Below are 57,671 nucleotides of genomic sequence, written 5' to 3'. Positions count from 1 at the left end.
GTACGCCGAGCTGCCGCAGGCCCAGACCGAAGCCGAGCATGCTGCCCAGCGCGTCGCCGTCCGGATTGATGTGGCAGATCAGCAGCACCCGGGCGGTCGGCGGGACAGCCCGCACCAACGCCTCGGCCTCGGCCCACGCCGCCTCGGCCGGGCCGAGCCCGGTCGAGGCGACGAACGCTGCGCTGGCGGTGCTGGTCACCGCGCTTCCCCACCCCGCGGGGTCTCCGTGACGTCGGCCTCGTCGGCCTCGCCCGTCTCGTCGTCCTCGTCATCCACCCGGTACGGCTGGGCCTCGCCCGCGTACTTCGCCTGGGCGGCGAGCCGCTGCACCTCGGCGTCGGCGTTGCGGGCGGCGGCGAGCAGGTCGTCGATGTGCTTGACCTGGTCCTGTACGTCGTCGAGGACGAACGCGAGGGTCGGTGAGTGGCGCAGCCCGAGCGCCTTGCCGACAGTGCTGCGCAGCATCCCCTTGGCGCTCTCCAGCGCGGCCGCGGTGTCCGCCTGGGCCACCGAGTCCCCGAGCACCGTGTAAAAGACGGTCGCGTCCCGCAGGTCAGCGGTAATCCGGGCGTCGGTGATGGTGATCATCCCGAGCCGCGGGTCCTTGATCTGGCTCCGCACCACCGACGCGACCAGCTCACGCACCCGTTCCGCGTGCCGGCGTACCTTGGCCGGATCAGACATCTCGCCACCTCCACGGCGTCCTGCTTCCGGTCGACCCGGCGACCCGGAGGCCGCCGGCCGACCGGCCAACATCTCGAACATTACCTTCGGGGCCGCTCCGGTCGCCCGGCACAGCCGGCACCATGGTCAGTCGTCGTCCGCGCCGTAGAGCCGGCGTCGAACCGACAGCAACTCGACCTCGGGGCGATTGGCCACCAGGCGCTCACAGGAGTCGAGCACCTCGCGGACGTGCGCCGTCTCGGCGGCCACCACGGCCACCGCCAGTTGCGCTCGACCATGCAGGTCGAGCGCACCCACCTCGGCGGCCGACACCTCGAAGCGGCGCAGTGCCGCCACGATCGGCCGTACATATGATCTCTTGGCTTTGAGCGACCTGGAGTCGCCCGGCAGCAGCAGGTCGAAGACCGCGGTTCCGGTGAACATCGCCCCGGACGATACCGCCAACCGGCCCCGCATGATCAAGGGGTTTACGCCGAGTGGCGTAAACCCCTTGATCAGCGTGTCACTGCCGGATCAGGCGCGAACCTTCTCCCGCATCTCGAAGGTCTCGATGACGTCGCCGACCTGGACGTTGTTGTAACCACCCAGGGTCAGACCGCACTCGAAGCCCTCGCGGACCTCGGTGGCGTCGTCCTTGAACCGCTTGAGCGAGGTGATCGTGAGGTTGTCCGCCACGACCGTCCCGTCCCGAAGCAGTCGAGCCTTCGCGTTGCGTCGGATGATGCCCGACCGGACGATGCAACCGGAGATGTTGCCGATCTTGGACGAGCGGAAGACGTCGCGGATCTCCGCGCTGCCCAGCTCGGCCTCCTCGTACTCCGGCTTGAGCAGGCCCTTGAGCGCTGCCTCGATCTCCTCGATGGCCTGGTAGATGACGGTGTAGTACCGGATCTCCACGCCCTCGCGGTCGGCCATCTCACGGACCTTGTTCGAGGCCCGCACGTTGAAGCCGATGATCGTGACCGGCTCGGACGAGGCGCTCGCGAGCATGACGTTGCTCTCGGTGATCGCGCCGACGCCCCGGTCGAGGACCTTGAGCTGGACCTCCTCGGGGATGTCGAGGTTGAACAGCGCGTCCTCCAGGGCCTCCACCGAACCGGAGACATCGCCCTTGAGGATGAGGTTGAGCGAGGTCTTCTCGCCCTCCTTGAGCTGCTCCATGAGCGTCTCAAGAGTGGCCCGGCCACGGGAGTTGGCGAAGGACGCCGCCCGCCGCCGTGCCTGGCGCTGCTCGGCGATCTGCCGCACCGTGCGGTCGTCCGCCGCGGCGAGGAACGTGTCACCCGCACCGGGCGGCGCGGTCAGACCCAGAACCATCACCGGACGCGCCGGACCAGCCTCGGAGAGCTGGTTGCCGTTCTCGTCGAGCATGGCCCGGACCCGGCCGTGCGCCCCACCGGCGACGATCGAGTCGCCCGCCCGCAGGGTGCCCTTCTGCACCAGCACCGTCGCCACCGCACCGCGGCCCTTGTCCAGGTGCGCCTCGATGGCCACACCCTGCGCCGGCCCGTCGATCGGAGCGGTCAGCTCCAGCGACGCGTCGGCGGTCAGCAGGACGGCCTCGAGCAGCTCCTCGATGCCGATGCCCGGCTTGGCCGCCACGTTGACGAACATGGTCTCGCCGCCGTACTCCTCGGCGACCAGGCCGTACTCGGTCAGCTGCTGGCGGACCTTGTCCGGGTTGGCGTCCGGCTTGTCGACCTTGTTGACCGCGACCACGATCGGCACGTCGGCCGCCTTGGCGTGGTTCAACGCCTCGATGGTCTGCGGCATCACGCCGTCGTCGGCCGCGACGACCAGGATCACGATGTCCGTGACCTGGGCGCCACGGGCACGCATGGCGGTGAACGCCTCGTGACCCGGGGTGTCGATGAAGGTGACCGCCCGGTCCTCGCCCTCGTGCGGGACGTGGACCTGGTACGCACCGATGTGCTGGGTGATGCCACCCGCCTCACCGGCCACGACGTTCGCCTTACGGATGGCGTCGAGCAGCTTGGTCTTACCGTGGTCGACGTGACCCATGACGGTCACCACCGGCGCACGGCTGACCAGACGCTCCTCGGCCACCTCCGCGTCGAGGTCGATGTTGAACTGCGCGAGCAGCTCGCGGTCCTCGTCCTCCGGGCTGACGATCTGGATGTCGAAGCCCAGGTGCTCACCCAGCAGGTGCAGGGTGTCGTCAGAACAGGACTGGGTCGCGGTCACCATCTCGCCCAGGTTGAACATCTCCTGGACCAGCGAACCCGGGTTGGCGTTGATCTTGTCGGCGAAGTCCGACAGCGAGGCGCCGCGAGAGAGCCGGACGACCTGACCCTGACCCCGGGGAGCACCCGAGCTCATGGTCGGAGCCGACAGGTTGTCGAACTCCTGTCTGCGCTGCTTCTTGGACTTGCGACCGCGCGTCGGCCGGCCACCCGGACGCCCGAAGGCACCCGCGGCGCCGCCGCCACGGCCACGACCGCCCGCACCCGGACGACCGCCGCCACCGGCCGGACCACCCGGCCGGAAACCGCCACCGGGAGCACCGCCACCGCCGCCGGGACCGCCACGGTAGCCACCGCCACCGCCGGCACCCGCGCCGCCACCGGGGCCGCCGCGGTAACCGCCACCGCCGCCGGCGCCACCGCCGGGACCGCCACGGAAACCACCGCCACCGCCACCGGGACGACCGGCGCCACCGCCACCGGGGCGACCAGCGCCACCGGGGCCGGGACGACCAGCAGCCGGGCGCTGGCTCGGCATGGACGCCGGGCTGGGCCGCGGCGGCATGGAGTTCGGGCTCGGCCGCGGCGGCATCCCCGCCGGGGTGTTGGGCCGAGGGCCACCCGCACCGGCGGCCGGGGGCCGCTGCTGCTGCTGGCCACCCTGGATGCCGAACGGGTTGTTACCGGCGCCACGCGCCGGCGGACGACCGCCGGGACGGGCACCCGGACCCGGAGCCGGCGTGCTCGGACGAGCTGCCGGCGAACCGGGACGGGGCGGCATCGCCGCGGGACCCGGCCGAGGGCCGGGACGGTTGGCACCGTCGGCCGGAGGCTCCCGGCGGACCGGGTTGTCCCGCTGCTGCTGGCGGGCGGCCTGCGCGGCCTTGACCGCGGCCTCCTGCTCAGCCTTCAGCGCGGCGGCACGCGCCTCCGCGGCCGCCACCTCGATGTCGTGGGCACTCGCCGGCTTGGCGACCGGGGTCGCCGACTGCGGGGCACCGGGAACCGGACCCTTGGGCTTGGGACCGGGTGCCGGCGCGGCCGGCCGCCGAGGCGGCATCGGCTTGGCCGAGACCCGGGGCGCGCCCGGGGTCGGGGTTGGCGTCGGGGTCGGGTTTGAAGCCGGCGTCGACGCGGGCGCCGACGGGGCGGCCGGAGCCGGGGCTCCGGCGGACGCGACGAATGCGTTACGCAGCCGCCGGGCGACGGGCGCCTCGACGGTGCTGGACGCGGACTTCACGAACTCGCCCATTTCCTTCAACTTGGCGAGAACGGTCTTACTCTCGACCCCGAGCTCTTTTGCAAGCTCGTGTACGCGGGCCTTGCCTGCCACTGCACTCCTCACTCCGAGGTCGTGCGGGCAGCACCCGCAGCGACCTCACTCGTGCACTTGAAGCCTGGTCATTTCAGGGACTTCATCGTGTGCTCATGTCGGTCGTCCTACCCTGCTAGCGACCCTCGCCCGGTCGGGCTGACCGGACGTAGTGGTTGGCGCATCGACGTGCTCCGCCAGCGCACCGTGGTCGAGGACCTCGGTGCTGCGCAGCGCACGCCCGAAGGCGCGGCGCCGCACCGCCAGCGCGAAGCAGGCCGGATCCGGGTGCATGTTCGCCCCCCGACCCGGCAGCCTGCGGCGCGGATCAGGCCGGAGGCTGTGACCAGCCTCGTCCCTGACCGCGACGATCCGCAGCAATTCGCTGGCCGGCGCACGTTGCCGGCAACCCACACAGGTGCGCTCCGGCTGCGCGCGTCGTACCACTGGAGGAAGTCTACCCCTAGCTGCCCGAGATCGCGCCGCCCGGCTCCCGCACGTGATCAGTTACCCCACGCGCCGCCGGTGCGGTCTGCTCCGCATCGGAACGAATGTCGATCCGCCAACCGGTCAATCGAGCCGCAAGTCGGGCATTCTGCCCCTCCCGACCGATGGCAAGCGAGAGCTGGAAGTCGGGAACTGTCACCCGAGCGGCCCGGTTGGCCAGGTCGACCACCTCGACCCGCAGCGCCTTGGCCGGTGACAACGCGTTGCCGACGAAGGTGCCCGGGTCGTCCGACCAGTCGATAATGTCGATCTTTTCGCCGTGCAGTTCGCTCATCACGGCACGCACCCGCTGACCCATCGGGCCGATGCAGGCGCCCTTGGCGTTCACCCCGGGGGTGGTGGAGCGGACGGCGATCTTCGTGCGATGGCCCGCCTCACGGGCGATCGCACCGATCTCGACGGTGCCGTCGGCGATCTCCGGCACCTCCAGCGCGAAGAGCTTCTTGACCAGAGCCGGGTGCGACCGGGACAGGGTGATCTGCGGCCCGCGCATGCCCTTGGCCACGTGCACCACGACGCAGCGGACCCGCTCGCCGTGCGCGTACCGCTCGCCGGGCACCTGCTCGGACTGCGGCAGCACGCCCTCCAGCTTGCCCAGGTCGACGCTGACGATGCCCTTCTCGGTACGCGTCTCGTGCGCCTGCACCACACCGGTGACCAGGTCACCCTCTCGGCCGACGTACTCACCGAAGTGCACCTCGTCGGTGGCCTCCCGCAACCGCTGGAGGATCACCTGCTTGGCGGTCATGGCGGCGATCCGGCCGAAGTCGTGCGGGGTGTCGTCCCACTCCCGCACCAGGCTGCCGTCGGGCTCCATCTCCTGGGCGTACACCAGGGCGGCGCCCGACCTGCGGTCGATCTCCACCCGGGCGTGCGGCTCGGCCCCGTCGGTGTGCCGGTAGGCGGTCAGCAGCGCGGTCTCGATCGCCGCGAGAATCGTGTCGAACGGGATCTCCCGCTCGCGCTCGAGTGCGCGCAGCGCCGCGAGGTCGATGTTCACCTCTCCTCGTCCTCCACATCATCATCGTCGTCGATGTCGTCTGAATCGTCGAACTCGTCGGAATCGTCCGCGTCGTCGAACTCGTCCTCGGGCTCACCGAGCTCGGCGAGCCGGGTGAACTCGACCTGCACACGGCCGGGGCCCAGCTGGGCGTACGCCCAGGCGGCGCGGCCGTCGTCGGTCTCCAGGTGCACGCCCTCGTCGTCGGCCGCGACCACCCGGCCGGTCAGCTGACGGTCAGCGGCGGGCTGGTCGCCGCGTTGGCCGGGCAGCGTGGCCGCGCCCCGGGCGGTGACCTTCACCAGTCGGCCCACGTTGCGCCGCCAGTGCCGGGGCAGGGTGAGCGGCCGGTCGACGCCGGGCGAGCTGACTTCCAGTTGGTACTCGCCGGCGACGATGTCGCCACCGGTCTCCTCGGCGGCGTCCAGCGCGGCCGAGACCTTCCGGGAGACGTCCGCGACGGCGTCCAGATCGATCCCGCCGTCGGTGTCCACCATCACGCGCACCACGTGCCGGCGGCCGGCCCGGGAGACCGACAGGTCCTCCAGGTCGTAGCCGGCGTCGTTGACCACCGGCTCGATCACGGCCCGCAGTCGGTCCCGCCGCGCGGCGAGGTCACCGCCGCGGGGGCCCGCAGCACCGCGGGGCCGACCCGTCGGCCTGGTGGCACGGCCACGCTGCGTCATCTCCGCACCCTCTCCCTGGTCGACGGGGACCCGTGGTCCCGCCATGCCGGCACGCCACCGGAGTGGACACGCCGGTGGTTGCGCAGAGCGTAACGCGCCTGCCCGGCGGCGGACCGGGCGGCGCACCGACGCCGGTGACCCCCGGAGCGGCACGGATGGTGTTGACTTGCCCGGTGGGGATCGGCAGAACGACACAGCGCGACCAAGCATCCGGACATTCCCGGCGAAAGCTCCTGAGTGCCGGGGTGCTGCTGGTGCTCGGCGGTGCCGTGACGCCGCTGACCGGCTGTGATCTTTTCGACCGCGACGACCAACCGACCCCACCGCCCGACCCGCTACGGCCGATGGTGGACGAGTCACTCGCGCTGGCCGCCGCGTACCGGGCGAACGCGACCGCCCACCCCGAGCTCGCCGACCGGCTCAACCCGATCGCCGAGACGCACACCGCGCACGCCACCGAGCTGGCCCGGGTGATCGGCGTGACGGTGCCGTCGGCGGCCCCCGCCACCCCTACCACCGCCCCGGCCGCCGACCCGAACGGCGCGCGCGCCGCCCTGCGGGCGCTGGAGAAGACCGCCCAGCAGTCCGCCGCCGCCGCCTGCGCCGCTGCGCCCGCGGAGCGGGCGGCACTGCTCGGGTCGATAGTCGCCGCCCGGGCAACCCACCAGGAGGCACTGAAGTGAGGCAGCCGTCCGCAGGGGAGGCACTCGCCTCCGCACTGTCCGCCGAGTACGCGGCCATCTACGCCTACGGACGGATCGGTGTCCGGCTCAGCGGAGCCGCGCGGGACGCGGCACGCCAGGCGGAGGCCGCGCATCGACGCCGACGCGACGCGCTGGTGGTGCAGCTCACCGCGGCCGGCGGAGTCGTCCCGCCGGATCGCGCCGGGTACGCCCTGCCGTTCCCGGTCACCGACCGGGCCAGCGCCCTACGGCTCGCCGCCGAGGTGGAGGAGCGCACGGCCGCGCACTGGCGGGCCGCCCTGGCATCCACCACCGGCGCGGAGCGGGAGCAGGCGTTGGCCGCCCTGGTCGAGTACGCCGTGCGGGCCACCCGGTGGCGGAAGACGGCCGGTCTGACCCCGCTGACTGTCCCGTTTCCCGGCCGACCGACCTGAACCCGTCCACTCCGGTTGCGGTACGCATACCAGGTATGCATACTCCGTTGCCATGTCCATCCGTCACGGGTTGCTCGCCCTGCTCGAACGCGGCCAGATGTACGGGTACCAGCTGCGCGCCGCGTTCGAGGAGTCGACCGGCTCGACCTGGCCGCTGAACATCGGGCAGGTCTACACCACGTTGTCCCGGCTGGAACGGGACGGTCTGGTGCGCCCGCTGCCGGAGAGCGAGGGCGGACAGCGCCCGTACGAGATCACCGACGCCGGCCGGGCGGACCTGGCGCTGTGGTTCGCCACCCCGATCAGTCGTACCGACCGCCCCCGTGACGAACTGGCGATCAAACTGGCGCTGGCGCTGACCACCCCCGGAGTCGACGTCCGGTCGGTGGTGCAGGCCCAACGCAGCGCGACGATGCGGGCCCTTCAGGAGTTGACCCGGTTGAAGTACGGCAGCAACCGGCCGGAGGACCTTCCCTGGCGCCTCGTACTGGACTCGATGGTGTTCCAGGCCGAGGCCGAGGTGCGCTGGCTGGACCACTGCGAGACCAGTCTGGTCCGGCACCAACCCAGCGGCCCGGCGCCTCCGGCCACCCGACCCGATGACGCCAACGAGCGGGACGCGGCTCGATGGGCCGGCGAGGAGGCAAGACGGTGAGCGGATCGGACGACGCGGTGCTGGAGCTACGCGCCGTCCACCGCACCCACGGCACCGGGCCGGCCGCGGTGCACGCGCTACGCGGGGTCAGCCTGGTCGTCCGGCCCGGCGAGTTGGTCGCCGTGATGGGACCGTCCGGCTCCGGCAAATCGACACTGCTGGCTCTCGCCGGTGGGTTGGACCGTCCGACCGGCGGCGAGGTCCGGGTCGAGGGGCAGCCGCTCGGGGCCTTGGACCGCCGCGGGCTGGCCCAGCTGCGCCGCCGTCGGATCGGCTACATCTTCCAGCAGCTCAACCTGCTGGGCAGTCTGAGCGCGCTGGAGAACGTGGCGCTCCCGTTGGAACTCGACGGGACCAGCGGCCGGCGGGCCCGCGCACTGGCCATGACCGCGCTCACCGAGGTGGGGCTGCCCGCGTTGGGCGACCGTTTCCCGGACCAGCTCTCCGGCGGGCAGCAGCAGCGGGTGGCCATCGCCCGTGCGCTGGTGGGCGACCGTCGGCTGGTCCTCGCCGACGAGCCCACGGGGGCGCTGGACTCCCAGACCGGCGAGACGGTGCTGCACCTGCTGCGCCGACGGATCGACGCGGGCGCCGCCGGGGTGCTGGTCACCCACGAGGCGCGCCACGCCGGCTGGGCCGACCGGGTGGTGTTCCTCCGCGACGGCGTGCTGGTCGACACGACGGCACCGCTGGGCAGTGTCGAGCAGTTGCTGTCCGGCAGCGACCGGTGACCGTTCGCCGTCCGACACGGGCTCCCGGTCGGGCGGGCGCCGCGACGCCGGGGCCGGTCACGTCGCCCGCCCCGGTCGGTCGGCGGCGGTTCGCCGAGCTGACCGGCTCCTGGCGGGCCGCGCTGCGGATCGCCCGGCGCGAGTCACGCCGGTCCCGGCGGCGGACCGCCCTGGTGCTCGCGATGATCGCTCTGCCGGTGGCGGCGCTCGCCTTCCTGGCGGCGAGCTACGACATGGCCGAGCTGACCCCACAGGAACGCGTCGACCGCCGGCTCGGCGTGGCCGACGCGGAGTTGCAGTGGATCGCCAGCAGCCCGGTGCGGCAGGACGACTGGGGTGAGGCCTGGTCCACGCAGGACGGCGAGCCGCCCGCGAGGGTCACCGCCGCCCAGATGACCACCCTGCTGGGGCCGGGCACCCGGGTCACCGAGCTTCGTCCCCGCGTCCCGCTGACACTGCGCGGCGCGAACCGCGACGAGATGGTGGACGGGCGGGCGCTCGACCTCACCGACCCGTTGGCCCGAGGACTGGTGCGGTTCCGGGCCGGCCGGGCACCACAACAGGCCGGCGAGGTGGCCGTCAGTCCGATGGCGCTGCGCCGCCTGGGCCTGCGCCTCGGCCACGCCGTGGCCACCGCCGACGGCAGCAGGGCGTACACGGTCGTGGGGGTGGTCGAATTCCCCGACGACCTCGGGCCGGTCGTGGCGCTGCACCCGGGGGCCGTGCAGGCGACCGGCCCGGAGCCGGACAGCGTCTGGTTGGCGGACCTGCCCGCACCGGTGGACGCGGCGCTGGTGTCCCGGCTCAACGAGCGGGGGGTGGTGGTCACCGCCCGAAGCCCGGTCGGCTCAGGGACCACTGCGGACCGGACGTGGTTCGGTGCGATCAGGCAGAGCGGCGCCAACGACCTGAGCACCGGCGTCCTCATCGCCGGCCTCGGACTGCTGGAGGTCGTCCTGCTGGTCGGGCCGGCCTTCGCCGTCGGCGTCCGCCGCCGACGGCGGGATCTGGCGCTGGTCGCGGTGGCCGGCGGGGACGCCGCCCAGCTTCGTCGGGTCGTGCTGGCCGACGGTGTGGTGTTGGGTGTGCTGGGGGCCGCCGCCGGCCTGCTGGTCGGCGTCAGCGCGGCGTTCGCCGGTCGCCCGCTGATGGAGCAGTACGTCTTCAGCGCCCGTTTCGGCGGCTACCGCTGCTGGCCGAGCGCGCTGTTCCTACTCGGTGGCGTCGCGGTGCTGGCCGGGGTGCTCGCCGCGCTGGCACCGGCCTGGACCGCCGCTCGGCAGGACGTCAGCGCCGGGCTCGCCGGACGACGCACCCCGGCGAAATCTCCGGGCCGCTGGTTGGCTCTCGGACTGGCGCTGGTGGTCGGCGGGGCGGCGCTGGCGGCGTTCGGAGCCACCCAGACCTCCCCGGCGGTGGTTCTCACCGGGCTGATCCTCGGCGAGTTGGGCCTGGTCTGCTGCACGCCCACGCTGCTCGGGGCGCTGGCCCGCCTCGGCCGGGTGCTGCCGCTGGCGCCGCGGATCGCACTGCGCGATGCCAGCCGCAACCGGGCCGCCGCGGCACCGGCCATCTGCGCCGTGATGGCCGCCGTCGCCAGTAGCGTCGCCCTCGGCGGATACCTGGCCAGCGACGGCGCGCGCGACGCGCGCACCTACCGGCCGGCGCTGCCGACCGGTCACATGCTGGTGTACGCCAACCGGCCGGACGGCCAGCCCACGCTGGCGCAGGTCGCCGACGCGGCCCGGGACCAGTTGGGGGTCGACGCGGTAGCCACCGTGTACGCGCCCAACTGCGACCCGACCGGTGCCCGTTACTGCGACGTGGCGCCCGTCCTCCCGCCGAACCGAGCCTGCCCGTTCCAGCCCGGCGACAGTCTTCCCGCCGCGCACCGCCGGCAGGCGCGGGCCGACCCACGCTGCCAGATCCGCACGGCCGACTCCTACGGCGGCTACGTCGAGCCCTGGGTGGACGACGGCTTCGCGCTGCCACTTCTCACCGGCGCGGACCCGGCGACGACCGCCGCCGCCACGGCGGTACTGCACGCCGGCGGCGTGGTGGTGACCGACCCGCGCTACCTGCACGACGGCCTGGTGACCGTCCGCGTCTTCAGCACCGACGGGAGAACGGATTCGCCGGCCACCGTCCGCGACCTGCCGGGGTACGCGCTGCCCCAGGCGGTGGGCTCCTCCCGCCTGCTGTTGTCGACCCACGCGGCCCGGCAGCTCGACATGAGCTGGTCCCCGTCCGGCTGGGTGGTCGGCACCACGACCCCTCCGGACGAGGAACAACGGGCGCGCTTCTCCGCCGCGCTGCGTTCCTTCGGAACGTTCTCGCTGACCGTTGAGTACGGCGGCGCCCCACGCGACGTCTCACCGTTGCTCCTGCTGTTCGCCGCGGCGGCCGGGCTGATCACCGTGGGGGCGGCCGGGATCGCCACCGCGCTCACCGCCGCCGAGGGACGCGCCGAGCTGACCACCCTCGCGGCCGTCGGCGCGGCCCCGGCGGTACGCCGGCAACTGGCGATCTGCCAGGCCGGGGTCATCGCCGGTATCGGTTCGGTGCTCGGCATCGTGGCCGGCCTCGGCACCGCCGCCATCGTGCTGGTCTCGGTGAACCGGCAGTACGCCAGTGACTGGCCGGTGTCCGATCCGTACCCCTTTCTGGTGCCGTGGCCCGCGCTCGGGGTCCTGGTGCTGGTGCCGGTGGTGGCGATGCTCGGTGCGGGCCTGTTCACCCGGGCCCGACTGCCCATCGAGCGGCGGCTGGACTGACCGGTCCGCCGGGCAACCGACAGTGGACCGCGTGGGGGTGCCGCCGGGGCTGGGCAGCCGGCAGACTGATCGGCGTGTCAGTACTCAGGAATGTCGTCCGTCGAGCCGGTCATCATCGCTGGTTCGGCGCCACCGCGCGCCTGCTGGTCCCGGCCGATCGGATGGTTGGTCGACTCACCCGGGGTCGGGTGGTCGCGCTCGGCCTGCTCCCCTCCCTGCTGATCACCACGACGGGTCGCCGCTCCGGCAAGCCCCGCAGCAATCCGCTGCTCTACGTGCCCGACGGCGACGCGTACGTGGTGATCGGCTCCAACTGGGGGCAGACGCATCACCCGGGCTGGGCGATGAACCTGTTGGCCGATCCGGCCGCCGAGGTGGACGTGAAGGGCAGGCGGGTCGCGGTGCGGGCCCAGCGGGCCTCCGGCGCGGAACGGGAGCGGTTGTGGCAGCTGCTCGTCAGCGCGTGGCCGGCATACCACACCTACGTGCGGCGGGCCGGTGGACGGGAGATCCACATCTTCCGGCTGGCCCCGACCGGGCGCGGCGCGTCCGAATCGCCGCCGTCGGCTGACTAGGCTGACGCTCGGTAGTTGAGGCGAGGTGGTTCCGTGAGTGTGAGGAGCGAGCCGGGGTTGCGAGCCCCGCAGCCGCGAACAGAGCCGGTCCGGTGAGTGAGCGGGCCGGCGTCGACCGGGGCCTCGACGATCGACGGTGGACGGTCGCGGAGCGGGTCGCCGAGGCAATCCGGCGGCGGTTCCCGGCCGACACGCTCGCGATCGCCGTACACGGGCCTCTGGCGCACGGTGACGACGACGGCGGCGGGGACCGCGAGGCCGGGTTGCTGGTGGTCACCTATCGGCCCGGGACCGGCCCGTCACCGGCGACCCGGCGGGTCGACGGGGTGCTCGTCGACCTGACCGTGGCCGCCGCCGAGGACTACCTGACCCAGGCGCGGGTGCTCTCACCGCTCTGGCCACTGACCGCCGACCGGTACGTCACCACGCAGGCGTTGCACGATCCGACGGGCTGGTTGCGGACGCTGCGCGACGAGCACCTCGGTCGGCTGGCCCGGGCCCGGCCGGCGGAGTTCAGCACCGCGGCTCGCCAGGCCTGGTACAGGGGCAGCGCGGCACACTCCCGGGCGGCCCGGCTGGCCGAGTGGTACGAGACCGATCAGGCTCTGCTGATGCTCGCCGAGGCCCGGCTGGCGGCGGCCACGGTGACCGGTCTGCTGAGTCGCACGTACTTCCGGGACCCGGGGGACGCGGTGCGGCGCACCGGATTGGCCGGGGCGGACATGACCGAGGTGGGTGTGGTGCTGGCGCGGCAGGCCGAGGAGCTGGCCGCCCGTGGTCGGGCGGTCGACGGCACCGTCGACGAGCTGCTCAGCACCTGAGGCGCGTCACAACCCGCCCGGTACGCCGATCAGCGAGCCGATCAGATAGGTGGCGCCGGCCGCCGCGGCGCCCAGCAGCAGCTGGCGCAGCCCACTGGTCCACCAGGGACGGCGGGTGAAGCGGGCCACCACGGCACCGGCGGCGAACAGCCCGAGGCCGCCGACAGCGAGCGCCAACCACAGTTCGGTCGCGCCGAGCAGGTACGGCAGCAGCGGCACCAGCGCGCCGATCGAGAAGAACAGGAACGACGAGATCGCCGCGGCCCACGGGCTCGGCTGGTCGTCGGGGTCGACACCCAGTTCCTCGCGGACGTGCACCCGCAGCGCCTCCTCCGGGTCGCGCCGCACCGCCTCGGCGACCTGGGTGGCGAGGTCCCGGGGCAGCCCCCGGGCCACCCACGCGTCGGCCAGCTCCCGGGCCTCCGCCTCGGGGTGCCGCTCCAGCTCCCGTCGTTCCTTGGCCACCTCGGCGGCGACCTGCTCGTTGGCGGAGCGCACGCTGGTGTACTCGCCGAGGCCCATGGAGATCGCACCGGCGACGAGGCCGGCGGTGCCGGTGAGCACGATGCTGCGCGGCGACACTCCCCCGCCGCCGACGCCGGCGATCAGGGCGATGTTGGTGACCAGGCCGTCCATCGCGCCGAACACGGCCGGGCGCAGCCAGCCGCCGGAGACGTCGGCGTGGTGGGCCTCGCGCAGCGCCGCAGGAGTGTCCGTCACGGCAGGGTCAGGATCTCGTGGCCGTCGTCGGTCACCACGATGGTGTGCTCGAACTGCGCCGTCCACTTGCGGTCCTTGGTGACCACTGTCCACCCGTCGTCCCACATGTCGTACTGGTAGGTGCCGAGGGTGATCATCGGCTCGATGGTGAACGTCATGCCGGGCTCCATGATGTCCGTGGGGCGCGGGCTGTCGTAGTGCGGCACGTAGAGGCCGCTGTGGAAGGCCTCGCCGATGCCGTGGCCGGTGAAGTCGCGCACCACGCCGTAACCGAACCGCTTGGCGTACGACTCGATCACGCGTCCTACCACGTTGATCTGGCGTCCCGGGGCGACGGCGCGGATGCCGCGCATCATCGCCTCGTGGGTCCGCTCGACCAGCAGCCGGGCCTCTTCGCTGACCTCGCCGACGCAGAAGGTGGCGTCGGTGTCACCGTGCACCCCACCGATGTACGCGGTCACGTCGACGTTGATGATGTCGCCGTCCTGCAGGACCGTGGTGTCCGGGATGCCATGGCAGATGACCTCGTTGAGGCTGGTGCAGCAGGACTTCGGAAAGCCCTTGTAGCCCAGGGTCGACGGGTACGCGCCGTGATCGCAGAGGAACTCGTGCACCACCTTGTCGATCTCGTCGGTGGTCACGCCGGGTTTGCAGTGCTCGCCGGCGAGCTGGGTCGCCTGGGCGGCGAGCCGGCTGGCGATCCGCATCTTCTCGATGGTCTCCGGCGTCTGCACGTGCGAGCCACGCCACTCCCGCGGACGCGTCTTGCCCACGTACTCCGGTCGGGCGATCTGGGACGGCACCGGTCGCATCGGGGAGAGCGTGCCTGGTGTCAGCGGCGGACGGACGGTCATGCCGCAAGCCTATCGCCGGGGCCGCTGGTGACCCGCGCCACGGCTGCCCGGTGGAGGTTGTTGCCCTGCCAGAGTGGCTGTGCCATGGTGTCAGCGTGGATCAAGGGGGAGCACCGCCCGTCTTCTCCGCCAGCGCCGAGATCGACGGTGACCACCTCCACGTCGTGGTGGCCGGCGAGGTCGACATGGCGACCGCGGACACGATGCTCCAGACCGCGCTGCGCGAGCCCGCCGCCGGGAAGATCACTCTCGACCTGAGCGCCGTCACCTTTTTCGACTCGGCCGCCATCCACGCCCTGGTCCGGCTGGCCCAGCAGTTTCCGGGGAGGCTCAGCGTCCGCCCGTCCCGGCAGGTGCGCCGGGTGCTGGAGATCTCCGGCCTCGGCGAGCAGGGCTGGCTCGACCCGGCCTAGGCACCCGGCCGCCGCCGCGGGCGCGGTCAGTCCTGCAACTGCCGGCGCAGCGTCACCTCGGTGCCCTCGGCGGTACGCCGAACCGACAGCTCACCCAGCGCTCTGATCAGCTCCAGGCCGCGGCCCCGGAAGCCGGAGCCGGTCGACTCCCGCCACTGCCCGCTGTCGCGCACGGTGGCCGTCACCGTCCGACCGTCGATGGCCACCTCCACACCGATCATGGCCTCGGCGGGGTGGACCGGGTGCTCGATGGCGTTGGCGGCGGCCTCGGAGACGGCGACGGTCAGGTCGAACCTGTCGGTCTCGCCGACGGAGTGGGCGACGAGGAAATCCTCCAGCCGCTTGCGGAGCACGCTGAGCCGGGTCGGGTCCGCCGGTAGCCGCAGCGCGAAGCGGTTCAGCTCCGCCGCCTCCAGGGCGAGAACCGCCACGTCGTCGCGGCGTGGCCGCCCGGTGACCCGCTCGACCACCGCGTCGATCAGGTCCACCACGTGCTCGCTCGGCGTGGCCGCGTCGATGCGCAGCTGGGCCAGTGCGGCGTCGATGCCGAGCTGGCGGTCCTCGACCAGCCCGTCGGTGTAGAGCAGCAGGCGAGCGCCGGCCGGCAACTCGCCCTCCACCGACTCGTAGGTCGCGTTGGGGAGCGCGCCGACAGGTGGGCCGAGCGCCCGGTCGTGCAGGAACGCCACGTCGCCTCCGGTGATCAACAGTGGGGACGGGTGACCGGCGCTCGCGTATCGCAGCCGCCCGGTGCCGGGGTTGAACAGCAGGCAGACCACCGTCGCGAAGGAGCGGGCCTCGGTGGAGCCGACCAGCCGGTTGAGCCGGGTCAACGACTCACCCGGATCGAAGCCCTCCAGCACGTACGCCCGCAGCGCGTTGCGCAGTTGCCCCATCGCCGCTGCGGCCCGGACGCCCTTACCGACCACGTCGCCGATGACCAGCACCAGTTCGTCGCCGTTGAGCGCGATCGCGTCGTACCAGTCGCCGCCGACCTCGACGTCGGCGCTGCCGGGCAGGTAACGGCTGGCGATCACCGCGCCGGGTAGCTGGGGCAGTGATCGGGGCAGCAGGCTGTGCTGGAGGGTGGTGGCGATGCGGTGTTCGGCTTCGTAGAGCTGGGCGTTCTCCAGTCGCACCCCGACGAGCCGGGCCAGCTCGGTCAACGCGGCGTCGTCAGCTTGCGCCTCGTCGCCGGCGGCCCGCCAGACCCGCAGCTCACCGAGCTGCTGGCCGGCGGTGCCGGTCAGCTCGGCCACGAAGGACGGGTCGGCGGCGGTGGTGCCGCCGCCGTCCGCCTCGAAGCGCGCCTCGGCCGCGGCGACGACCACCCGAGCCGCCTCGGCGAGGCTCAACGCGTGCCGGGCGGCAACCTGGAGCACGTCGGCGGTGGATCGGGCGGAGTTCACCGCCACCGCCGCGTCGGCCAGCGCGCGGAGCCGGCGGATGATCTGCCCGCGCAGCTGGCCCAGCTCGACGTTGGCCCGGACCCGGGCGATCAGCTCCTGCGCGGAGAACGGCTTGGTGAGGTAGTCGTCGGCGCCGACGGCGAGACCGGCGACCTCCTCCGCGGAGCCGGCGCGGGCAGAGAGCAGCACGATCGGCACATGCCGGGTACGCGGGTCCGCGCGCAGGGCGCTCACCAGGCCGAACCCGTCCAGCCGGGGCATCATCACGTCGGTGAGCACCAGGTCGAACCCACCCTCGCGGGCCAGCGGCAGGGCTTCCAGCCCGTCGTTCGCGGTGACCACGTCCCAGGTCGGGGAGAGCAGCCGGCTGACGTGCTCCTGCAGGTCGGCGTTGTCGTCGACGACCAGGATCCGGCCGGTCGAGACGCCCTTCGACGGCTGCGGGTCGAGCTGCGGTGCCGACGCGACGCCAGCCCAGAGCGCGGTCTCCGCCACGAAGAGCCGGGCCTGCTGGGGCTCACCCACCGGCAGTGGGTCGGACGCCGCCACCTGGTCCGCCGGCAGGTGCGCCGAGCCGAACGGGACGGTCACCGTGAAGGTGCTGCCCACGTCGACCTGGCTCGTCAACCCGACCTCGCCGCCGTGCATCTCGACCAGTTCCCGGACCAGCGCGAGGCCGATGCCGGTGCCTTCGTGGGTGCGTGCCCGCACCCCGGGCACCCGGTGGAACCGTTCGAAGACGTGCGGCAGCTCGTCCGTCACGATTCCGATGCCGGTGTCCGTCACGTCCAGCCGGGCCGCGCCCTGCACGGCCCGGACCCGCACCCGGATCTCGCCGTCGAAGGTGAACTTGACCGCGTTCGACACCAGGTTGAGAACGACCTTCTCCCACATGTCCCGGTCGACGTGGACCGGCATCGGCAGCGGCGGGCAGTCAACCACCAGTCGCAACCCGGCCCGTTCGGTGGCCGAGCGGAAGGTGCTGGCCAGCCGGGCGGTGTAGTCGGCGAGGTCGGTGGGCTGGAAGCGGGCGGCCAGCCGACCGGACTCCAGCCGGGAGAAGTCCAGCACGGTGTTGACCAGCTTGAGCAGGCGCAGCGCGTTGCGGTGCATCATGGTGAGCCGGTCGGTGTCGGTGGGGGGCAGCGCCGGGTCGGCCAGCATGTCCTCCAGCGGGCCGAGCACCAGGGTCAGTGGGGTGCGGAACTCGTGGCTGACGTTGGCGAAGAAGTTGGTCTTGGCCCGGTCCAGCGCCGCCAGCTCGGCGGCGCGGGCCCGCTCCTGCTGGTACGCCCGCTGGGTGCCGACCGCCCGGGAGATCTGGGCGGCGACCAGGTCGAGGAAGTCGCGGTAGTCGTCGCCGAGCGGCAGCTGGCGGGCCACGCCGACGACCAGCGCGCCGACCGTCTGGTTGGTCGCCGTGAGCGGCAGCACGAGGGCCTGGTCCGCGGCGTCGACCGGCAGTTCGTCGAGCAGAGCGGCCACCTCGATGGTGGCGGGCGCGTCATCGGCGCTGAGCCGGGCCGACAGGTGCGCTGTGACATCGGCGGCGGGCGGGGTGGTGCCGGTGCAACCGGCCAGGGTGAGCTGGTCGCTGCCGTCGGCCAGGTAGACCAGGGCGAACGGCACGTCGGCCCGGTGCCGGCCGAGCACCTCGGCGGCGGTCCGGCCCAGCTCCGTGGCGTTGCCGATGTCGCTCAACTCGGCACCCAGTTCGGCCAGCGCGCGCAGTCGACGCTCGCCGAGCACCCGCCCGGTGGTCTCGCTGACGATGCAGTAGACGCCACTGACCGAGCCGTCGTCACCGCGGATCGGGTCGTACGAGACGTTGAAGTAGGTCTGCTCGACGAAGCCGTACCGGTTGAGCAGAAAAGGGTGGTCCTCGCCCCGGTAGGAGCGGCCGGTGCTCCGGACGTTGTCGAGCAGGGGGCCGAGCACCGCCCAGGTCTCCGCCCAGTTCGCGCGGGCCGGTTGGCCGATCACGTCCGGGTGTTTGTCGCCGATGGTCGGCCGGTAGGCGTCGTTGTAGAAGGCCAACTGCTCGTCGCCCCAGAACATGACGATCGGCGCGCTGGAGGCGAGCATCATCCCGACGGCGTTGCAGAGTGCCGGGGGCCACTGACCGGGCCCGCCGAGGGGGCCGGAGGACCAGTCGACGGAGGCCAACCGCTCGCCCATCTCGCCACCGGCCGCGAAAGCGGCCGCCAGCATCGGCGGGGTCTCGCGACCGGACAGGGCCGGATGCCCGATGTCCGCGCCCCCCTGGGCCGAGCTCATGCAGCCTCCCCGCCCCGGCCGTACCCCTCGACCGTTGATCTTCACCCGCTGTGCCTCGACTTGTACCCCAGCGGACCAGCAACGTAACGCATCACGGGCGATGGACGCTGCTTACGTACACCTGGGCCGTCGGGCACCGGACAGTGCGGGTGGTCGGCGGCGTCGAACCGCAGCGGCCGAAGCGCACTGACGAGTCAGAAGACCGGCAGTCCGTCGATGCTTGCCGCGTTCTTGGTGGCCCGGTAGACGACCAGGTCATCGGAGCTGCGGCGGGAGTGTGAGGTGAGTAACAGATCGCGCTCGGCCCGGAAGTCCATCAGCGGCACCGCGTATCCGCAGGAGTCACTGACCCGCTCCACCTCGACGCTGATGACCGCCCGGACGGCGTGCACGTCCGGCGGTGCGGGAAACTCGGCGAGCCGATCGGCGAAGGCATCGTCGGTGACCGCGACGCTGCTGCCCCGACCGTGCAACCGGACGATCTTCGGCGGGCCGTCGAAGGCACAGAACATCAGCGTGATCCGGCCGTTGTCCCGCAGGTGGGCGATGGTCTCCGCCCCACTGCCGTGATAGTCGAGGTAGGCCACCCGGTGCGGGCCGAGGATCACGAACGTGCCCCGCATGCCCTTCGGTGAGACGTTGACGTGCCCGTCGACCCCGGACGGGGCGGTCGCCACGAAGAACAGCGGTTGGGCCACGATGAAGTCACGCAGTCGAGAGTCGATCTCCGGATAGACCTTGCCCATGCGTCGATCCTCCCACCGGCGCGATGGACGGGCGGGGGCGATCCCCGTCACACCCGCCGGCCAGCGGCCCGCACCAACGCCGTGATCGGAGCGGGATCCGACTCGTTCTCCGGATGCCACTGCACCCCGAGCACGAACGGCAGGGCCGGGTCCTCCACCGCCTCGACCACGCCGTCCGCCGCCCAACCGGTCACCGTGAGCCGGCCCGGATCGGCTACCGCCTGGTGGTGGTACGAGTTGACCTGGTCGATCCCGGTCAGCACCGACGCGGCCAGGCTCCCCGGCGCGAACCGCACCGCGTGCGCGCCGTACACCCCGGGCGCCGGGCGGTGCGCCTCGTGACCCACCACGTCGGGCAGGTGCTGGTGCAGGGTGCCGCCGTACGCGACCGCCAGCAACTGCATCCCCCGACACACGCCCAGCACCGGCACCTCGGCGGCGAGCGCGGCAGCCAACAGTGTCAACTCGCCGGCGTCGCGGTCCGGCCGGTCCTCGGTACGGGGGTCGGGCGGCTGGCCGTACCGCCCCGGGCCGACGTCCGCGCCACCGGCCAACAGCAACCCGTCGAGGACAGCCACCACGTCGGCGTCCACGTCGTCCGGTGGCAGCACCACCGCCCGGCCACCTGCGGCCGCCACCGCCCGCGTGTACGCCTCCGGCACCAGCACCGCCCGCACACTCCGCCAGGCGGCCCAGTCGGCGGGTTCGACGTACGCGCTGACCCCGATCAGCGGGCGTCGGGCTGGCGACCGCGGTGCTGGCGAACCCGGTCCGCTCCCCGCGCTCACAGCGGCGTGACGTAGGCGCCCGTGATGCCGCCGTCGACCACGAACTGCGCGGCGGTCATGAACGAGGCGTCGTCGCTGGCCAGGAACGCCACCGCGGCGGCGATCTCCTCCGGTTGCCCGAAGCGTCCCATCGGCACGTGCACCAGCCGGCGGGCCGCCCGCTCCGGATCGGCGGCGAAGAGTTCCAGCAGCAACGGGGTGGCCACCGGGCCGGGACAGAGGGCGTTGACCCGGATGCCCTCACGGGCGAACTGCACACCCAACTCCCGGGTCATCGCCAGCACCCCGCCCTTGCTGGCGGTGTACGCGATCTGCGACGTGGCCGCACCCATCAACGCCACGAACGAGGCCGTGTTGATGATCGAGCCCTTGCCCTGCCGACGCATGTGTGGAATGGCGTACTTGCAGCACAGGTAGACGCTCGTGGTGTTGATCCGCAGCACCCGCTCCCACGCGTCCAGGCCGGTCTCCAGGATGGAGTCGTCGTCGGGCGGCGAGATGCCGGCGTTGTTGAACGCGATGTCCACCCGGCCGTGCCGGCCGGCCACCCCGTCGAACAGGTCGCGCACCGCCGCCTCGTCGGCCACGTCGGTGGCCACGAACTCGCCGCCGCACTCCTCGGCGGCCTTCGTACCGGCGGCCACGTCGATGTCCACGCAGACCACCCGGGCCCCCTCGGCGGCGAACCGCCGCACGGTGGCCAACCCGATGCCGCTGCCCGCTCCGGTGACCACGGCCACCCGGTCCTGCAACCGACCCTGCACTGGCGTCACTCCTCCGTCGCGATGAACACGTTCTTGACGTCCGTGAAGGAGTGCAGCGCGTCCGGGCCCAGCTCGCGGCCGAGCCCGGAGCGCTTCATCCCGCCGAACGGGGTCCAGTAGCGCACCGAGGAGTGCGAGTTGACGCTGAGGTTGCCCGCGTCGACGGCGCGGGCCAGGCGCAGCGCCCGACCCACGTCCCGGGTCCAGACCGAGCCGGAGAGCCCGTACTCGGTGTCGTTGGCGAGCCGGATCGCGTCCGCCTCGTCGTCGAACGGCAGCACCGAGACCACCGGGCCGAAGATCTCCTCCCGCCAGTGCCGGTCGGCCGGCGAGTCGGCCAGCAGCACGGTGGGCGCGTGCCAGAACCCGGGGCCGTCCGGGCAGGAGCCCGTGAAGGCGACCTCCGCCCCGTCGAGGTAGCCGGCGACCCGGTCGCGTTGGGCGGCGGAGATCAGCGGGCCCATCTCGGCGGTGTCGCGGGACGGATCCTCGACGCGCACCGCGCGTACCGCCGGTTCGAGCAGTTCCAGGAACCTGTCGTACACCGAACGCTGGACCAGGATCCGCGACCGTGCGCAGCAGTCCTGGCCAGCGTTGTCGAAGACCGCGCCCGGCGCGGTCGCGGCGGCGCGCTCCAGGTCGGCGTCGGCGAACACGATGTTCGCGCTCTTGCCGCCCAGCTCCAGGGTGAGTCGCTTCACCTGGGCGGCACAGCCGGCCATGATCCGGGTGCCGACCTCGGTGGAGCCGGTGAAACAGATCTTGCGGACTGCCGGGTGGGTGACGAACCGCTCCCCCACCACCGAGCCCTCGCCCGGGATGACGGTGAAGACGCCGTCGGGCAGGCCGGCCTCGCGGGCCAGCTCGGCCAGGCGCAGCGCGGTGAGCGGGGTCAACTCGGCGGGCTTGAGCACCACTGTGTTGCCGGCGGCGAGCGCCGGGGCGAACCCCCAGGCGGCGATCGGCATCGGGAAGTTCCAGGGCACGATCACGCCGACCACACCGAGTGGCTCGTGGAAGGTGACGTCCAACCCGCCGGGCACCGGGATCTGCCGCCCGCTCAACCGCTCGGGCGCGCCGGCGTAGTAGTCCAGGACGTCGCGGACGTTGCCCGCCTCCCACCGGGCGTTGCCGACGGTGTGCCCGGAGTTGCGCACCTCCAGCAGGGCCAACTCGTCCAGGTGCGCGTCGACCACGGCGGCGAACCGCCGCAGCAACCGCGCCCGGTCCCCCGCCCCCACCTGCCGCCAGGTCGTGAATGCGGCAGCCGCCGTTGCGATGGCGGCGTCGACGTCCTCCACAGCGGCCGCCGCAACCTCCCCAAACCCCACCCCGGAAGCCGGATCCACCAAAATCGTCACGCCGCTACCCCCTACCCCTGCGCGATCTTGCAGTTACTGCACCGACAAAAGCCGCGAAAATCCATGAAACTGCAACACAAAGTGCAAGATCGCGGGAGGTGGGGCGAGTGCGGCGCGGGGTTACAGGCGTTCGAAGCCACGCTTGAGCTCCCAGTCGGTCACCGCGGCGTCGAAGGCGGCCAGCTCGACCCGCGCCTGGTTGGCGTAGTGGGCCACCACCTCCTCGCCGAACGCCTCGCGGGCCACCGCAGAGCCTTCCCACAGGGCGAGAGCGTCGCGCAACGTGCCGGGAACGCGCTCGGCCTCCGGGTCGTCGTACGCGTTGCCGGTGCACTCCGCGCCCAGTTCCAACTCCCCGTCGATGCCGTGCAGCGCCCCGGCGACCAGCCCGGCGATCGCCAGGTACGGGTTGACGTCGGCGCCGGGCACCCGGTTCTCCACGCGCATGCCCTGCCCGTGCCCGACCACCCGCAGCGCGCAGGTGCGGTTGTCGACACCCCAGCGCAGCGCGGTCGGGGCGAACGACCCCGGCTGGTACCGCTTGTACGAGTTGATGTTCGGGGCGAAGAGCAGGCTGAACTCGCGCATGGTGGCCAGCAGCCCGGCGAGCACCCGCTGCCCGGTCTGCGACAGGTGCGCCGGCCCGTCGCCGAGCATCGCCGACGAGCCGGAGGAATCCCGGAGTGAGAAGTGGATGTGGCAGGAGTTGCCCTCCCGCTCGTTCGGCTTGGCCATGAAGGTGATCGCCATCCCCTCCTGGGCGGCGATCTCCTTGGCGCCGTTCTTGTAGATGACGTGGTGGTCGGCGCAGGCCACCGCCTCGTCGTACCGGAAGGCGATCTCGTGTTGCCCGAGGTTGCACTCGCCCTTGGCGCTCTCCGGGGTGAGCCCCGCGCCAGCCATCTCGACCCGGATGCGGCGCAGCAGCGGCTCCACCCGGGCGGTGCCGAGCAGCGAGTAGTCGACGTTGTACTGGTTGGCCGGGGTGAGGTCGCGGTAGCCGCGCTGCCAGGCGTCCTCGTACGAGTCGCGGAACAGCACGAACTCCAACTCGGTGCCGGCGTACGCGGTCAACCCGTGCTCGGCCAGCCGGTCCAACTGCCGCCGCAGGATCTGCCGGGGCGAGGCGACCACGTCACCCGAGCCGTCGAGCCAGGTCAGGTCGGCCAGCACCAGTGCGGAGCCGGGCTGCCAGGGCACCCGGCGCAACGTGGCGAAGTCCGGAACCATCGCGAAGTCGCCGTAGCCGCGTTCCCAGCTCGACATCGCGTACCCGTCGACGGTGTTCATGTCGACGTCCACGGCCAGCAGGTAGTTGCAGCCCTCGCTGCCGCCCTCCACCACCTGGTCGAGGAAGAAGGGCGCGTGGAGCCGCTTGCCCTGCAACCGGCCCTGCATGTCGACGAGGGCCAGCACCACGGTGTCGATCTCGCCCTCGGCGACGGCGACCCGCAGTTGTTCCAGCGTGAGCGGTGCTTTCCTCATTCGCGGGCCTCCATCACCAAGGTCTACTGGCAAACCGGATCACCGTCAATGCCCCCGGCGGCAAGGGCCGCAAACCCGGCGGGACGGCAGCACCGTCCGTCCCGCCGGGCGCCGGTCAGACCGGGCCGTCGGTCGGTGCCGGGTGGGCCGCCCCCGCGGTTTCCTCGACGGTACGGACCGGGCCGGTGAACCACGTGCGGGCCGAGGCGTACCACCAGACGGCGACCACTAGCAGCACCCCGCCGACGGCGAGCGGCGCGTAGTTCACCGCCGACCAGGTGAACCCGTCGGTGCCGGGCACCCCTGCGGGCACGATCGGCAGCACGAAGTAGACGGCGATGATCGCGATCTCGATCACCGCGATCCAGCCGAGCAGCTTGTACTTGCGGCCCAGCGTCCACGGCCCGGGAACGAACCGGTCGCCCATCCGCAGGCGGAGCGCGATCGGGATGAGGAACGACAGGTAGAGCCCGAGCACCGCGACCGAGACGACGGCGTAGAAGGCGATCGGGATACCGGCGGAGCTCTCGTAGAGCGCCGGCAGGGTCAGCACCAGGCCGGCCAGGGTGGCGCCGACGATGGCCTTGACCGGGGTGCCGTTGCGGTCGACGGTCGACCACAGCCGCCACCCGGGTACGGCACGGTCCCGGCTGAACGCGTACGCCATCCGGCTCATCGAGGTCACGCAGCTCATGCCGCAGAAGAACTGCCCGATGGTCGAGATGATGATGACGATCTTGAAGAAGACCGGGGTCAGCGCCGACTCGAAGATGGCGCCGGAGAAGCCGCCCGCGGCGTTGACCGCCTCGACGTCGGTGGCCGCGAAGAGGAACGCCAGCAGCAGGATCCAGCCACCGACCGCCGAATAGAAGATCGACTGCCAGAGCCCACGGGCCGCGGCCTGAGAGGCGCCCCGGGTCTCCTCGGAGACGTGCGCGCAGGCGTCGAAGCCGGTGATCGTGTACTGGGTCAGCAGGAAGCCCAGCGGCAGCACGTAGAACCAGAACGTCAGCCCGCCGATGTCCCCGTCGCCGAAGCCGGAGTTGTTGAACCGCTCGGTGAACACGAACTGGAAGCTCTGGTGGTTGTCGGGCACGAAGACCAGGATGGCCACCACGACGGCCGCGCCGGCCACGTGCCACCAGACCGAGACGTTCTGGAGGACGTCGATGATCCGGTGCCCGAAGATGTTGATCAGCCCGTGCAGCACCAGGATGATCACGAAGAGGACGAACGCCTGCCGCAGCGTCCCCGCCCAACCGTCGAAGAGCGCCGACAGGGTGAGGTTGAGGAACGTCGCACAGCCGTAGTCCACCGAGGCGGTGACGGCCACCAGGCCGATCAGGTTCAGCCAGCCGGTGAACCAGCCGTGCACCGGGCGGCCCATGGTGGCCGCCCACCAGTAGATCCCACCCGCCGTCGGGTACGCCGACACCAGCTCCGCCATGCAGAAGCCGATGATCAGGATGAACAGGGAGATCAGCGGCCAGCCCCAGGAGATGGCGACCGGCCCGCCGTTGTTCCACGCCTGACCGAAGGTGGTGAAACAGCCGGCCAGGATCGAGATGATCGAGAAGGAGATGGCGAAGTTGGAGAAGCCGCTCCACTTTCGGCGCAACTCCTGTTTGTAGCCGAGTTCAGCGAGCCGTCGGGCGTCGTCGTCCATCGGTTGCTCGGCGGTCGGCACGGGCGTCGTGGCCACTGCACACCTCCCTGAGGTGGTTCCGCGTGCGAGTGGGCAAAGTGTCGTCCCGGCCGATCAAGGCGGTCAATACGTAGTCGGTGGGAATCTCACCGACGTCGGGCTTATTGCGTTGTCGACCAGCCACCGCTGCCGGCATCCTGGACCAGTGACCAGGCCCGACAGGGGCCTACCCCGGGCGCTCGGACCGCCCGACCCGGTGGCGCGGGGCACGCCTCTCTCTCACGTACGGCCATTCCGCCGTACCCGAAAAGTGCCCCGCGCCCCACCCCCTCCCCGCACCCCACGCCCCTCCCCGCGCCCACCCCGCGCGCCACGCGCCCTCTACCGCGCGCCACGCCCCTCTACCGCGCGCCACGCCCCTCTACCGCGCGCCACGCCCCTCTACGCGCGCCGCGCCCCTCTACCGCGCCGATCTTGCAGTTTCAGTTGCTGATAACAGCGATATGCGCCGTATGTCAGCGCAGAAAGTGCAAGATCGCGGGGCTGGGCTGGGGCTGGGTTGGGTTGGGTGGGTCAGGTTAGGAGGAGGCCGGCTACCCAGAGGACCGCGACCAGGAGGCCGGCCAGGAACTCCACCAGCATCGACAGGCCGGCGGCCTTCAGGGCCTGCACGGTGGAGGGCCAGGCGAGCTGATTACTGCCCAGCCGGAGCCGTTCGGCCGCCCACACCCCGGCGACGAAGCCGAGCACCAGGCCGACGACGGGCACCACGAAGAACCCGATGATGCCGAGCACCCCACCGGCCAGCAGCGTGGACGTCGGCACCCCGGTGCGCTTCAGGTTCCGGCCCGGCCACGCGTACTTGATCACCGCGCCGCCCCCGGCGACCAGCGTGGCGGCGGCGAACACCGCCCAGCCGACCAGGCCCGCGCCGCCGAAGACCGCCCAGAGCAGCACGCCACCCCAGCACAACGGCAGCGCCGGCAGGCCCGGCACCACCACGCCGGCCAACCCGGCCAGGATGGCCAGCCCGGCCACCACCGTCACCGCCGTCTGCGAGTCCGTCAGGTCCACGCCGCCATCCTCCGTCGCCACCCTCCGGACCGGAACGGTCCCCCGCCGCGCCGCGTGCCATCGCCTCGCGCGGCACTGCTGAGCCTGCCGGTTCGCTCGCTCACGCCAGCACCCCGCCCCGCCACGTGCCATCGCTTCGCACCACGCTGCTGAGCCTGCCGGTTCGCTCGCTCACACCAGCACCCCGCCCCGCCGCGTGCCGTCGCCTCGCGCCACGCTGCTGAGCCTGCCGCTGCGCTCGCTCACGCCGACGCTCCGCCGCGCAGCCGGGCCGTGATCGCGTCGGCCGGGGCTGGCGCACCGAAGAATCGGCCCTGCCCGGTGTCGCAGCGCAGCGCCCGCAGCCGTTCCGCCTGCACACCGGTCTCGACCGCCTCGGCCGTGACCCACAGCTCCAACGCGTGCGCCAACCGGACCAACGCGTCGACGATCCGTTCGTCGCGGTGGTCGGCCGCCACGTCGGTTCCGTCCGCGCGGATGCCCTCCACGAACGGACCGGCGAGCTTGAGGCAGTGGATCGGCAACCGGCGCAGGTACGCCAGGTTGGAGTACCCGGTGCCGAAGTCGTCCACGGCCAGCCGGACGCCGAGCGCGGCGAGCCGGTGCAGGCTGCGCAGGGGTTCACCGGCGCTGCCCATCACGGCGCTCTCGGTCAACTCCAGTTGGAGCAGCTCCGCGGGCAGCCCGCTGGTCTGCAGGGCGTCGGCGACAGTGTCCACGATGGCCGGCTCGTCGGCCTGCCGGGCCGCCAGGTTGACGCTGACCACCAGCCGGGCGTCGGGGAACTCCCGCCACCACCGTTCGGCGTCCTCGCAGGCGCGCCGCAGCACCCACTCGCCGAGCCGGACGATCAGGCCGGTCTCCTCGGCCAGGCCGATGAACCGGTCCGGGCCGATCAGGCCCAACTCCGGATGCTCCCAACGGACCAGCGCCTCCACCGCGAGCATGGTGCCCTCCAGCAGCGACACGATCGGCTGGTAGTGCAGCACGAACTCGCCCCGCTCCAGCGCGGCGGGCAGCCCGGCGACCAGCGCCGAACGGGCAATGTCCCGGGCGCCGCGCTCCGGGTCGTAGACCGCCCACCGGCCCCGGCCCGCCGCCTTGGCCCAGTAGAGCGTGGTGTCCGCGGCCTTCATCAGCTCGGACGCGCTGGTCTCCGAGGCCGGGCACTGCACGATGCCCACACTGGCCGAGACGGCCAACTGGTGCTCACCGACGTGGGCCGGGGCCGCGACGGCCGCCAGCGCCGCCTCCGCCACGGAGACCGGGTCGTCGGTGTCGTCGCCTCCGTCCACGAGGATCACGAACTCGTCGCCCCCCATCCGGGCGACCAGGTGGCCGTGGTCGGCCATACACGCGGCCAACCGGCGGCCGATCATCACGAGCAGTCGGTCACCGAGGTCATGGCCGAGACTGTCGTTGATCGCCTTGAAGCCGTCCAGGTCGAGGAAACACACCCCGACGCGCTGCCCGGCGTCCGCGGTGTCGAGCACCCGTCCCAGCGTCTCGAAGAACAGCGTCCGGTTGGGCAGCCCGGTCAGCGGGTCGTGCAGCGCCTGGAAGCGCAGCCGTTGCTGGAGTTCGTACCGCTCGGTGATGTCCTCGATCATCGCGACGGTGAATCGGGGCCGGCCCTCGTGTCGGATCAGAGAGACGGCCAGATCCGTCCAGACCGTCGTGCCGTCCTTGCGGTAGTAACGCTTCTCCACCCGGGCCGCGTCGTGCTTCCCCTCGATCATCTCCTGGTAGAGCTCCCACATCCCGGCCGCGTCGTCGGCGTGGACCAGCCCGGTCACGTTGGTCTCGCGCAATTCCTCGATCGAGTAGCCGAGCATGTCGGCGAACGCCTGGTTGACGTCGATGATCTGACCGTCCACGCCGGCGATCCCGATCCCGATCGCGGCCCCGGTGAACACCGCCCGGAACCGTGCCTCGCTCTCGCGTAGCGCCTGCTCGACCTCGTCGCGCGCCTGCCAGGCCGACCTGGCGATCTGCTCCTGCTGGCTGAAGGTGCGGTCGCGCAGCGCCCGGGCGAACCCGGCGGCCAGTCCGCCCTGCACCGACGCGATCCTCTCGGCGAGGTCGACCGGCCGGTCACCGTCGCACAGCACCCGGCGCCCGAAGGTCGTGCCGAACGCGTGCAGTGTCCACTCCAGGGCCTGCGGCTCGGTGAGGTGCGCCTCCACCAGGGCCCGCCCGACCTCCTCGGCCGCTTCGGCGGAGAACGGTTCCGACCGCACCGCATGGGCCAGCCGGATCGTGTGCGCCAGCAGCAGTCGCTCGGTCTCGGCCACGCTGAGCGGCACGAAACCGAGTCGACGCACCGCGCGGGCCCAGTCGGCGGCGAACCCCTGGGCGTCCGCCCGGCCGGCATCGACCCCGGCGGGGCCCCGGCCGGCATCGACCCCGGCGGGATCCCGGCCGGCATCGACCCCGGCGGGGTCCTGGCCGGCATCGACCCCGGCGGGGTCCGGGACGGCGGCCACGAGATCAGCCGGCGGGCTGGTCGTACCGGGCGACGCCCCCGAAGGCGCCGAACCGCTCCGGGTGCTCGTCCACGTCGGACGGTGAGTCCGGGCGCCAGAGCGGCATGTGCACCACGCCCGGTTCCAGGACGGTCCAGTCGCCGAAGAAGCCGGTGACCTGAGCACGGGAGCGCAGGGTGATCTCGGTGGCGGTGCGGGCGGAGAGGCGCTGGGCGTCCAGCATCTCCTGTGGCTGGTCCTCGAAGGTGGAGTGGGAGACGACCAGGAAACTGCCCGGCGCGGCCGCGGCCCGCAGGGTGGCGAGGATCGCCTCGGGCCGGTCGGCGTCCGGGATGAAGTGCACCACCCCGGCCAGCAGGATGCCCATCGGACGACTGACGTCGATCAGCCCGAGCTGTCGGGTCTCGGCGAGGATCCGCTCCGGCTCACGCAGGTCGGCGTGGATGACCCCGGTCAGCTCGTTGCCCGCCAGCAGCTCCCGGCTGTGCGCGACCGCCACCGGGTCGATGTCGACGTACACCACGCGGGCCTTGGGGTTCACCCCCTGCGCGACCTCATGCACGTTGCCCACGGTGGGAATTCCGGAGCCGATGTCGAGGAACTGGTCGATGCCGGCGTCGAGCAGCACCCGGACGGCCCGGCGCAGGAACTCCCGACCGGAGCGCATGGTGGCGGCGAGATTCGGGGTCATGCTGGCGATCTGCTCCGCCAACTGCCTGTCGATCTCGAAGTTGTGCGCTCCACCCAGAAAGTAGTCGTACACCCGGGCCGCGCTCGGCCTGGTCAGATCGATCTCGGTCGGCAGTCCGTCCGGCATCAGCGTGCTCCCCAGTTCATCGCCGCGGCGCGGGACGGCACCGGCGTCGGGGCGCGCAGCGGGCACGCGTGGGCACCGGTCGACCCGCGGGTCGTGTGGTGTGGACCACTCTAGGCGGCTGACTCCAGCAACAGCGAGATGCCTTGACCAACGCCGATGCACATGGTGGCCAGAGCCCGGCGTCCGCCGCGACGGCGCAGCTCCAGGGCGGCGGTCAGCGCCAGCCGCGCGCCGCTGGCGCCGAGCGGGTGCCCCAGCGCGATGGCGCCACCGTTCGGGTTGACGTGCTCGGCGTCCACGGGCAACCCCAGCTCACGCAACACCGCCACGGACTGCGCGGCGAACGCCTCGTTCAACTCCACCACGTCCACCGCGCTCACCTCGACGCCGACGCGTCCGAGCAGCTTGCGGGTGGCCGGCACCGGGCCGATTCCCATGATCCGGGGCGGCACACCGGCCGCCGCCGCGCCGACGATGCGGGCCAGCGGGGTCAGGCCGTACCGGGCGACCGCCGCCTCGCTGGCCACCAGCAGGGCGACAGCGCCGTCGTTGACGCCGGAGGAGTTGCCGGCGGTCACCGTGCCGCCGTCGCGGAACGGGGTGGGCAGCGTGGCCAGCTTGTCCAGCGAGGTCTCCCGGGGGTGCTCGTCGACCTCGATCAGCCGGGTCTCCCGACGACCGGCCGGCACCGACACCGACACGATCTCCTCGGCGAACCGGCCGTCCGCCTGGGCCCTGGCCGCCCGCTGCTGCGAGCGGTACGCGAAGGCGTCCTGCTCGGCCCGGCTGACGCCGTACTCGGCGGCCACGTTCTCCGCCGTCTCCGGCATCGAGTCGACCCCCCACCCGTCACGCATCAACGGGTTCACCAACCGCCAGCCGAGGGTGGTGTCGTACACCTCGGCCGAGCGGGAGTACGCCGACGTCGCCTTCGGCATGACGAACGGCGCCCGGCTCATGCTCTCCACCCCGCCCGCGATGACCAGCTCCGCGTCCCCGGCGACGATGGACCGTGCCGCGGTGGCGAGCGCGTCCAGGCCGGAACCGCAGAGCCGGTTGACGGTGCTGCCCGGCACCTCCTCGGGCAGGCCGGCCAGCAGCGCCGCCATCCGGGCCACGTTGCGGTTGTCCTCGCCGGCCTGGTTGGCGCAGCCGAGCACGACGTCGTCGACCCGCGCCCAGTCCACCGACGGGTGGCGGGCCACCAGTTCCCGGATCACGTGCGCGGCCAGGTCGTCGGGGCGGACGCCGGCCAGCGCGCCCGCGTACCGGCCGATCGGGGTGCGGACACCGGCCACCAGGTATGCCACGGTCATCGCGAGTCCTTAGGGGGTGCAGACGGCGGGGGTGGGGCACGCCCACCGGGTCACGAGGGCTGCCGGCCGCCAGGATATCCACGCCGACAGCGGATAGGTTGACGGCATGGCCCGGGCCCAGTTCAGCGCAGAGACCAGCGGCAGCGGCGCGTTCGTCCGCCAGCCGAACCGGTTCACCGGTCGGGTCACCGCCGACTCCACCTCACCACCCGGCGGCGGCCCGGACGAGCAGGACCGCTGGCCGTTGGAGGCCGGCCGTTACCGGCTGATCTGGTGCCGGGCCTGCCCGTGGGCGCACCGGGCGAGGATCGTGCGTGGCCTGCTCGGGCTGGACGACGCGATCTCGCTGGGCACCGTCGACCCGATCCGGGACGAGCGGGGTTGGGCGTTCGCCCTCGACCCGGACGGCTTCGACCCGGTGCTCGGCGTGAGCTTCCTCTCCGAGGCGTACCTGGCCACCGACCCGGACTACACCGGCCGGGTGACGGTGCCGGCGCTCGTCGACACCCTGACCGGCCGGGTGGTCACCAACGACTACCCGCAGCTCACCCTCGACTTCTCCACCGAGTGGCGGCCGCTGCACGCGCCTGACGCCCCGGATCTCTACCCGGTCGAGCTGCGCCCCCGGATGGACGCGCTGATGGCCGAGATCCACACCGACGTGAACAACGGGGTCTACCGCTGCGGGTTCGCCACCTCCCAGCAGGCGTACGACGAGGCGTTCCGGGCGCTCTTCGCCCGGCTGGACGCGCTCTCCGAGCGGCTGGCCGGCCAGCGGTACCTGATGGGCGACGCGATCACCGAGGCGGACGTGCGGCTGTTCACCACGCTGGTGCGCTTCGACGTCGCGTACCACGGGCACTTCACGTGCAACCGCGACAAGCTGACCGAGATGCCGGTGCTCTGGGCGTACGCCCGGGACCTGTTCCAGACGCCGGGTTTCGGCGAGACGGTGGACTTCGACCACATCAAGCGCCACTACTACGGCACCCATCGGGAGATCAATCCCAGCGGCATCGTGCCACTCGGGCCGGACGAGTCCGGCTGGAGCATGCCGCACGGGCGTGGCTGAGCCGGGTCGGCCGACCGCCCCGACCGTTCCGAGCGCCCGCGGCGACGTCGCCCGTCGGGTGGCCGGGTCCGCGGCGGCCGGCTGCACCCTGGCCGGCGCGGTGGCGGTGACGCTCGCCGTGGTCGCCGGTCCCGGTCCAGGGCTCACCGGGTACGTCAGCGAGGCGGGCATCGCCGGCAGCGCCCACGCCGCGACGTACCGGATCGGGATTCTGGCCCTTGCCGGCGCGTTGCTGCTGATCGGCGCGGCGCTGCCTCCCGGGGTGTGGGCGGCGGCCCCGGCGCTGCTCGCCACCGGGGCCGTGTTCACCGCCGTGTCGGGGGCGGTGACCTGTTCCGGCGGCTGCCCGTTGCCCCCGTTCGAGCGCGCGACGACGGCGGACCTGGTGCACGGCGGCGCGAGCATCGCGGCGACCGCCGCGGTGGTCTTCGCCATGATCGCGCTGGCCGTCTCCGTGCCGGCCGGCCGGACGGTGCGTCGGCTGGCCGGCGTCGCCGCCGTGCTGGCCCTGCCGCTCTGCGCCACGGTGGGGCTGGCGATGCTCGTGATCGGTCGAGGCCCGGTGGTGGGGGTGCTGGAACGGCTGATCCTCGCCCTGGCGGTGCTGTGGGGCCTGGGCACCGCCACCGCGCTGGCCCTCTGTAAGGAGCCTCACGCCGTCCGGTCCTTCCGATGAGCGGAAATCGGCGTATCGTCGGCCAGCGATGACCAATGTCTGGGGCCTCACTGTCCGCCTGTATGTCGATCTCCGACTGCAGGCCAGTGGCATCTGTCCGGGCTAGCCGCGTTTCTACGCCACGCCCCGATCGGACCGGACAATTGGATTCCTCCTCATGCCCTTCAGCCTGCGCAAAATTCCCTTCGCCGCACAGATCCTGCTCGGCCTCGTGCTCGGTGTCGCGCTGGGCTTCCTGGCCCGCACCAACGACCTGAGCTGGCTGACCAGCACCCTGCACACCGTCGGCAGCCTCTTCGTCCAACTGCTCAAGCTGGCCGTGCCGCCGCTGGTCTTCACCGCCATCGTGGTCAGCGTGGTCAGCCTGCGCGGCGTCGCCAACGCCGCCCGGCTCGCCCTCAAGACCCTCATGTGGTTCGGCATCACCGCGCTGATCGCGGTGAGCATCGGCATCGGCCTCGGCCTGCTCACCAACCCGGGCCGGGGCGTGACCCTCGACCTGGGTGGCGCGGCCGCGCCGAAGAACACCGGCTCGTGGACCGACTTCCTCACCGGCATCGTGCCCACCAACCCGGTCGGCGCGTTCGTCGAGGGCAACGTCCTCCAGATCGTCTTCCTCGCCGTCGTCATCGGTGCCGCGGCGCTGCTGGTCGGCGAGGCCGCCGAACCGTTCGTGGCGCTGAACCGCTCCCTGCTGGAGATCGTCCAGAAGGCGCTCTGGTGGGTCATCCGACTCGCCCCGATCGGCACCCTCGGTCTGATCGGCAACGCCGTCGCCTCGTACGGCTGGGACCTGCTGGCCCCGCTCGCGAAGTTCACCACGGCCGTCTACGTCGGCTGCGCCATCGTGCTGTTCGTGGTGTACCCGCTGGTGCTGATCCTCGCCGGTCGCCTCAACCCGCTGCGCTTCTTCGCCGGCGCCTGGCCGGCGATCGAGCTGGCCTTCGTGTCCCGCTCGTCGGTCGGCACCATGCCGGTGACCCAGCGCTCCGTCGAGCGCCTCGGCGTCCCCCGCGAGTACGCCTCGTTCGCGGTGCCCTTCGGCGCGACCACGAAGATGGACGGTTGCGCCGCCATCTACCCGGCCCTCGCCGCGATCTTCGTGGCGCAGGTGTTCGGCGTGCAGCTCGGCATCGGCGACTACCTGCTGATCGCCTTCGTCTCGGTGGTCGGCTCGGCGGCCACCGCCGGCCTGACCGGCGCGATCGTGATGCTCACCCTGACCCTCAGCACGCTGGGCCTGCCGCTGGCCGGCGCCGGTCTGCTGCTGGCCATCGACCCGATCCTGGACATGATCCGCACCGCCACCAACGTCGCGGGGCAGGCGCTGGTGCCGACAGTGGTCGCCGCCCGCGAGGGCACCCTGGACCGCGCCGCGTACGAGTCCGCCGGCCGACGCGACCTGACCGAGCCGGAGCCGGTAGCGGAAACCCGGCCCGACCTGACCCCTGTTCCTGCCTGATCAGATCAACCGGTACGGCGGCGGACCTCCCTCCCCGGGGGCCCGCCGCCGTCGCCGTTTCGAGAGGATGTCCCCCATGAGCTCCCTGTTCACCCCCCTGGCCCTGCGCGGGGTCACCCTGCCCAACCGGATCGCCATGGCACCGATGTGCCAGTACTCCGCGGGCCCCGACGGCCTGCCCACCGACTGGCACCTGATCCACCTCGGCAGCCGCGCGGTCGGCGGGGCCGGCCTGGTCATGACCGAGGCGACCGCCGTACTCCCCGAGGGTCGGATCAGCCCCCAGGACACCGGCCTCTGGTCCGACGCGCACGTCGACGCCTGGCGACCGGTGACCGCGTTCGTCGCCGCCCACGGCGCGGTGCCGGCCGTCCAGCTCGCGCACGCCGGCTTCAAGGCCTCCACCTACCGGCCCTGGGCGCCCGAGCGCGGTGGCGTGCCGGACTCCGAGGGCGGCTGGACGCCCGTCGCCCCCGGCTCGGAGCCGTTCACCGCCGACTACCGGACGCCGACCAGCCTCGACGAGGCCGGCATCGCGGGTGTGGTCGACGCGTTCGCGGCCGGAGCCGTACGCGCCCTGGACGCCGGCTTCGCCGCCGTGGAGATCCACGCCGCCCACGGCTACCTGCTGAACGAGTTCCTCTCGCCGCTGACCAACCGCCGCACCGACGCGTACGGCGGCGACCGCGCGGCCCGGATGCGACTCACCCTGGAGGTGGCCCGCGCGGTGCGCGCCGCGGTCGGCGAGGACGTGCCGGTGCTGACCCGGATCTCCGCCACCGACTGGGTCGAGGGCGGCTGGACGATCGAGGACAGCGTGGTGCTCGCCGGTGAGCTGGCCGGCGTCGGCGTCGACCTGGTCGACGCGTCCTCCGGCGGGGTGAGCACGGAGCAGCGCATCCCGCTCGGCCCGGGTTACCAGGTGCCGCTGGCCGCCCAGATCCGTCGCGAGGCCGGCGTGCCGACCGGCGCGGTGGGCCTGATCGTGGAACCCGAGCACGCCGAGCAGATCGTCGCCAGCGGCGAGGCCGACCTGGTGCTGCTGGGTCGGGAGTTGCTGCGCGACCCGTACTGGCCGCGCCGGGCCGCCGCGAAGCTCGGCGTCGCGTACTCCGGACCCGCCCAGTACGCCCGCGCCTGATCGTTCCGGTCGGGCGGCTGCTCACCGAGCAGCCGCCCGTCGGCACTCAACCCGCCAGGTGTGACCAGTCGCCCTCCAGGTCCTGCCAGGTGCCCTGGGCGGCCACCGTGCCACCGAGCAGCACCACCACGTGGTCGGCCCGGACCAACGCGGCGCGCTTCGCGGTCGACCCGACGACCGTCACCCCGTGGCCGCGCAACGCCTGCCACAACGCCAGCTCGGTGGTGACGTCCAGCGCCGACGACACATCGTCGGCGACCAGCAGTTCGGTACGCGGGGCCAGCGCGCGGGCCAGCGCCAACCGCTGCAACTGCCCGCCGGAGAGCCGGGTGCCCTTGTGCCCGATGAGCAGGCCCAACCCACCACCGGCGGCGGCCAGGTCATGGTCGAGCTGGGCGGTGCTGACCGCCCCCGCCGCGTCCACCTGGTGCCCGAGGGCGATGTTGTCGGCCACCGTGCCCGAGAGCACCCGGGGCAACTGACCGACGTAGCCGACCTGGTTCGGGCGCAGGAACAGCTCCGGCTCGGTGACCGGGTCACCGTTCCAGGCCAGCTCGCCGGTGTGGTGCACGATCCCGGCCAGCCCGCGCAGCAACGAGGACTTGCCGGACCCGACCGGCCCGACGACCAGCACCAACTGCCCCCGCTGCACGGTCAGGTCCACGTCCCGGACGGCCACCGTGCCGTCGGAGTGCACCACCCCGAAGCCACGCAGCTCCAGCCGGCGCAGCGGATGCCGGGGCGGCATCGTCGGCGCGGGCGCCGTCCCAGCCGTCAGGTCGACCTCCGGCACCCCCGCGGAGTACGTGCTCACGCCGGTCATCGCCACGGTCCGTCGGGTCCAGACCCGGGCCGAGGGCAGCTGCGAGATCAACGACGCCGTCGTCCAGGCGAACCAGCGGGCCGCGCCCAGTGTGGAGACGGCCACCAGCACCGCCCCGGCGGAGAGCGACCCGTTCAGGTAGAGCGCCCAGGCCCCGATCGGCAACAACCCGCTGGCCATCGACGGTGTGGAGCGGGCCCACACCTGCACCGAGATCTCCCGCCGCTGCCGGTCGCTGCGCAGCACGTCCAGGCCCGCCAGGTGGCGAAGCACCGCCGTGGTCGCGCCGGCGAGCTTCACCGTCCGCGCCGCGGACAGCGCGGAGACCAGCGCCGTGGCGAAGGAGGCCCGCGCCGCCACCGTCGCCCGCGCCGCCCGCTCCAGCTTCGGCCCGAACAACGTCGCGGCCAGCCCCGACACGACCATCGTGCCGAGGAAGAACAGCCCGGGTACGACGCTGCCGGTGACCGCCGTCATGGCGACCACGAGCACCAGCGCGACGGTCTGGTCCAGCACGTTGTCGGCGAGTTGGACCACCCGCTCGGTGTCCCCACCCTGCGCCACCACCTCGGCGGGAGTGTGTGAGCTGACCCGGCGCGGCCCGGTCTGGCCGTGCACCAGCCGAAGGCCGATCCGCAGCATCTGCCGCACCCACCACTGCGGGAACCAGACATGGGTGTAGAACGGCAGCGGCAGGGTGACCAGCAACCCGGCGACGATCCCCACCGCCGGCAGGTACGGGTTGCCGGTCCCGTCGACCAGGTCCGCCCAGAGCCAGGGCAGCACCGGGCCGTCCAGCCCGAGCAGGCTGAGCCCGAGGAACAACACGATCGCCGCCGCCCCGTACCGGGGATCGTTCGTGCACAGTCGGAAGATCTCCCGCAGCGTCCGGGCCGGCGGCACCGGCGGCAGCGGCGGCGGGTCGGCCCGGTTCGGCCCGACCGCGTTCCGCGTGCTGTCGGCGGGTGTCTCCCGGGTGGCCTGCTCACGCGGCTCGGCCCGCGTCGACGCCGGCTCGGTCGGCCACGCGGCACCCTGCCCGGTCGCCGCGACCGGCTCGTCCCGCGCGGGCGCCGGCTCGCTCGGCCACGCGTCCGGGCCGGGGCCGACCAGCAGGTCGGTGCCGACGCCGGCACGACCGGCCGGCGCCGCCGTCGCGTACGCGGCGGCGTGGCTGGTCGCCAACAGTTCCGCGAAGCGCGTCGACGTCTCCAGCGGACCGGCCTCGACCACCGCGCCGTCGGCCAGCACGACCACCTCGTCACAGCGGCGCACCGAGGAGAGTCGATGCGCGATGACGATGCCGATCCGGTCGCGCAGCAGTCGTTCGGTGGCCCGCTGCACCCGCGCCTCGGTGACCGGGTCCAGCCGCGCGGTGGCCTCGTCGAGGATCACCACGTGCGGCTCCCGGACCAGGATCCGGGCGAACGCCACCAACTGCTCCTGACCGGCGGAGAGCACGTGCCCGCCCTCCCCCAGCCGGGTCGTCAAGCCGTCCGGAAGCTCCGCGATCCAGCTCGCCAGGCCCAGCTCGTCCAGCGCCCGAGCCGCCGCGTCGAGCAACTCCGGGTCGAACAGCGCCACGTTCTCGGCGAGCGTGCCGGCCAGGATCTCGGTGCGCTGCGGCACCAACGCCACCCAGCGTCGCAGTTGCTCGACGTCGAGGTCGCACAGGTCGGTGCCGCCGAGGAAGACAGCGCCCGGCGGCACGTCGACCGCCCGGGTGAGCACCTTCGCCAGCGTCGACTTGCCCGAGCCGGTCCGCCCGATCAGCGCGTACGAGCGACCGCGCGCGAAGGTGAGGCTGAGCCCGCGCAGCGCGGCACCCCGGGCATTCTCCCCGTACCCGAACGTCAGGTCCCGAATGCGCAGGTCACCCTCGCTCGGGCTGGCCCCGCCGACCGGCTCCTGCCGGGCCCTGGAGAGCAACTGCACCCGCGCCCACGCGCCGAGCGCCTCCTGGATCTCCGGCACCATCCGGCTGACGTGTTCCGCTGTCGCCCCGAAGGCCAGGGCCAGCAGCCAGATGGCGGTGAGTCGGGCGGCGTCGATCCGGCCGGTGGCCAACGCCCACGCCCCGCCGAGCACCACCGCGCCGATGCCCGCCCGGATCGTCGCGGTGGCCACCGTCGCCACCCGGGCGGACAGCACCCAGACCACCAGGCCACGGGAGAGCACGGCGGAGGCCCGCCGGGCGTACAACCGCAGCACGTACGGCCGCGCCAGACTGGTGCGTACGTCGTCCTGGCCGTGCACCGCCTCCTCCATCACGGCCGCCAGGTCGGACCACGCCTCCTCCTCGGCCATCCGGGCCGGGCCGATCCGCGCCGTGGGCCGGCGCAGGCCGACCGCGAGCACCACAGTGAGCAGCAGCATCGCGATCCCCGCCGGCCACCACACGAACAGCGCCACGACCATCGACAACAGACCGACGCAGAGGCCCTGGGCGAGACGGGTGCCCTGGTTCCGAATCGCCGACGCCACCTGATAGACGTCCCCGTCGATGCGGTCCAGCAACTCGCCGACCGGAGTGGTTTCCAGGGTGGGCAGGTCCTGCCCGAGAGCGACCCGGCAGAGCCGGCGGCGTACGTCGGCGGACCAGTCGGCGGTCAGGGCGGCCATCAGCAGACTCACCGCGAGGTCGCTGAGGACCACTGCGACCAGGGCCACGGCCAGCACGGCGAAGAAACCAGCCGAACGATGCACCAGCACCGCGCCGGCCAGCGCCGATGCGCCCGCCTGCCCTGCGGCACCCAGCACGATCAGGACGGCCACGGTCGTCACACGACGGGTCGACGTACCCCACAGATCACGGAGCAGGCGCATGGAAGTCCTCCGGGACGTGGGTGGCGGAGACCTCAGCCTGCCGGCAGCACCCCGTCATCTCAACCGATTTACCCGCCTCTGAGCTGGACTTCCATCAGTTCCGCCGCCGCCCACCTCCTGCCCCGGGGCAGGGACGGCAGGACACGGTGACGACGCGTAACCTGTGGGCGTTTTGACCGATCTGAGGGCTTATGGGCAGTCCGCGACGGCCTCGCAGGTCCAGATCGACTCGGATTCTGTGATGTCGCGGTGTCCGGGCGTCCGGGACAGCGCGACTTCCAGGTACGCGAGTGGATCACAGCCGTTGAGGGGTGCTTTGCTGCCGTGCGGCACGCGACCGAAGGGGTTTTGCCGGCTTTTGGGCGATCTGGGGTGTGGTCGGGAGCACTCGTGGGCTGGAATCATGGCCGGGGCGGGGTCGTTACACACTCTGACGATCGCAATACCACCGACCGCGGGCCGGCCTCTCAGGGCGGGTCGCGCAGGTGGGAATGGCAGCCTTGACCCGGTCGTTGCAGTCCACACGACCGCAGGACCGCCGCGATGTGGGTGCCGCCCGATGGATGGGCCGACCTCGGAATGAGGCCAGCCCCACGGTCGTTGCAACCCCCACGACCGCAGGCACCGCCTCGATGAGAGGCCGATCCCGGAATGGCCCCGGCCCGCCGGTCGTTACAACCCCCACGACCGCAGGCACCGCCGCGATGAGGGTGCCGATGGATGGGCCGACCCCGGAATGACTCCCGGCCCCCGGTCGTTATACAGGGTCCCGGCGCCGCGAGCCTCCCGCTCGCCAGGTCGCCGACTCCGACGCCCGACAGGGCGTCACCCCTCAAACTTTTTCCTCTTGTTTGTTGCAGCGCCGGACGAGGTGCTCACACCCACCACCACCGTTCCCCCTTTTGGTGGTGTGGGTGTTCCTACCCCCGAAGGAGCTACCCCCATGAACACGATCATGCGTAAGAGCGTTCTGTCCGTTGCGGGTCTCGCGTTCGCCGGTGGTGTCTTCGCCGGCCCCATCGCCGCCCACGCCAACCCGGTTGACGCCAAGCCGGTCGCGGTGGCTGTGCAGTCGGCCGCGCCGAAGCCGCAGGGCGAGCAGTCCCGGATCGCCCTGAACGATGAGCAGACCGCCAACGTGAAGGCGATCATCGCCGCCACGAAGAAGGCCGGTCTGCCGGAGCGGGCCGCGGTCATCTCGATCGCGACGAGCCTGCAGGAGTCCAAGCTGGAAAACCTCGGCCACCTGGGTGATAGGAACGACCACGACTCGCTGGGCCTGTTCCAGCAACGCCCGAGTTCGGGTTGGGGTACGCCGGAGCAGATCACCAACCCCGAGTACTCCACCACCGCCTTCCTCAAGGGCCTCAAGCAGGTCGACGGGTGGCAGAACATGCCCCTGACCGACGCCGCGCAGACGGTGCAGGTGTCGGCCTACCCGGACGCCTACGCCCAGTGGGAACAGCAGGCCACCGACCTCGTCGCCCAGCACTGGAACAGCTGACCCCAGCACCACCACACGACAAGCACGCGGCACCACCACAGCACCACCGCACCACCGCACGGCACGTGCATAGCACCACCGACCGCTGGCCGGCACCCGCAACCCCGGGGTGCCGGCCAGCGGCATCTCCACCCCCTGACCCCGCACAGACCGCACCACGGCACCGACCGGAAGCCGGCACCCGCACCCACGGGTGCCGGCCAGCGGTATCCCCACCCCTTGACCCCGCACAGACCGCACCACGACACCGACCGGAAGCCGGCACCCGCACCCAGGGGTGCCAGCCGCCAGCATCCGGGTCCGCAGATCGGTCGCCCGCACCGCCCTACGCCGCATCCGCATCTCCGTCCAGCAGACCCACCCCACCTGGCCGCAGAATCGCACCGCCGGAACCAGTCGGCATGGTCCACTCGGCAGGCGTCAGCAGATCTTGGACACTTACCGTCAAGCGAGAACGGAAACTGTCCAAGATCTCGCTGCTTGTGGGCCGCAGGCGTCGCGCGAGAGCGGACGCCGCGCGAAAGCGGACGCCGCGCGAGAGCGGACGCCGCGCGAGAGCCGACGCCGCGCGAGAGCCGACGCCGCGCAAGAGCCGACGCCGCGCAAGAGCAGACGCCGCGCAAGAGCAGACGCCGCGCAAGAGCGGCTGTCACGGCGGTGAGGCGACCGGCGTGCAGCGATGAAACCGCCGGCGGCAGACCCAGCCGCAGCGGTCAGAAGAGGACGGTGGCCAGGGTGCCGACCGGCTGGAAGCCGCAGCGCTCGTAGACGCGCCGGGCCGGCAGGTTGAAATCGTTGACGTACAGGCTGACGGTGGGGGCGACCCGCAGCAGCGCGTCGCGGACCACGGCTGCCATGGCAGCGGTCGCGATCCCCCGGCCTCGCCACTCCGGTGCCACCCAGACGCCCTGGATCTGCGCCGTCCGTTTGGTGACCACGGCCAACTCGGCCTTGAACACGACCTTGCCGTCGACGATGCGGGCGTACGCGCGACCGGTCCGGACCAGGTCGTTGACCCGCCGGCGGTAGCTGCGTCCGCCGTCCTCGGCGAGCGGGGAGACGCCGACCTCTTCGGTGTACATGGCCACCGCCGCCGGAAAGAGCCGGTCGACCTCGCCGGAGCGGACCTGGCGTACCTCCGGATCGGCCGGTACGGGTGGCAGCGTGTCGGTGACCAGCAGCGGCTGATTGGGGCGAACGTCTCGCGCTGGCCCCCACGTGTCGGAGAGGCGGTCCCACAGCCCGAGGACGGCATCGGCCCGACCGACGATGGAGGAGCAGAGCCTCTCCTCGCCCGCGAGCAGGTCGGCGAAGGCGGCCACCGCGGCGTCGCTGGCCAGCACCGGTGTGAGGTTGCCGCCGAGCCAGCAGAGTGATTCGAGGTTGCGGCGGGCTCCGTACCCCAGGATTCTGCCCTCGGCCCGCCACCACGAGAGTCCGCGCGCGGCGATGCGCTCGGCGACCTGCGCGCCCGCGAACGGGTCATGGTCGAGCAGTCGCTCGACCGCGCGGCGCTCCGATTCCCCCAGTTGGCGTACCGGCACCGTCAGCACGGCTATCAGCCTGCCAGATCAGCCCCCCGCTTCGCCGGTCGAGTGAGAAGGCCGGCACCGGTTACCCGAGGCCGGGTCCGCCCGGCCCAGCGGACGACCGAGGGCACCAAGGCTCCGAGCAGGAGAAACAGGGCATCGAGTACGAGCCAGTCGGGTACACCCAGCCGAGGGCCAGGGTGGTCACCGCTACCGGTGCGAGCACCTTGCTCAGTTCGTAGCCCATGCCGTACGCCCTGGTGCTGCCCCCGCCGGTGCCACGCCCGGAGGAGACCGACGGCGGCGGCGGAGTGCCACGGTTCCCCGGTGACGTGCGCGAACGCCCCGCCGCCGAGCAGGCCCACCGCGTCGGCAGAACGGCAGCGCGCCGCTGGCAGCGAAGAGTACGCGGGCCAGGGCGAAGGGGTTGTCGGCGATGCATTGGCGATATATCGTTGATGCATCAGCGATAGTCTTATGGAAGGAAGAGCCCCATGAGGTTCCACCGACAGCACCACCCGATGCACGAGGCCCGGATGCGGGGGTTCGGCTTCCCGCCGGTTCCGCCCGGTCCGCACGGTCATGGCCACGAGCACGGACACGGCGGCCCCTGGGGCGGCCGGGGCCGTGGTCGGGGTCGGGGCCGACGACCCAACGTCCGAGCCGCCGTGTTGGCCCTGCTCACCGAGCGGCCAATGCACGGCTACGAGATGATCCAGGAAATCGACTCCCGCACCGGCGGTGCGTGGCGGCCGAGCCCCGGCTCGATCTACCCCACCCTTCAGCTCCTGGAGGACGAGGGCGTGATCGTCGCCAGCACCGAGGAGTCCGGTGGTGGGCGGAAGCGGTTCACCGTCACCGAGGCCGGTCAGGCGGAGGCGACCGACGCCGCGCAGACCCCGCCGTGGGCTGACGTCGCCCAGGGCACGGTGAGCAGCTGGCACGACATCCGCGACTCCGGCACGCAGGCGATGAACGCGCTGCGCCAGGTGATGATGAACGGCACCGACGACCAGCGGGAGCGGGCCGCCCAGGTGCTCGACGAGACCCGGCGCAAGCTGTACGCGATCCTCGCCGAATCCGAGTGACCCCAGCCCGCACCACAACGCCAGGCCGCACCACAGCGCCAGGCCACACCACAACGCCAGGCCACACCGCAGCGCGATGCCGCGCCACAACGCGCCACCGCCACAACGCCAGGCCGCACCACAGCGCCAGCCCGCGCCACAACGCACGATCGCCGCAAACGAACAGCGGCCGTTCCCCGCACGGGGAACGGCCGCTGTTCCACGTGGAAAATCAGTGCACGGTGACGGTCGGGCCGGTGACCAGCCCGCGCAGTTCCTCGGGAAGCTCGGCACCCATCTCGTCGGCGATCCGCAGCGCCTCTTCGATGAGGGTTTCGACGATCTGGGCCTCGGGCACCGTCTTGACGACCTGCCCCTTGACGAAGATCTGGCCCTTGCCGTTTCCGGAGGCGACGCCGAGGTCGGCTTCCCGGGCCTCACCCGGACCGTTCACCACGCAGCCCATCACGGCGACCCGCAGCGGCACCGGCAGCCCTTCCAGGCCGGCGGTGACCTCCTCGGCGAGCTTGTAGACGTCCACCTGCGCCCGCCCGCAGGACGGGCACGAGACGATTTCCAGGCCCCGCTCGCGCAGACCGAGGGATTCCAGGATCTGGTTGCCGACCTTGATCTCGTCGACCGGCGGGGCGGACAGCGACACCCGGATCGTGTCGCCGATCCCCTCGGCCAGCAGCGCACCAAAGGCGACCGCCGACTTGATGGTGCCCTGGAACGCCGGTCCGGCCTCGGTGACGCCGAGGTGCAGCGGGTAGTCGCACTGCTCGGCGAGCTGCCGGTACGCCCGGATCATCACGACCGGGTCGTTGTGCTTGACCGAGATCTTGATGTCGCGGAAACCGTGCTCCTCGAACAGCGAGCACTCCCACAGCGCCGACTCGACGAGCGCCTCGGCGGTCGCCTTGCCGTACTTGCTCAGCAGCCGCTTGTCCAGCGAGCCGGCGTTGACGCCGATCCGGATCGGCACCCCCGCGTCCCCGGCGGCACGCGCGATCTCCTTGACCTTGTCGTCGAACTGCCGGATGTTGCCCGGGTTGACCCGGACCGCCGCGCAGCCGGCGTCGATCGCGGCGAAGACGTACTTGGGCTGGAAGTGGATGTCGGCGATCACCGGGATCTGCGACTTCTTGGCGATCGCGGGCAGCGCCTCGACGTCGTCCTGGGACGGCACGGCCACCCGGACGATCTGGCAGCCGGACGCGGTCAGCTCGGCGATCTGCTGGAGCGTGGCGTTGATGTCGGAGGTGAGGGTCGTGGTCATCGACTGCACGGACACCGGCGCACCGCCGCCGACCGGGACCGAACCGACCATGATCTGGCGGCTGGCCCGACGGGGAGCGAGCGGCGGGGGCGGCACGGCGGGCATACCGAGACTGATAGCTGTCACTTCAGGCACTCACCTTGAGAAGAGCGTGATGGGGTTGACGACGTCCGCGGCGATGGTCAGCAGCGTGAACGCGCCACCGATCAGGATCACCGCGTACGTGAAGGGCATCAGTTTGAGGTAGTCCACCCGTCCGGGGTCGGTCCGGCCGATCCGGGCGTAGATCCAGGAGCGGGCCCGTTCGAACCAGGCGATGGCGATGTGGCCACCGTCCACCGGGAGCAGCGGCAGCAGGTTGAACACGCCGATGAAGAAGTTCAGCGACACGAAGAGCATGAAGAAGACCAGCCAGGCGTTGTTCTCCACCGCCTCGCCGCCGAGCCGGCTGGCGCCGACCACGCTGATCGGGGTGTCGATGTCGCGTTCACCGCCGGTGAGGGCCGTCCACAGGGCGGGGACCTTCTGCGGGAGGCGCTGGAGCGCCTGGGCGGTGCCGACGGCCAGGTCGCCGGTGAAGTCGGCGGTGGCGCCGAAGGCCCCGACCGGGCTGTACGTCACACGGGTGGGTGTGCTGGGGACGAGCCCGACGCCGAGGGCGGCCACCGGGGCGGCGGCACCGGTCGGGTTGTCCAGCGGCGGACGCTGGGTCTGCGCGAGCACGGTGCTGGTGGTGGCCGGCTGCCCGTCGCGGACGTACGCGATCTGCGCGGTGTCGCCCGGCTTGAGCCCGCGCAGCGTGGTGAGCAGGTCGCCGTAGGAGTTGACCGGGGTGCCGTTGATCGAGGTGATCTGGTCCCCGTTCTTCAACTGCGCCTGGGCGGCGGGGCTGGCCGCGTCCCCGGGGGCGCAGGCGCGCACCGAGTTCTCCGCCACCACGCAGTCACTGAGCCGGATGACGGCGGGCTCCTGGCGGGCCTGCGCGTCGGTGGTCGGGAAGTCCGGGTTGGGCAGGCCGGCGGAGACGGCCAGGATCCAGATGGTGACCAGGGCGAGCGCGAAGTGCGTGATCGATCCGGCGGCCATCACGATCGTCCGCTTCCAGACCGGGTAGCGCCACATCACCCGGGACTCGTCGCCCGGCTCGACGTCGTCGTCCTGCGGCGTCATCCCGACGATCTTGCAGAAGCCGCCGAGGGGGATGCCCTTGAGGCCGTACTCCGTCTCACCCCGCCGGAACGACCAGATGGTCGGTCCGAAACCGACGAAGTACTTGGTGACCTTCATCCCGAACGCCTTGGCGGTCAACAGGTGACCCGCCTCGTGCAGGCTCACCGAGATGAGAATGGCCAGGGCGAAGAGGACCACCCCGAGCAGGTACGACATCAAGCTCCTTCCACCGAACCCGCGATGATCTCCTGCGCGTGCGCGCGCGCCCACGACTCGGCCGCGAGCACGTCCTCGACGGTACCTGGTTCGTCGAAGTCCGGAGCCTCCTCCAACACCCGTTCGAGGGTGTCGACGATGCCGAGGAACGGCAGCCGGCCCGCCACGAACGCGGCCACGCACTCCTCGTTCGCCGCGTTGTAGATCGCCGGCCGGCAGCGCCCGGCCTCCCCCGCGGCCTTGGCCAGGGCGACGGCCGGGAACGCCTGGTCGTCGAGCGGCGCGAACTCCCAGGTGTGCGCGGCCGTCCAGTCGACGGCGGTGGCCGCCTCCGGCACCCGGTCGGGCCAGCCCATGCCCAGCGCGATCGGCAGTCGCATGTCCGGTGGGCTCGCCTGGGCGATCGTCGACCCGTCGACGAACTCGACCATCGAGTGGATCACCGACTGCGGATGCACCATCACGGTGATGTCGGCGTACGGCACGTCGAACAGCTCGTGCGCCTCGATCACCTCGAGCGCCTTGTTGACCATGGTCGCCGAGTTGATCGTGACGACCGGCCCCATGTTCCAGGTCGGATGCGCCAGGGCCTGCTCGGGTGTGACCTGCGTCAACTCGTCGCGCCGCCGACCCCGGAACGGACCGCCGCTGGCCGTGACGATCAGCCGCCGCACCTCACCCCGCGACCCGGAGCGCAGGCACTGGGCCAGCGCCGAGTGCTCCGAGTCGACCGGCACGATCTGCCCCGGCCGCGTCACCGCGGCCTTGACCAGCGGGCCGCCGGCCACGAGCGACTCCTTGTTGGCCAACGCGAGGGTACGACCACCGCGCAGCGCGGCCAGCGTAGGAGCGAGGCCCAGCGAGCCGACCACCCCGTTGAGCACGACGTCGCACGGCCACTGGGCCAGCTCGGTCATGGCGTCCGGCCCGGCCACGATCTTGGGAAGCTTGAAGTCACCGGTGGCCCATCCGCGCCGGCTCGCCTCCGCGTAGAACGCGAGTTGCAGATCCTGCGCGGCGGACGCCTTCGCCACTCCGACCGCCTCGACGCCCAGTTCGAGGGCCTGCGTGGCGAGCAGTTCCACGTTGCCACCGCCGGCACCCACGGCGACCACCCGGAACCGGTCCGGGTTGCGCCGGACGATGTCGATGGCCTGGGTGCCGATCGAGCCGGTGGACCCGAGCAGAACAAGGTCGCGGGGGGTAGTCACCCGGCCATTCTTCCCCACCGCCGCTGCACGCCCGCTGGGAGCCTCAGCCCTCCCCCTCCGCCGGCTCCTCCTCGTCCAGCAACTCGGCCGGGTCGATGGAGAACTCGAACGGCTCCCGCATCGCGAAGGTGCTCCCCGCCGCAGCGGCGGCGAACGGCCGGTACTCCCCGTCGGACAACTCGAACAGGGCAATGGTCGGCACCCGGTTACGCAGGTCCACCCGGAGAAAGAACGGCACCCCGACGGCGGCGTACTCGCGGGGTCGGTCGATCACGTCCTTTCGCCGGTTACCCGGCGAGACGATTTCCCCCAACAACACCGCCTCGGCGATGGGGACCGTCGTGCGGCCACCACCGGACTTGCGCAGCACAGCGATGTCCGGGATGAAGAGGTCATCCCCAGAGATGACGTTGATCTCCGGATAAACCCAAAATCCGGCCTTCCGCGCAGCACGGTGCAGCACGTAGGGCAATTCGCGCTCGACCGACTGATGATCGATTCCCGCATGTGGTGTCACGATCACGCTTCCGCTCAGGACCTCAACCTTGGGGCCGTTGGTCTCCGGCAACAGGTCGAGGGCGAGCTGCGCAGTCCACGGTTCGTCGTGCCACCGCAGCACGTCGAACGACGGCTCGGTGTGCTGCGGCGCCGGCTCCGGCGCGAACGCTGCCTGGGCCATCCGGGCTCACCCCCTCAGCGGGACGTTCTGCTCAGCTCAGCCTAGCCACCGCAGCCCCAGAAACGCGTCATCGCACACGGGGTCCGTCAGCCCGAATGAGTGCACCGTCGCAAGGCGCGAGGCGCGTGCAGATCTTGGACAGTTTCCGTCATCGACGAACGGAAAGTGTCCAAGATCTGCGCGCCGACGCCCCACTCGACGTGGTCCGGCGTCGCACGACGGCCAGCCAGACCGCTGCGCCGAGGCAGAGGACGGCCAGCAGGGACAGCAGCACCAGGGCCGGGTTGACCCAGGCGGGCACCAGGTCGTAGGTGGCGTTGCATCGGTCGTGGAGCGGGAACCACCTCGTCGACTCACGCCAGTGCGCGGCGCGGTAGGCACTGTCGTAGGTGACGCCGGCCTGTCGGCAGGACTCCTCCGAGTTCATCGAGGAACCCGCGAACGCGCCGACGAACCAGGTGACAGCGGCGGCGGCGACCGAGAGTCCGGCCGTCGCGGCGAACCAGCCCGGAGTCTTCCAGCGGCCGGTGAGCAGCGGTCGGCCCCACAACCAGAGCACGAGCAGAGCGGGTACGGCGAGGCAGAGCCCGGTCGTCACGACACCCATCCTGATTCGTCAGCCTCCCGCCAGCGAGCCGACCTTGATCATCGCACGGGCCGGCTCACCGCCGCGAACGTGACGAAGGCCGTCCAGGCCGACCGGGGTGAAGGTTCGCCGAGACCACCGAACCGGGCGCACACGCGGTGCGGAGGCACCCAGCGAGGAGGACGCGATCGACTCGGCTTCACGGAAATCGGGGTGTCCGCAGTCCGCGGACACCCCGACTTCACTGGAACCGTGTTGATCAAACGGCGGGCTGAGGGTTAGCCGCCGGTGATGACGAACTGTGAGCCCGGCTGGATGACGATGTTGCCGTCGGCCGAGTTGGTGATCGTCACGTTCGTCAGGTTGGCGTTACCGCGCGCGCCGCTCATCGCGAGGATGCCGGCACCGTTGTTCGACTTGTCGATGCGTACGTTGGTGATGGCGACGTTCGGGATGTTGCCGCCACCGTTCTTGAACTGGATGCCGTCGAAGGTCGAGTCGATGATGTCGGTGTCGCGGATGGTGACCCCGACGATGTCCCGAGTGGCCGGGAAGATCGTGATGGCACCGAACTCCTGGTCCTCGTTCCAGAACGCGCCGCCCGTGCGGTAGAGCCCGTTGTTGGCGATCAGCGTCGTGCCGGAGAACGGCAGCGGGTCGTGGTCGGTCGCCAGCATGATGCCCGGGTAGTTGGCGGTGTCGTAGATCAGGTTGTTCTGGATCGAGTTGTCGTAGCCGCCGTAGATGGCGATGCCGTTCGCCCGCCAGGGCAGCTGGATGGTGTTGTTGACGAAGTGGTTGTCGTGCGCGATGTCGACGTTGCGGTCCTTGACGTACGGGTTGGCCCAGACGGCGAGCGCGTCGTCGCCGGTGGTGCGGAACGACGAGTTGAACACCCGCGAGTTGCGCGTGCCGTTGCTGAAGTTGATGCCGTCGGCGTACGTGTTGCGGATCCGCATGCCGCTGAAGTCCAGCCCGTCGGCCGGTCCCCACAGGTCGGGGATGTTGTCGTAGTCGCGACCCACCCAGACGCCCACGTTGGCGTGCTCGATCCAGACGTTGCTGATCTTCGTGCCGGCGCCGAAGCGACCGTTCAGACCGACGCCACCCTCGGCGTTGCCGTCACCGCCGCGGATCCGGCCCGAACCGAAGATGGCGATGTCGGAGATCTGGGTGTTCTTGTCGATGTCGAAGCCGAAGTTGCCCTCGTGCGGGTGGTTGATGCCGCCCACCACGTTCTGCGGCTCGGTCAGCGTGTAGAGCTGCGAGTGCCACATGCCGGCGCCCCGGATCGTGACGTTGCTGATGCCGACCTGGTTGTGCATGCCCCGGTTCAGCGGGTCGTCGGTCAGGATCTTCTGCTCCTGCCGCCACTGCCCGGCGGGGATCCAGACGCAGCTGATGACACCGTTCTGGTCGTCGGTCACCGCCCGCTGGATGGCTGCGGTGTCGTCGATCCCGTCGTTCGGGACCGCGCCGTACGAGGTGATCGAGGTGCAGCCGGCCGGCTGGCTCGCCGCCGGTGCCACCTGCTCCAGGTCGACCATGTCGATGACGTAGAAGGAGGCGGTGTCACCCGAGTCGCGCTGCAACTTGAACCGGGTGCCGGCCGGGTACGACTGCGCCAGCAGCGCGTTCGACTCGTCGAAGAGCCGCCGGGCATCGGCCTGCGGGGTGTTGGTCAGCGCCTCCGGCCCGTCGGTGTTGCCGTAGAGCCAGCTGTGCTTCGACGACAGGGTCAACTTCCGGGAGAAGACGTCGTTGACGTAGAGGCTGATGGTCGCCTCGATGCCGCCGCCACCGGGCGCGTCCGGAATGGAGTTGCGCACCACGATGGAGTTGGCCTGGTTGGCCGAGGTGAACTCGACGAACTGGCCGGTGCTGGTGAGCCGCACCGACTTGCGACCGGACGACTCGCTGGCGAAGTTGGTGTGCCCGAACGTCCGCAGGGCGTCGGTCTCCAGCAGCGTGCCCGAGTAACGACCGGCCTCCGCCTCGTAGGAGACGTACGGGACGGCTGCCCCGCGCCCGACCACGATCGACTGGCTGAACGCGTTGTTGGTCTCGTTGGTCTCGGTGACCACGTTGGTGGCGTCGGCGGTGGCGGTGAGGGTGGCGCCGCCGCTGGTGGCGGTCCAGGTGCCGGCGACGGCCACGGTGACCGTCGCGCCGGCGGCGATCGAGGCGGTATTGGTGTTGAGCGTGGTGCTGCCCGCCACCAGTCGGGTGACGGTGGTCGCGCCGGTCGCGGTGGTGCCCCGGTTGCGAACCGTCACGGTGAAGCTGACAGACGCCCCGACGGCCGGGTTCGGCGGGTTCGAGGCGATGCTGAGCACCTGGAGGTCCGGGCCCGGGGCCTGCGCCACCACCAGCGGCGACGCCGCCGTGAAGCTGTTGTTGCCGTTGTTCTGCTCGACGATCGTGTTCGCCGGGTCGACCACCGCCGAGACGGCGTAGCTGCCCATCGGCCGGGTGCCGGCGTTGAACGACACGGTGGTCGAGGCACCTGCGGCGAGCGCGCCCACCGAGGCGCTGCCGACGACCGCGCCGGCCAGGCTGAAGTTCACGGTCGTCGCGCCGGCGGACGCTGAGCCGATGTTCTGCACCACCGCCGAGAGCGTGACCGGGGAGACCTCGCTGGGCGATGAGGGCGACCAGGTCACCGAGCTGACGACCAGGTCCGGGTTGGGCGCCGGGGTGCCGCACACCTCAAGCTCGGCCACCTGGCCGGACGGGGCACCGGTGTTACCGGTGAACCGCAACTGCACGTCCGCGGTGGTCGCGCTGACCGGGATGGTCACCACGTTGCTGCCCTGGACGAACTGGTAGGCCGCCGCCGACACCAGGCTGGTGTACGAGGACGACGCCTGGTCGCGGCCGAGGACCTGGATGGTCTGGGTACGGGTGCCCCACGACGAGTCCGGGTTGAGCTTCACGGTGACACCGGAGATGGAGTGGTTCGCGCCGAGCGCCACCGTCAGGTTCTGCGGGTAGCTCGCCGCGCCCTCCCAGTAGGTGGAGAGCTGCCCGTCGTTCGCCTTGTCCGGGGTGAAGCTGAAGGTGGAGCCGCTCGCCGTCATGCTCTTGCCCTGCGCCACGTTGGTGCAGGCCGGCGGGTTGCTGCCGGTCCGGGTGACGGTGTTGCTGTTGCCGGAGAGGTTGCCGGCCCCGTCGCGGGCGCGGACGTAGTAGGAGACGGTCGCCGTCGCCGGCTGGGTGTCCTGATGGGTGAGGACGGTGCCCAGCGTGGCGATCAGGCTGCCGCCCCGGTAGACGTTGTAGCCGGCGAGCCCGCTGCCACCGGAGTCGGTGGAGGCCCCCCAGGTGAGCGTGATCGTGCTGCCCGACGTGCTCTGCGACAGCGTCCCCGGGGTGCTCGGCGCGGTGGTGTCACCACTGCCCGTACGCGTCACGGTGTTGCTGTTGCCGGACAGGTTGCCGGCCGCGTCGCGGGCCCGGACGTAGTACGACACGGTCGCCGTCGCCGGCTGGGTGTCGTTGAAGCTGGTCACGGTGCCGACGGACTGGAGGAACGCGCCGTTGCGGTAGACGTCGTAGCCGGCGATGCCGCTGCCGCCCGCGTTGTCGGTCGACGCGGACCAGTTGAGGCTGATGGTGGTGCCCGACTGGGTGTACGAGAGGTTGCCGGGGACGCTCGGCGCTGTGGTGTCGGGGGTGGTGCCGCCGCTGCCGTACACCTCCAGTTCGGAGAGCTGCCCGGCCGGCCAGCCGCTGTTGGCGGTGATGGTGATCCGCACGTAGCGGGTGGAGGTCGAGCTGAAGTTGATCGTGGCTGTGCTGCCGCTCGCCGGATTGAAGGTGTACGTCTGCGACCCGACCAGGTCGGTGAAGGACGAACCGTTGGTGCTGCCGCGCACGCTCAGCGTCTGCGTCCGGGTCCCCCAACCGGAGGTCGGCAGCTTCAGCACGACCTGGTTGACGCTCTGCGACGAGCCGAGGTCGACCTGCACCCACTGGGGGAACGCGTTGTTGACGCTCTCCCAGTAGCTGCCCGCGTTGCCGTCGACGACCTTCGACGAGTCGTAGACGTCGGCGTGGCCGCTCTCCTGGGTGGGACGGCCCTGGGCGAGGTTGGTGGCCGCCGGGGCGAAGGCGCTCGGTGCCGCCGCGGCTGCCTCGGTGGGGTGGGCGGCGGCGGCCGGGTTCGCGAGGGCGGTCGCCCCGGCCGTCGCGATCAGCGCGGCGGCGGCCGTGGCCGCCACCATCCTGAACAGATTCGTTCGTCTCATCACTGTCCTTGTCGTCGGGGGACGGTTGCCGCGGTGGCTGGACCACGGGGGTGGGGGGTGCGGCGGTGCAGCGCCGGCCGAAGCGGGAGGGCCGGTGTCGAGAGAGACGGGTGGACGGGCGGCGCGGGGGCCGCCGACCGCCTTGGAAACACCAGAGGGGTACGACCATCAACGGGCCTCCCCAGGAGGCCCGTTGAATCTTCCGAGTGTGTGCACAGAACCGTGCACACCTTTGTCGAAATCTTGCGTTACTTTGGCCCAAAGGTTACTGACGTGCTACGGGAGCGTCAACACTTAGACCGCGGTGACTATTGACGGACTTGTCTGCCCTGGGGGTCGACCCATGGCCCGACCTGCAGGCAATTTCGGGGAAGGTGCTGCCTCCAGTCGACTGGAGGCAGCACCTTCCCCGAGTTTGCGCGGATCTTGCGTCAGGTCGTGCGGGAACGGTCAGGCATCTGGTGCGGTCAGCACGAACGTCTCCAGCAGCTCCCCGCCGTACCAGTCGGTGCGCTGACCGACATGGACCATGCCCAGCCTCCGGGCGACAGCCATCGACGCCTCGTTGCCCGGCGCCACGACCGCGTAGATCTCCCGGGTGCCGGCGGCGAACTCCCGGTCGACCGCTGCGCGGGCCGCCTCGGTGGCGAAGCCGTGGCCCCACGCGTCCGGGTGCAGGTGCCAACCGACCTCGATGTCGTCGCTGCGGCGCGACTCGTCGCGCCCCGGCAACGGCTTGAGCAGAACGGTGCCCACCACCTGTCCCGTCTCGCGTACCTCGATCGCCCAGGTGCCGTACCGGCCACCGTCGGCGGCGTGCCGCTCCTGCCAGATCCGCAGCCGCTCGACGGCCTGCGCCGGATCGGTCAGCGGCAGACCCGGGGCGACTCCCAACCAACGGCTGATCTCCGGACGGGAGTAGATGTCGTAGATCCTGGCCAGATCGGCCGGATCGGCGGTCCAATCGCGCAGGATCAGGCGTTCGGTGGTGAGAACAGTCATGACCGGCGATCTTAAGGAGTGACAGCCTCGGCGACAGGGAAGGAGGACCCGATGGGCAACGGATGGCAGCGCACGAAACGGATCATCAGTGCGGCGTTCCGTCCGGTGCGCGGACGGGACCTGTCGCTGCACGCCGCCGCGATCACCTTCTACGGGGCGATCGCCGTGGTGCCGGTCGCCCTGCTGGCGATCTGGCTCACCGCGCTGGTGGCCGGGGCCGACCGGGTACGCCGGCTCACCTCGTACGCCGTCGAGGCGCTGCCCACCGCGATCGGCGCGCCCCGGGCGGTCGAGGCGCTGGTCGAGGCCGGGGTGGAGTTGACCCCGCTGCTGGCGCTGGCCTCCCTGCTGCCCGCCTCGCTGTACGGCGAGGGCCTGCGCCGGGCGTTCGTCTCGGTGGCCGCGCCCCGCTCCGACGAGCACCTGGTCGGCTGGCGGGGCCGGCTCCTGCTGCTGCCACTGCTCGCGCCGGCCCCCGCGCTGCTGCTGTCGATCCTGCTGGCGCTTCCGCTCACCACCCGCCTCGTACGCCAGGGTGGTTGGCTCGGTGTGCTCGGTGTGGTGCTGTCCTTCCTGGCGGTCTGGCTGGTGCTGACGCCGGTGCTGGTGTGGGTGTTCCGGGTCGTCGGGCCGGCTTCACCGGACTGGCTCTCCACCCTCGGGATCGGCTCGTTCACCGCGGCGAACCTCTCCGGCTTCCTGCACGGCTTCGTGCTCTTCGCCTCACTCCCACTGGACCTGGGAGTGCCCTTCGGCGGCTTCGACGACATCGGCGCGGGCGTGGCCGTCCTCCTCTGGCTCTACCTGTTCCACGTGATCGTCCTGGCCGGCTACTCCGCCACCCTGGCCCTCTCAACCTGGCGCACCACCCGCCGCTAACCCACCCCACCCCACCCCCACCCCACCCCCCCAACCCCAACCCCCAACCCCGCCACCCCGTTGATCATGAAGTTATTGCCACGACCCGCCGCGCCGAGTGGCAATAACTTCATGATCGACCAAGGAGGTCACCGGCAGCGGGGACCTGTCAGGGGGTTGTTAGGGCTTCGGTGGGGGTTTGGCGGGCGGCCCGGATGGACGGGTAGACGCCGGCGACCACGCCTACCAGGAGGGCGGCGGCTACTCCGCCGAGCACCGCGGGCAGTGGGATGGTGGGCGGCCAGCCCTGGTAACTGGCGTAGCCGACCGTGGCGAGCACCCCCAGGGCGGCACCGGCGGCACCGCCGAGCACGCTGAGCAGCACCGACTCGGTGAGGAACTGCACCCGGATCTGGCCGCGGTTCGCGCCGAGCGCCCGGCGCAGGCCGATCTCCCGACGACGTTCCAGCACCGAGATGACCATCGTGTTGGCCACCCCGATCCCGCCGACCAGCAGGGCGACGGCTGCCAGCCCGAGGAACAGCGCGGAGAAGCTGTCCTCGGTGGCCCGTTTCGCGGCGAGCGCGTCGGAAGGGCGGCTGACCTGGACCAGCCCGGGGAGCTGCGGGTTGAGGGTGGCCGGCAGCACGCCACGGACGTCCTCCAACGCGTCCTCCCTGGCCCGCAGGTAGACGACGGTGGGGTGACCGTCGAAGCCGAGCATGGCCTTGGCGGCGTCCCACCCGACCAGCACCGAACGGTCGAGATCCGGGGAGAGCGGCAACGGGTCCAGGATCCCGATCACCGTGAACCAGCGCTCACCGATGAACACCTGTGGTGGTTGCCGGGGGTCCACAGTGGCGAAGCCGAGCCGGCTCGCCGCGACGTAGCCGAGGACAGCGGTCGGAAGCCGGGCCGACCCGTCGTCGAGGGCCCGGCCGCTGCGGACCCGGCCGTTGACGGTCCCCAACAGGTCCGGCCGGGACGCCAGCACGGTGAGCCCGGACGTGTCGTACCGGTCCAGCAGGTCGTTGCGGCGTACGGCGGTGTGGGTGTTCGCGACCGCGCTCGCCGCGTGGACCGGCCCGATCCGCGACGCCATGGCGGCGGCGTCCTCGGGCAGGAGGGCGGGCGGGTTCTGATCCGGCACGGGTTCGGCGCGCAGCAGGTTGGTGCCGAGGGCGGAGAGCTGCTCCATCAGACCGCGCTGGCTGGACGCGGGGATACCCACCACGACGACCAGCGTGGCGATGCCGATGGAGATGCCCAGGGCGGAGAGGACCGCCCGCATCCGGCGGGTGGTCAGGCCGAGCAGACCGAGCCGGAGTACGTCGGTCGGGGCGAGTCGGGTCGACCGGGCGCCACCCGGGGACGCGCTCACGCCCCACCCCCGGCGACGGTGTCGGCGACGATCCGGCCGTCGCGGATCTCCACCCGTCGAGGCGTACGGGCGGCGAGATCGCGGTCGTGGGTGATCACGGCGATGGTGGTGCCCTCCGCGTTGAGGTCGGTGAGCAGGGCGAGAACCGCCTCTCCGTTCGCCGTGTCGAGGGCACCGGTCGGCTCGTCGGCCAGCACCAGCGCCGGCTCGTTGACGAGCGCCCGAGCTATCGCCACCCGCTGCCGCTCCCCGCCGGAGAGCTGCTGCGGCAGGTGGTTCACCCGGTGCGCCAGGCCGACCCGGCCCAACGCCTCGATCGCGGTGCGGCGACGGCGACGCCGGGGCACCCCGGCGTAGAGCAGGCCGGTGGCGACATTCTCGGCGGCATCCAGCCCGTCGGTGAGGTGGAACTGCTGGAAGACGAAGCCGAGCCAGCGGCCCCGCAGCGCGGAGAGCCGACGGTCGGACAGGGCGGTGACCTCCTGCCCGGCGACGCGTACCCGACCGCTGCTCGGCAGATCGAGGGTGCCCATGATGTTCAGCAGGGTGGACTTGCCGGACCCGGACGGCCCGACGATGGCGAGCATCTCCCCGGCGCGCACGGTCAGGGAGACGTCGTCCAGTGCGGTCACCCCGCCGGGGTACGTCCTGCTGACTCCCTCGACGGTCAGCACCGCTTCGGCGATCACGATGCCGTCACCACGTCGAGGCCCTCGGTGACACCGGTGCCACTGACCTCGACCAGGCCCCGGGCGAACATCCCGGTCTCCACGGCCACCAGCGCACCGTCGGGCAGTTGCAGCGCATGTCCACCCTCGCGCAGCGCCACCAGCGCGCCGACCGGCACCGCGAGCACGCCCTTGTGGACGGTGGTGGTGAAGCGGACCTGAACCGTGGCCGCGTCCAGCTTGGCCACGTCCGCCGCCCGGGTCGGCGCGACGAGGACGTCCACGGTCGGCGGGCTGCCCTGCCCGGTGCCGCCGTCCGACCCACCGCCGCGCACCGTCTGCGAGATCGAGGCGACCTTCGCCGGGATCTCGGAGCTGTCCGGCAGGGCGACGACCACGGCGGCACCCACCGTGATGGCGCCCACGTCGGTGGCCCCGACCGGCACGGTGACCAGCTTGACCTTCTCGGTGACGGCCAGCAGCTCACCGGCGACCGGGTCACCGGGCAGCGCCTTCACCGCGCTGACCCGGGCCGACCCGGCCAGCACCGCGACCTGCCCGACCGCGATCGCGCCGGTCGGGTCCAGGCCGACGGCCTGCTGCCACTTCTTGATCGCGCCGACGAGGCTCGTGGTGAGCAGGGCCTGACCGGCGTCGATCTTCGTGCCGTCGGTGGTCCGCGACGGCTGCGAGCCGGTGTGGTAGCCGAGCGCCCTCAGGTTGTCCGACACGATCCGCACGTCGCTGCCCACCAGACCTGGCTTGTCGAGCGTGCGGAAGAGCGGCGTCCCGCCGAACAGCACCGGCACCGGTCGGTCGTTGACCCAGTAGAGCGGCTTGCCCCGGGCCACCGTGTCGCCCACCTTCGGCAGCCGGGTGACGACGCCCTCCCCGGCACCCTTGACCAACCGCTCCGGGCCGAAGCCGAGTGTGCCGTTGAGCGAGCGGCTGTCCGACAGGTCGGCCCGGGTCACCGTCGTCGTGGTGACCGGCGGTGGGGCGTCCGTGGCGTCGTCCCGAGGACCGTGGCGCAGGGCCAGCGCCCCGACG

At 71.8% G+C, this 57,671-nt stretch carries 47 protein-coding genes (2 of these 47 cut by a window edge); 15 read left to right on the top strand and 32 right to left on the bottom strand.

Annotated features, from left to right (window positions below; translation table 11 throughout):
- The 7 genes from AB0877_RS10555 to rimP all read right to left on the bottom strand — a co-directional run.
- On the bottom strand, positions 1-199 hold the beginning of the coding sequence (locus AB0877_RS10555; RefSeq protein ID WP_366608317.1) for a bifunctional oligoribonuclease/PAP phosphatase NrnA. The gene continues 851 nt to the left of window position 1, outside the view; the window shows 199 of its 1,050 coding nt (coding positions 1-199); it begins with the start codon at positions 197-199; its stop codon lies beyond the left edge, outside the window.
- Positions 196-684, bottom strand: a complete 489-nt coding sequence (gene rbfA, locus AB0877_RS10550; RefSeq protein ID WP_366608316.1) for a 30S ribosome-binding factor RbfA — start codon at positions 682-684, stop codon at positions 196-198. Before rbfA ends, AB0877_RS10555 begins: the two co-directional genes overlap by 4 nt.
- 126 nt (positions 685-810) lie before the next feature.
- Positions 811-1,107 (bottom strand): DUF503 domain-containing protein, encoded by a 297-nt coding sequence (locus AB0877_RS10545; RefSeq protein WP_238671751.1) that lies wholly within the window; start codon positions 1,105-1,107, stop codon positions 811-813.
- 90 nt (positions 1,108-1,197) lie between these two features.
- Complete coding sequence (infB, locus tag AB0877_RS10540) at positions 1,198-4,221, bottom strand: translation initiation factor IF-2 (protein WP_366608315.1); 3,024 nt, start codon at positions 4,219-4,221, stop codon at positions 1,198-1,200.
- A gap of 93 nt (positions 4,222-4,314) precedes the next feature.
- Entirely contained in the window at positions 4,315-4,647 is a 333-nt protein-coding gene (locus tag AB0877_RS10535; RefSeq protein ID WP_112624296.1) for a YlxR family protein, read from the bottom strand.
- Between the two features lie 16 nt (positions 4,648-4,663).
- Complete coding sequence (nusA, locus tag AB0877_RS10530; RefSeq protein WP_366608314.1) at positions 4,664-5,707, bottom strand: transcription termination factor NusA; 1,044 nt, start codon at positions 5,705-5,707, stop codon at positions 4,664-4,666.
- Positions 5,704-6,393, bottom strand: coding sequence for a ribosome maturation factor RimP (gene rimP, locus AB0877_RS10525; protein WP_366608313.1), 690 nt, complete (start codon positions 6,391-6,393; stop codon positions 5,704-5,706). The genes nusA and rimP overlap by 4 nt, the downstream gene beginning before the upstream one ends.
- Positions 6,394-6,548: 155 nt before the next feature.
- On the opposite strand from rimP, the gene AB0877_RS10520 reads away from it, so the two are divergent.
- The 7 genes from AB0877_RS10520 to AB0877_RS10490 all read left to right on the top strand — a co-directional run bounded on the left by AB0877_RS10520 (position 6,549) and on the right by AB0877_RS10490 (position 13,066).
- A complete protein-coding gene (locus AB0877_RS10520) occupies positions 6,549-7,076 on the top strand; it encodes a hypothetical protein (RefSeq protein WP_366608312.1) in 528 nt (175 codons plus the stop codon).
- Complete coding sequence (locus AB0877_RS10515; RefSeq protein ID WP_366608311.1) at positions 7,073-7,510, top strand: ferritin-like domain-containing protein; 438 nt, start codon at positions 7,073-7,075, stop codon at positions 7,508-7,510. The genes AB0877_RS10520 and AB0877_RS10515 overlap by 4 nt, the downstream gene beginning before the upstream one ends.
- A 52-nt stretch (positions 7,511-7,562) precedes the next feature.
- On the top strand, positions 7,563-8,165 hold the full coding sequence (locus AB0877_RS10510; RefSeq protein ID WP_366608310.1) for a PadR family transcriptional regulator: 603 nt from the start codon (positions 7,563-7,565) through the stop codon (positions 8,163-8,165).
- Between the two features lie 17 nt (positions 8,166-8,182).
- Entirely contained in the window at positions 8,183-8,896 is a 714-nt protein-coding gene (locus AB0877_RS10505; RefSeq protein WP_366608428.1) for an ABC transporter ATP-binding protein, read from the top strand.
- The gene (locus AB0877_RS10500) at positions 8,893-11,670 is read left to right on the top strand and encodes an FtsX-like permease family protein (protein ID WP_366608309.1); all 2,778 of its coding nucleotides are present in this window, start codon (positions 8,893-8,895) and stop codon (positions 11,668-11,670) included. Before AB0877_RS10505 ends, AB0877_RS10500 begins: the two co-directional genes overlap by 4 nt.
- A 74-nt stretch (positions 11,671-11,744) precedes the next feature.
- The gene (locus AB0877_RS10495) at positions 11,745-12,245 is read left to right on the top strand and encodes a nitroreductase/quinone reductase family protein (RefSeq protein ID WP_366608308.1); all 501 of its coding nucleotides are present in this window, start codon (positions 11,745-11,747) and stop codon (positions 12,243-12,245) included.
- Between the two features lie 92 nt (positions 12,246-12,337).
- Entirely contained in the window at positions 12,338-13,066 is a 729-nt protein-coding gene (locus AB0877_RS10490) for a nucleotidyltransferase domain-containing protein (RefSeq protein WP_366608307.1), read from the top strand.
- 6 nt (positions 13,067-13,072) lie between these two features.
- Here the strand turns inward: AB0877_RS10490 and AB0877_RS10485 are convergent, their stop codons facing one another.
- Positions 13,073-13,786 carry a VIT1/CCC1 transporter family protein gene (locus AB0877_RS10485; RefSeq protein ID WP_366608306.1) on the bottom strand — a complete coding sequence of 238 codons (714 nt, stop codon included), beginning with the start codon at positions 13,784-13,786 and terminating at the stop codon, positions 13,073-13,075.
- The gene (gene map / locus AB0877_RS10480; protein WP_366608305.1) at positions 13,783-14,640 is read right to left on the bottom strand and encodes a type I methionyl aminopeptidase; all 858 of its coding nucleotides are present in this window, start codon (positions 14,638-14,640) and stop codon (positions 13,783-13,785) included. Before map ends, AB0877_RS10485 begins: the two co-directional genes overlap by 4 nt.
- A gap of 95 nt (positions 14,641-14,735) precedes the next feature.
- Here map and AB0877_RS10475 point away from each other — a divergent pair, with 95 nt between their 5' ends.
- A complete protein-coding gene (locus AB0877_RS10475; RefSeq protein WP_366608304.1) occupies positions 14,736-15,053 on the top strand; it encodes an STAS domain-containing protein in 318 nt (105 codons plus the stop codon).
- Between the two features lie 26 nt (positions 15,054-15,079).
- On the opposite strand, the gene AB0877_RS10470 is transcribed toward AB0877_RS10475, so the two are convergent.
- The 11 genes from AB0877_RS10470 to pcaF form a co-directional block, all read right to left on the bottom strand.
- Positions 15,080-18,739, bottom strand: a complete 3,660-nt coding sequence (locus AB0877_RS10470; RefSeq protein WP_366608303.1) for a SpoIIE family protein phosphatase — start codon at positions 18,737-18,739, stop codon at positions 15,080-15,082.
- Positions 18,740-18,933: 194 nt separating this feature from the next.
- The gene (locus tag AB0877_RS10465) at positions 18,934-19,485 is read right to left on the bottom strand and encodes a pyridoxamine 5'-phosphate oxidase family protein (RefSeq protein WP_366608302.1); all 552 of its coding nucleotides are present in this window, start codon (positions 19,483-19,485) and stop codon (positions 18,934-18,936) included.
- Between the two features lie 47 nt (positions 19,486-19,532).
- On the bottom strand, positions 19,533-20,216 hold the full coding sequence (locus AB0877_RS10460) for a gamma-glutamyl-gamma-aminobutyrate hydrolase family protein (RefSeq protein ID WP_366608427.1): 684 nt from the start codon (positions 20,214-20,216) through the stop codon (positions 19,533-19,535).
- Positions 20,217-20,269: 53 nt separating this feature from the next.
- Positions 20,270-21,037, bottom strand: a complete 768-nt coding sequence (locus AB0877_RS10455; RefSeq protein ID WP_366608301.1) for a 3-oxoacyl-ACP reductase — start codon at positions 21,035-21,037, stop codon at positions 20,270-20,272.
- 5 nt (positions 21,038-21,042) lie between these two features.
- A complete protein-coding gene (locus tag AB0877_RS10450) occupies positions 21,043-22,398 on the bottom strand; it encodes an aldehyde dehydrogenase family protein (protein ID WP_366608300.1) in 1,356 nt (451 codons plus the stop codon).
- Positions 22,399-22,518: 120 nt separating this feature from the next.
- The gene (locus AB0877_RS10445) at positions 22,519-23,883 is read right to left on the bottom strand and encodes a glutamine synthetase family protein (protein WP_366608299.1); all 1,365 of its coding nucleotides are present in this window, start codon (positions 23,881-23,883) and stop codon (positions 22,519-22,521) included.
- A gap of 115 nt (positions 23,884-23,998) precedes the next feature.
- The gene (locus AB0877_RS10440) at positions 23,999-25,585 is read right to left on the bottom strand and encodes an amino acid permease (protein ID WP_366608298.1); all 1,587 of its coding nucleotides are present in this window, start codon (positions 25,583-25,585) and stop codon (positions 23,999-24,001) included.
- 516 nt (positions 25,586-26,101) lie between these two features.
- Complete coding sequence (locus tag AB0877_RS10435; protein WP_366608297.1) at positions 26,102-26,602, bottom strand: DUF456 domain-containing protein; 501 nt, start codon at positions 26,600-26,602, stop codon at positions 26,102-26,104.
- 242 nt (positions 26,603-26,844) lie between these two features.
- On the bottom strand, positions 26,845-29,088 hold the full coding sequence (locus AB0877_RS10430) for an EAL domain-containing protein (protein WP_366608296.1): 2,244 nt from the start codon (positions 29,086-29,088) through the stop codon (positions 26,845-26,847).
- 4 nt (positions 29,089-29,092) lie between these two features.
- Positions 29,093-29,905 carry an SAM-dependent methyltransferase gene (locus AB0877_RS10425; protein WP_366608295.1) on the bottom strand — a complete coding sequence of 271 codons (813 nt, stop codon included), beginning with the start codon at positions 29,903-29,905 and terminating at the stop codon, positions 29,093-29,095.
- 110 nt (positions 29,906-30,015) lie between these two features.
- Entirely contained in the window at positions 30,016-31,221 is a 1,206-nt protein-coding gene (gene pcaF / locus AB0877_RS10420) for a 3-oxoadipyl-CoA thiolase (RefSeq protein ID WP_366608294.1), read from the bottom strand.
- Positions 31,222-31,327: 106 nt separating this feature from the next.
- Between pcaF and AB0877_RS10415 the strand changes: the two genes are divergently transcribed.
- The 4 genes from AB0877_RS10415 to AB0877_RS10400 all read left to right on the top strand — a co-directional run bounded on the left by AB0877_RS10415 (position 31,328) and on the right by AB0877_RS10400 (position 35,572).
- Positions 31,328-32,293, top strand: coding sequence for a glutathione S-transferase C-terminal domain-containing protein (locus tag AB0877_RS10415; protein WP_366608293.1), 966 nt, complete (start codon positions 31,328-31,330; stop codon positions 32,291-32,293).
- Positions 32,286-32,969, top strand: a complete 684-nt coding sequence (locus AB0877_RS10410) for a DUF998 domain-containing protein (RefSeq protein ID WP_366608292.1) — start codon at positions 32,286-32,288, stop codon at positions 32,967-32,969. Before AB0877_RS10415 ends, AB0877_RS10410 begins: the two co-directional genes overlap by 8 nt.
- Before the next feature lie 169 nt (positions 32,970-33,138).
- Entirely contained in the window at positions 33,139-34,431 is a 1,293-nt protein-coding gene (locus AB0877_RS10405) for a dicarboxylate/amino acid:cation symporter (RefSeq protein ID WP_366608426.1), read from the top strand.
- A gap of 76 nt (positions 34,432-34,507) precedes the next feature.
- Positions 34,508-35,572: an NADH:flavin oxidoreductase/NADH oxidase gene (locus AB0877_RS10400; RefSeq protein ID WP_366608291.1), complete on the top strand. Its 1,065-nt coding sequence runs from the start codon at positions 34,508-34,510 to the stop codon at positions 35,570-35,572.
- A 46-nt stretch (positions 35,573-35,618) separates the two neighbouring features.
- Here AB0877_RS10400 and AB0877_RS10395 read toward each other — a convergent pair whose 3' ends face one another.
- Complete coding sequence (locus AB0877_RS10395; protein WP_366608290.1) at positions 35,619-39,221, bottom strand: ABC transporter ATP-binding protein; 3,603 nt, start codon at positions 39,219-39,221, stop codon at positions 35,619-35,621.
- Positions 39,222-40,164: 943 nt separating this feature from the next.
- Between AB0877_RS10395 and AB0877_RS10390 the strand changes: the two genes are divergently transcribed.
- The gene (locus tag AB0877_RS10390; RefSeq protein ID WP_366608289.1) at positions 40,165-40,725 is read left to right on the top strand and encodes a hypothetical protein; all 561 of its coding nucleotides are present in this window, start codon (positions 40,165-40,167) and stop codon (positions 40,723-40,725) included.
- Positions 40,726-41,438: 713 nt separating this feature from the next.
- Here AB0877_RS10390 and AB0877_RS10385 read toward each other — a convergent pair.
- The gene (locus AB0877_RS10385; RefSeq protein ID WP_366608288.1) at positions 41,439-42,278 is read right to left on the bottom strand and encodes a GNAT family N-acetyltransferase; all 840 of its coding nucleotides are present in this window, start codon (positions 42,276-42,278) and stop codon (positions 41,439-41,441) included.
- Positions 42,279-42,748: 470 nt separating this feature from the next.
- Here AB0877_RS10385 and AB0877_RS10380 point away from each other — a divergent pair, with 470 nt between their 5' ends.
- Positions 42,749-43,342, top strand: a complete 594-nt coding sequence (locus AB0877_RS10380) for a PadR family transcriptional regulator (protein WP_366608287.1) — start codon at positions 42,749-42,751, stop codon at positions 43,340-43,342.
- Positions 43,343-43,553: 211 nt separating this feature from the next.
- Here the strand turns inward: AB0877_RS10380 and ispG are convergent, their stop codons facing one another.
- The 7 genes from ispG to AB0877_RS10345 all read right to left on the bottom strand — a co-directional run bounded on the left by ispG (position 43,554) and on the right by AB0877_RS10345 (position 53,714).
- On the bottom strand, positions 43,554-44,726 hold the full coding sequence (ispG, locus tag AB0877_RS10375; protein WP_366608286.1) for a flavodoxin-dependent (E)-4-hydroxy-3-methylbut-2-enyl-diphosphate synthase: 1,173 nt from the start codon (positions 44,724-44,726) through the stop codon (positions 43,554-43,556).
- A 9-nt stretch (positions 44,727-44,735) separates the two neighbouring features.
- A complete protein-coding gene (locus AB0877_RS10370; protein ID WP_366608285.1) occupies positions 44,736-45,986 on the bottom strand; it encodes a site-2 protease family protein in 1,251 nt (416 codons plus the stop codon).
- Entirely contained in the window at positions 45,986-47,197 is a 1,212-nt protein-coding gene (gene dxr, locus AB0877_RS10365) for a 1-deoxy-D-xylulose-5-phosphate reductoisomerase (RefSeq protein WP_366608284.1), read from the bottom strand. The genes AB0877_RS10370 and dxr overlap by 1 nt, the downstream gene beginning before the upstream one ends.
- A 43-nt stretch (positions 47,198-47,240) precedes the next feature.
- Positions 47,241-47,876 carry a Uma2 family endonuclease gene (locus tag AB0877_RS10360; protein WP_366608283.1) on the bottom strand — a complete coding sequence of 212 codons (636 nt, stop codon included), beginning with the start codon at positions 47,874-47,876 and terminating at the stop codon, positions 47,241-47,243.
- A 148-nt stretch (positions 47,877-48,024) separates the two neighbouring features.
- On the bottom strand, positions 48,025-48,474 hold the full coding sequence (locus AB0877_RS10355; RefSeq protein ID WP_366608282.1) for a hypothetical protein: 450 nt from the start codon (positions 48,472-48,474) through the stop codon (positions 48,025-48,027).
- Positions 48,475-48,740: 266 nt separating this feature from the next.
- On the bottom strand, positions 48,741-52,712 hold the full coding sequence (locus AB0877_RS10350; RefSeq protein WP_366608281.1) for a CARDB domain-containing protein: 3,972 nt from the start codon (positions 52,710-52,712) through the stop codon (positions 48,741-48,743).
- A 450-nt stretch (positions 52,713-53,162) separates the two neighbouring features.
- On the bottom strand, positions 53,163-53,714 hold the full coding sequence (locus tag AB0877_RS10345; RefSeq protein WP_366608280.1) for a GNAT family N-acetyltransferase: 552 nt from the start codon (positions 53,712-53,714) through the stop codon (positions 53,163-53,165).
- A 51-nt stretch (positions 53,715-53,765) separates the two neighbouring features.
- Here AB0877_RS10345 and AB0877_RS10340 point away from each other — a divergent pair, with 51 nt between their 5' ends.
- Positions 53,766-54,593: a YhjD/YihY/BrkB family envelope integrity protein gene (locus AB0877_RS10340; protein WP_366608279.1), complete on the top strand. Its 828-nt coding sequence runs from the start codon at positions 53,766-53,768 to the stop codon at positions 54,591-54,593.
- 148 nt (positions 54,594-54,741) lie between these two features.
- Here AB0877_RS10340 and AB0877_RS10335 read toward each other — a convergent pair whose 3' ends face one another.
- The 3 genes in view from AB0877_RS10335 to AB0877_RS10325 are tightly spaced (each overlapping or abutting the next) and all read right to left on the bottom strand, a layout consistent with a single transcriptional unit that may run on beyond the window.
- The gene (locus tag AB0877_RS10335) at positions 54,742-55,953 is read right to left on the bottom strand and encodes an ABC transporter permease (protein WP_366608278.1); all 1,212 of its coding nucleotides are present in this window, start codon (positions 55,951-55,953) and stop codon (positions 54,742-54,744) included.
- The gene (locus tag AB0877_RS10330; protein ID WP_366608425.1) at positions 55,950-56,639 is read right to left on the bottom strand and encodes an ABC transporter ATP-binding protein; all 690 of its coding nucleotides are present in this window, start codon (positions 56,637-56,639) and stop codon (positions 55,950-55,952) included. Before AB0877_RS10330 ends, AB0877_RS10335 begins: the two co-directional genes overlap by 4 nt.
- Positions 56,639-57,671 carry the 3' portion of an efflux RND transporter periplasmic adaptor subunit gene (locus AB0877_RS10325; protein ID WP_366608277.1) on the bottom strand. The gene runs 101 nt beyond the window's last position, so 1,033 of the gene's 1,134 nt are visible here — the last part of the coding sequence; its start codon lies off the right edge, out of view; the stop codon is at positions 56,639-56,641. Before AB0877_RS10325 ends, AB0877_RS10330 begins: the two co-directional genes overlap by 1 nt.

It is taken from the genome of Micromonospora sp. NPDC047644, assembly GCF_040704315.1.
GTDB lineage: Bacteria > Actinomycetota > Actinomycetes > Mycobacteriales > Micromonosporaceae > Micromonospora.
Note: the sequence above shows the minus strand (reverse complement) of the source record. Positions and strands in the feature narration are given on the sequence as shown.

Coding starts and splice junctions, on each gene's coding strand:
- rbfA (WP_366608316.1), bottom strand. CDS start 684: ATGTCTGATCCGGCCAAGGTACGCCGGCACGCGGAACGGGTGCGTGAG.
- AB0877_RS10545 (WP_238671751.1), bottom strand. CDS start 1,107: ATGTTCACCGGAACCGCGGTCTTCGACCTGCTGCTGCCGGGCGACTCC.
- rimP (WP_366608313.1), bottom strand. CDS start 6,393: ATGACGCAGCGTGGCCGTGCCACCAGGCCGACGGGTCGGCCCCGCGGT.
- AB0877_RS10520 (WP_366608312.1), top strand. CDS start 6,549: ATGGTGTTGACTTGCCCGGTGGGGATCGGCAGAACGACACAGCGCGAC.
- AB0877_RS10510 (WP_366608310.1), top strand. CDS start 7,563: ATGTCCATCCGTCACGGGTTGCTCGCCCTGCTCGAACGCGGCCAGATG.
- map (WP_366608305.1), bottom strand. CDS start 14,640: ATGACCGTCCGTCCGCCGCTGACACCAGGCACGCTCTCCCCGATGCGA.
- AB0877_RS10470 (WP_366608303.1), bottom strand. CDS start 18,739: ATGAGCTCGGCCCAGGGGGGCGCGGACATCGGGCATCCGGCCCTGTCC.
- AB0877_RS10465 (WP_366608302.1), bottom strand. CDS start 19,485: ATGGGCAAGGTCTATCCGGAGATCGACTCTCGACTGCGTGACTTCATC.
- AB0877_RS10445 (WP_366608299.1), bottom strand. CDS start 23,883: ATGAGGAAAGCACCGCTCACGCTGGAACAACTGCGGGTCGCCGTCGCC.
- AB0877_RS10425 (WP_366608295.1), bottom strand. CDS start 29,905: ATGCCGGACGGACTGCCGACCGAGATCGATCTGACCAGGCCGAGCGCG.
- pcaF (WP_366608294.1), bottom strand. CDS start 31,221: ATGACCGTGGCATACCTGGTGGCCGGTGTCCGCACCCCGATCGGCCGG.
- AB0877_RS10415 (WP_366608293.1), top strand. CDS start 31,328: ATGGCCCGGGCCCAGTTCAGCGCAGAGACCAGCGGCAGCGGCGCGTTC.
- AB0877_RS10400 (WP_366608291.1), top strand. CDS start 34,508: ATGAGCTCCCTGTTCACCCCCCTGGCCCTGCGCGGGGTCACCCTGCCC.
- AB0877_RS10395 (WP_366608290.1), bottom strand. CDS start 39,221: ATGCGCCTGCTCCGTGATCTGTGGGGTACGTCGACCCGTCGTGTGACG.
- AB0877_RS10390 (WP_366608289.1), top strand. CDS start 40,165: ATGAACACGATCATGCGTAAGAGCGTTCTGTCCGTTGCGGGTCTCGCG.
- AB0877_RS10380 (WP_366608287.1), top strand. CDS start 42,749: ATGAGGTTCCACCGACAGCACCACCCGATGCACGAGGCCCGGATGCGG.
- AB0877_RS10370 (WP_366608285.1), bottom strand. CDS start 45,986: ATGTCGTACCTGCTCGGGGTGGTCCTCTTCGCCCTGGCCATTCTCATC.
- AB0877_RS10360 (WP_366608283.1), bottom strand. CDS start 47,876: ATGGCCCAGGCAGCGTTCGCGCCGGAGCCGGCGCCGCAGCACACCGAG.
- AB0877_RS10350 (WP_366608281.1), bottom strand. CDS start 52,712: ATGAGACGAACGAATCTGTTCAGGATGGTGGCGGCCACGGCCGCCGCC.
- AB0877_RS10345 (WP_366608280.1), bottom strand. CDS start 53,714: ATGACTGTTCTCACCACCGAACGCCTGATCCTGCGCGATTGGACCGCC.
- AB0877_RS10340 (WP_366608279.1), top strand. CDS start 53,766: ATGGGCAACGGATGGCAGCGCACGAAACGGATCATCAGTGCGGCGTTC.